At 71.4% G+C, this 57,671-nt stretch carries 49 protein-coding genes (1 of these 49 running past the window's edge); 25 read left to right on the top strand and 24 right to left on the bottom strand.

What is annotated here, in order from left to right:
- Positions 1-849, bottom strand: the 5' portion of a protein-coding gene (locus tag NIE111_RS06100; protein ID WP_238683438.1) for a serine hydrolase domain-containing protein. 384 nt of this gene lie to the left of the window's left edge; 849 of the gene's 1,233 nt are visible here — the first part of the coding sequence; its start codon is at positions 847-849; the stop codon falls past the left edge of the window.
- Positions 850-945: 96 nt separating this feature from the next.
- Here NIE111_RS06100 and NIE111_RS06095 point away from each other — a divergent pair, with 96 nt between their 5' ends.
- The 3 genes from NIE111_RS06095 to NIE111_RS06085 all read left to right on the top strand — a co-directional run bounded on the left by NIE111_RS06095 (position 946) and on the right by NIE111_RS06085 (position 3,115).
- Positions 946-1,539, top strand: coding sequence for a pentapeptide repeat-containing protein (locus NIE111_RS06095; RefSeq protein WP_238683437.1), 594 nt, complete (start codon positions 946-948; stop codon positions 1,537-1,539).
- A gap of 199 nt (positions 1,540-1,738) precedes the next feature.
- Positions 1,739-2,671, top strand: a complete 933-nt coding sequence (locus NIE111_RS06090; RefSeq protein ID WP_238683436.1) for a hypothetical protein — start codon at positions 1,739-1,741, stop codon at positions 2,669-2,671.
- A gap of 117 nt (positions 2,672-2,788) precedes the next feature.
- Complete coding sequence (locus NIE111_RS06085; protein ID WP_238683435.1) at positions 2,789-3,115, top strand: hypothetical protein; 327 nt, start codon at positions 2,789-2,791, stop codon at positions 3,113-3,115.
- A 45-nt stretch (positions 3,116-3,160) separates the two neighbouring features.
- Here the strand turns inward: NIE111_RS06085 and dacB are convergent, their stop codons facing one another.
- Positions 3,161-4,744 carry a D-alanyl-D-alanine carboxypeptidase/D-alanyl-D-alanine endopeptidase gene (gene dacB, locus NIE111_RS06080; protein WP_238683434.1) on the bottom strand — a complete coding sequence of 528 codons (1,584 nt, stop codon included), beginning with the start codon at positions 4,742-4,744 and terminating at the stop codon, positions 3,161-3,163.
- A 66-nt stretch (positions 4,745-4,810) separates the two neighbouring features.
- The gene (locus tag NIE111_RS06075; RefSeq protein ID WP_238683433.1) at positions 4,811-5,527 is read right to left on the bottom strand and encodes an MIP/aquaporin family protein; all 717 of its coding nucleotides are present in this window, start codon (positions 5,525-5,527) and stop codon (positions 4,811-4,813) included.
- Between the two features lie 109 nt (positions 5,528-5,636).
- Between NIE111_RS06075 and NIE111_RS06070 the strand changes: the two genes are divergently transcribed.
- Both NIE111_RS06070 and NIE111_RS06065 read left to right on the top strand, forming a co-directional pair.
- Entirely contained in the window at positions 5,637-6,710 is a 1,074-nt protein-coding gene (locus NIE111_RS06070) for an NAD(P)-binding domain-containing protein (RefSeq protein ID WP_238683432.1), read from the top strand.
- A 192-nt stretch (positions 6,711-6,902) separates the two neighbouring features.
- Positions 6,903-7,184, top strand: a complete 282-nt coding sequence (locus NIE111_RS06065; RefSeq protein ID WP_088946415.1) for an adhesin — start codon at positions 6,903-6,905, stop codon at positions 7,182-7,184.
- An 8-nt stretch (positions 7,185-7,192) separates the two neighbouring features.
- On the opposite strand, the gene NIE111_RS06060 is transcribed toward NIE111_RS06065, so the two are convergent.
- On the bottom strand, positions 7,193-8,260 hold the full coding sequence (locus NIE111_RS06060; protein ID WP_238683431.1) for a beta family protein: 1,068 nt from the start codon (positions 8,258-8,260) through the stop codon (positions 7,193-7,195).
- 91 nt (positions 8,261-8,351) lie between these two features.
- On the opposite strand from NIE111_RS06060, the gene NIE111_RS06055 reads away from it, so the two are divergent.
- The 4 genes from NIE111_RS06055 (at position 8,352) to NIE111_RS06040 (ending at position 13,335) form a co-directional block, all read left to right on the top strand.
- Positions 8,352-9,230 (top strand): sulfotransferase domain-containing protein, encoded by an 879-nt coding sequence (locus NIE111_RS06055; RefSeq protein WP_238683430.1) that lies wholly within the window; start codon positions 8,352-8,354, stop codon positions 9,228-9,230.
- A 246-nt stretch (positions 9,231-9,476) separates the two neighbouring features.
- Positions 9,477-9,869: a cupin domain-containing protein gene (locus tag NIE111_RS06050; protein ID WP_091397116.1), complete on the top strand. Its 393-nt coding sequence runs from the start codon at positions 9,477-9,479 to the stop codon at positions 9,867-9,869.
- A gap of 42 nt (positions 9,870-9,911) precedes the next feature.
- Positions 9,912-11,711: a glycoside hydrolase family 15 protein gene (locus tag NIE111_RS06045; RefSeq protein WP_238683429.1), complete on the top strand. Its 1,800-nt coding sequence runs from the start codon at positions 9,912-9,914 to the stop codon at positions 11,709-11,711.
- A gap of 253 nt (positions 11,712-11,964) precedes the next feature.
- Positions 11,965-13,335 carry a pectate lyase gene (locus NIE111_RS06040; RefSeq protein ID WP_238683428.1) on the top strand — a complete coding sequence of 457 codons (1,371 nt, stop codon included), beginning with the start codon at positions 11,965-11,967 and terminating at the stop codon, positions 13,333-13,335.
- Positions 13,336-13,386: 51 nt separating this feature from the next.
- On the opposite strand, the gene NIE111_RS06035 is transcribed toward NIE111_RS06040, so the two are convergent.
- Together NIE111_RS06035 and NIE111_RS06030 are read right to left on the bottom strand one after the other, a co-directional pair.
- Positions 13,387-14,577: a threonine synthase gene (locus tag NIE111_RS06035; RefSeq protein ID WP_238683427.1), complete on the bottom strand. Its 1,191-nt coding sequence runs from the start codon at positions 14,575-14,577 to the stop codon at positions 13,387-13,389.
- A gap of 14 nt (positions 14,578-14,591) precedes the next feature.
- Positions 14,592-15,635 carry a DNA polymerase ligase N-terminal domain-containing protein gene (locus NIE111_RS06030; protein ID WP_238683426.1) on the bottom strand — a complete coding sequence of 348 codons (1,044 nt, stop codon included), beginning with the start codon at positions 15,633-15,635 and terminating at the stop codon, positions 14,592-14,594.
- A gap of 94 nt (positions 15,636-15,729) precedes the next feature.
- On the opposite strand from NIE111_RS06030, the gene NIE111_RS06025 reads away from it, so the two are divergent.
- From NIE111_RS06025 to NIE111_RS06015, 3 genes are all read left to right on the top strand, one after another.
- On the top strand, positions 15,730-16,518 hold the full coding sequence (locus NIE111_RS06025) for an aldo/keto reductase (RefSeq protein ID WP_238683425.1): 789 nt from the start codon (positions 15,730-15,732) through the stop codon (positions 16,516-16,518).
- A 126-nt stretch (positions 16,519-16,644) separates the two neighbouring features.
- Positions 16,645-16,797 (top strand): hypothetical protein, encoded by a 153-nt coding sequence (locus tag NIE111_RS06020; protein ID WP_238683424.1) that lies wholly within the window; start codon positions 16,645-16,647, stop codon positions 16,795-16,797.
- Complete coding sequence (locus NIE111_RS06015; protein WP_238683423.1) at positions 16,797-17,762, top strand: golvesin C-terminal-like domain-containing protein; 966 nt, start codon at positions 16,797-16,799, stop codon at positions 17,760-17,762. Before NIE111_RS06020 ends, NIE111_RS06015 begins: the two co-directional genes overlap by 1 nt.
- A gap of 14 nt (positions 17,763-17,776) precedes the next feature.
- On the opposite strand, the gene NIE111_RS06010 is transcribed toward NIE111_RS06015, so the two are convergent.
- Positions 17,777-19,333 carry a SulP family inorganic anion transporter gene (locus tag NIE111_RS06010; protein WP_238683422.1) on the bottom strand — a complete coding sequence of 519 codons (1,557 nt, stop codon included), beginning with the start codon at positions 19,331-19,333 and terminating at the stop codon, positions 17,777-17,779.
- Between the two features lie 118 nt (positions 19,334-19,451).
- Positions 19,452-20,573, bottom strand: a complete 1,122-nt coding sequence (locus tag NIE111_RS06005) for a glycoside hydrolase family 12 protein (protein WP_238683421.1) — start codon at positions 20,571-20,573, stop codon at positions 19,452-19,454.
- A 299-nt stretch (positions 20,574-20,872) separates the two neighbouring features.
- Here NIE111_RS06005 and NIE111_RS06000 point away from each other — a divergent pair, with 299 nt between their 5' ends.
- Entirely contained in the window at positions 20,873-21,979 is a 1,107-nt protein-coding gene (locus tag NIE111_RS06000; RefSeq protein ID WP_238683420.1) for an FAD-dependent monooxygenase, read from the top strand.
- A 130-nt stretch (positions 21,980-22,109) separates the two neighbouring features.
- A complete protein-coding gene (ctaD, locus tag NIE111_RS05995) occupies positions 22,110-23,870 on the top strand; it encodes an aa3-type cytochrome oxidase subunit I (RefSeq protein ID WP_238683419.1) in 1,761 nt (586 codons plus the stop codon).
- A gap of 590 nt (positions 23,871-24,460) precedes the next feature.
- On the opposite strand, the gene NIE111_RS05990 is transcribed toward ctaD, so the two are convergent.
- The 4 genes from NIE111_RS05990 to NIE111_RS05975 are packed head-to-tail and all read right to left on the bottom strand — an operon-like array spanning position 24,461 to position 30,360.
- Positions 24,461-25,708: an MFS transporter gene (locus NIE111_RS05990; RefSeq protein ID WP_238683418.1), complete on the bottom strand. Its 1,248-nt coding sequence runs from the start codon at positions 25,706-25,708 to the stop codon at positions 24,461-24,463.
- 40 nt (positions 25,709-25,748) lie between these two features.
- Complete coding sequence (locus tag NIE111_RS05985) at positions 25,749-26,330, bottom strand: isochorismatase family protein (protein ID WP_112638522.1); 582 nt, start codon at positions 26,328-26,330, stop codon at positions 25,749-25,751.
- Between the two features lie 48 nt (positions 26,331-26,378).
- The gene (locus NIE111_RS05980) at positions 26,379-27,665 is read right to left on the bottom strand and encodes a nicotinate phosphoribosyltransferase (RefSeq protein WP_238683417.1); all 1,287 of its coding nucleotides are present in this window, start codon (positions 27,663-27,665) and stop codon (positions 26,379-26,381) included.
- A 16-nt stretch (positions 27,666-27,681) separates the two neighbouring features.
- Positions 27,682-30,360 (bottom strand): LuxR C-terminal-related transcriptional regulator, encoded by a 2,679-nt coding sequence (locus NIE111_RS05975; RefSeq protein ID WP_238683416.1) that lies wholly within the window; start codon positions 30,358-30,360, stop codon positions 27,682-27,684.
- A gap of 194 nt (positions 30,361-30,554) precedes the next feature.
- Here NIE111_RS05975 and NIE111_RS05970 point away from each other — a divergent pair, with 194 nt between their 5' ends.
- The 9 genes from NIE111_RS05970 (at position 30,555) to rdgB (ending at position 37,454) form a co-directional block, all read left to right on the top strand.
- On the top strand, positions 30,555-32,105 hold the full coding sequence (locus tag NIE111_RS05970) for a P-loop NTPase family protein (RefSeq protein WP_238683415.1): 1,551 nt from the start codon (positions 30,555-30,557) through the stop codon (positions 32,103-32,105).
- Between the two features lie 148 nt (positions 32,106-32,253).
- Positions 32,254-32,544: an ATP-dependent Clp protease adapter ClpS gene (gene clpS / locus NIE111_RS05965; protein WP_088946433.1), complete on the top strand. Its 291-nt coding sequence runs from the start codon at positions 32,254-32,256 to the stop codon at positions 32,542-32,544.
- Complete coding sequence (locus NIE111_RS05960) at positions 32,541-33,041, top strand: DUF2017 domain-containing protein (protein WP_091393575.1); 501 nt, start codon at positions 32,541-32,543, stop codon at positions 33,039-33,041. The genes clpS and NIE111_RS05960 overlap by 4 nt, the downstream gene beginning before the upstream one ends.
- A 52-nt stretch (positions 33,042-33,093) precedes the next feature.
- Positions 33,094-33,582: a M67 family metallopeptidase gene (locus tag NIE111_RS05955; protein WP_308193634.1), complete on the top strand. Its 489-nt coding sequence runs from the start codon at positions 33,094-33,096 to the stop codon at positions 33,580-33,582.
- Between the two features lie 65 nt (positions 33,583-33,647).
- Positions 33,648-34,049 carry a MoaD/ThiS family protein gene (locus NIE111_RS05950; protein ID WP_238683414.1) on the top strand — a complete coding sequence of 134 codons (402 nt, stop codon included), beginning with the start codon at positions 33,648-33,650 and terminating at the stop codon, positions 34,047-34,049.
- 11 nt (positions 34,050-34,060) lie between these two features.
- On the top strand, positions 34,061-35,026 hold the full coding sequence (locus tag NIE111_RS05945; RefSeq protein ID WP_238683413.1) for a PLP-dependent cysteine synthase family protein: 966 nt from the start codon (positions 34,061-34,063) through the stop codon (positions 35,024-35,026).
- Between the two features lie 223 nt (positions 35,027-35,249).
- Positions 35,250-35,993, top strand: coding sequence for an MBL fold metallo-hydrolase (locus NIE111_RS05940; RefSeq protein ID WP_238683412.1), 744 nt, complete (start codon positions 35,250-35,252; stop codon positions 35,991-35,993).
- Positions 35,994-36,114: 121 nt separating this feature from the next.
- A complete protein-coding gene (gene rph / locus NIE111_RS05935; RefSeq protein WP_238683411.1) occupies positions 36,115-36,840 on the top strand; it encodes a ribonuclease PH in 726 nt (241 codons plus the stop codon).
- Positions 36,837-37,454 (top strand): RdgB/HAM1 family non-canonical purine NTP pyrophosphatase, encoded by a 618-nt coding sequence (rdgB, locus tag NIE111_RS05930; protein WP_238683410.1) that lies wholly within the window; start codon positions 36,837-36,839, stop codon positions 37,452-37,454. The genes rph and rdgB overlap by 4 nt, the downstream gene beginning before the upstream one ends.
- 64 nt (positions 37,455-37,518) lie before the next feature.
- On the opposite strand, the gene hutH is transcribed toward rdgB, so the two are convergent.
- The 6 genes from hutH to NIE111_RS05900 all read right to left on the bottom strand — a co-directional run bounded on the left by hutH (position 37,519) and on the right by NIE111_RS05900 (position 45,561).
- Positions 37,519-39,057, bottom strand: coding sequence for a histidine ammonia-lyase (gene hutH / locus NIE111_RS05925; RefSeq protein ID WP_238683409.1), 1,539 nt, complete (start codon positions 39,055-39,057; stop codon positions 37,519-37,521).
- Positions 39,054-40,241: an imidazolonepropionase gene (gene hutI, locus NIE111_RS05920; RefSeq protein ID WP_238683408.1), complete on the bottom strand. Its 1,188-nt coding sequence runs from the start codon at positions 40,239-40,241 to the stop codon at positions 39,054-39,056. The genes hutH and hutI overlap by 4 nt, the downstream gene beginning before the upstream one ends.
- Positions 40,238-41,599 (bottom strand): formimidoylglutamate deiminase, encoded by a 1,362-nt coding sequence (locus NIE111_RS05915; protein ID WP_238683407.1) that lies wholly within the window; start codon positions 41,597-41,599, stop codon positions 40,238-40,240. Before NIE111_RS05915 ends, hutI begins: the two co-directional genes overlap by 4 nt.
- A 238-nt stretch (positions 41,600-41,837) precedes the next feature.
- Complete coding sequence (locus NIE111_RS05910; RefSeq protein ID WP_238683406.1) at positions 41,838-43,040, bottom strand: allantoate amidohydrolase; 1,203 nt, start codon at positions 43,038-43,040, stop codon at positions 41,838-41,840.
- Positions 43,037-44,692, bottom strand: a complete 1,656-nt coding sequence (gene hutU / locus NIE111_RS05905; protein ID WP_238683405.1) for a urocanate hydratase — start codon at positions 44,690-44,692, stop codon at positions 43,037-43,039. The genes NIE111_RS05910 and hutU overlap by 4 nt, the downstream gene beginning before the upstream one ends.
- Positions 44,693-44,709: 17 nt before the next feature.
- Positions 44,710-45,561 carry a MurR/RpiR family transcriptional regulator gene (locus tag NIE111_RS05900; protein WP_238683404.1) on the bottom strand — a complete coding sequence of 284 codons (852 nt, stop codon included), beginning with the start codon at positions 45,559-45,561 and terminating at the stop codon, positions 44,710-44,712.
- A gap of 131 nt (positions 45,562-45,692) precedes the next feature.
- Between NIE111_RS05900 and NIE111_RS05895 the strand changes: the two genes are divergently transcribed.
- A complete protein-coding gene (locus NIE111_RS05895; RefSeq protein WP_238683403.1) occupies positions 45,693-47,303 on the top strand; it encodes a DUF6541 family protein in 1,611 nt (536 codons plus the stop codon).
- Between the two features lie 90 nt (positions 47,304-47,393).
- Positions 47,394-49,496: a trypsin-like peptidase domain-containing protein gene (locus NIE111_RS31910; protein ID WP_274530744.1), complete on the top strand. Its 2,103-nt coding sequence runs from the start codon at positions 47,394-47,396 to the stop codon at positions 49,494-49,496.
- Positions 49,497-49,560: 64 nt separating this feature from the next.
- Here the strand turns inward: NIE111_RS31910 and NIE111_RS05885 are convergent, their stop codons facing one another.
- The 6 genes from NIE111_RS05885 to NIE111_RS05860 form a co-directional block, all read right to left on the bottom strand.
- On the bottom strand, positions 49,561-50,694 hold the full coding sequence (locus NIE111_RS05885) for a glycosyltransferase family 4 protein (RefSeq protein WP_238683402.1): 1,134 nt from the start codon (positions 50,692-50,694) through the stop codon (positions 49,561-49,563).
- 68 nt (positions 50,695-50,762) lie between these two features.
- Positions 50,763-52,856 carry an acyltransferase family protein gene (locus NIE111_RS05880; protein ID WP_238683401.1) on the bottom strand — a complete coding sequence of 698 codons (2,094 nt, stop codon included), beginning with the start codon at positions 52,854-52,856 and terminating at the stop codon, positions 50,763-50,765.
- A gap of 40 nt (positions 52,857-52,896) precedes the next feature.
- Complete coding sequence (locus NIE111_RS32195; protein WP_238683400.1) at positions 52,897-54,249, bottom strand: O-antigen ligase family protein; 1,353 nt, start codon at positions 54,247-54,249, stop codon at positions 52,897-52,899.
- A gap of 1 nt (position 54,250) precedes the next feature.
- The gene (locus NIE111_RS05870; RefSeq protein ID WP_266303530.1) at positions 54,251-55,597 is read right to left on the bottom strand and encodes a lipopolysaccharide biosynthesis protein; all 1,347 of its coding nucleotides are present in this window, start codon (positions 55,595-55,597) and stop codon (positions 54,251-54,253) included.
- The gene (locus tag NIE111_RS05865; protein WP_238683398.1) at positions 55,594-56,661 is read right to left on the bottom strand and encodes a glycosyltransferase; all 1,068 of its coding nucleotides are present in this window, start codon (positions 56,659-56,661) and stop codon (positions 55,594-55,596) included. The genes NIE111_RS05870 and NIE111_RS05865 overlap by 4 nt, the downstream gene beginning before the upstream one ends.
- Positions 56,661-57,626, bottom strand: coding sequence for a glycosyltransferase family 2 protein (locus NIE111_RS05860; RefSeq protein ID WP_210780971.1), 966 nt, complete (start codon positions 57,624-57,626; stop codon positions 56,661-56,663). Before NIE111_RS05860 ends, NIE111_RS05865 begins: the two co-directional genes overlap by 1 nt.
- Positions 57,627-57,671: the final 45 nt, after the last annotated feature.

Here is a 57,671-nt window from a genome sequence, read left to right as displayed (position 1 = left end):
GTCGGCGGCGCTGGAGATCAGGCCGCCACCGCCGGAGAGCAGCGCCGGCTTGCCGAACGCGAGCGACCCCAGGCTGTCGTAGCGGACGGCCCGGCCGCTGCGCGGTTCCGGTACGTAGAGCGCGGCCAGCCGGTCGGCCTCGTCGCCCTCCACCCACCAGCGGGTGTCGGTCATGCCCAGTGGGTCGAAGATCCGGTCGGCGAAGAACGCGTCGAGGCTCTGCCCGGAGATCACCTCGACGAGTCGGCCCAGCACGTCGGTGGCGACGGAGTAGCCCCACGCCGAGCCGGGCTGAAACAGCAGCGGCAGTTCGCCGAAGGCCGCACAGGCGCCGGCCAGGTCGACGTCCGCCGGCGGGTACAGGTCGTAGCCGGCGGCCCGGTAGAGCCCGTCGACCACCGAGGTCTGCATGAAGCCGTACGTCAGGCCGGCCGTGTGGGTGAGCAGGTGCCAGACCCGGATCGGCTCGACCGCCGGCACCGTGTACGGCTTGAGCGCCGACCCCTTGGAGTAGACCCGCAGGTCTGCGAACTCGGGCAGCCAGCGGCTGATCTCGTCGGTCAGCTCGAACCGGCCCTCCTCCCACAGCATCATCGCCGCGACCGAGGTGACCGGCTTGGTCATCGAGTAGATCCGCCACAGAGTGTCGGCCTCGACCGGTGCGCCCGACTCCCGGTCGCGCAGCCCGTACGTCGAGGAGTGCGCCACCTCACCGCGACGGGTGACCACCACCTGCCAGCCGGCCAGCCTGCCGTCGTCGACGTACCGGCCGAAGTGCTCGTCGATGCGTGCCAGCCGCGCCGTGTCGAAACCGATCTGATCCGGGTCCCTGCTCCGAGCCACACTCACGCCGCCGAACGTACTCGCCGGTACACCGACACCGGAAGGGGGTCGGCGTCGGCCCGCCGGCCGTCGGCCGTCGGCGACGCCCACTAACCTGGCCGGATGCCGGAGTTGACCGAGGACGTGACCTTCCGCAACGAGGACTGGTACGGCGAGGAGCTGACCGACCGGCACTTCGTGGGTTGTGAGTTCTTCGGTGTGGACCTGACCGAGGCGGTGAGCAGGGGCGCGGTCTTCACCGGGTGCACGTTCGGCAACGTGGCGTTCAACGCCTCCCGGCATGTCGACTCCGCCTTCACCCGTTGCGTGTTTCGGCGGTGCAACTTCTTCGAGGCCGAGTTCACCGGCTGCAAGCTGGTCGGCAGCACCTTCAGCGAGTGCGATCTGCGTCCGTTGACGGTGGACGGCGGTGACTGGTCCTTCGTCGCGTTGCCCGGTGCCGACCTGCGTGGCATCCGGCTGACCGGGGTGCGCATGCGCGAGGTGGACCTCACCAGGGCCAACCTCACCGGTGCTACGGTCACCGGTGTCGATCTTTCCGGGGCGCAGCTGACGAACGTCCGGCTCGGCGGCGCCGACCTGCGGGGCAGCGATCTCACAGCGCTGGATCCGACGGTCGTCGAACGGGCCGGTGCCGTGATCGACGTCGAGCAGGCAGTGGTCGTCGCGCAACTGCTCGGCTTCCGGATCGGCTGACCCCGGAAGCACTGGTGGTCTGCCCAGGTGCCTGGGCGGGCGGCCGGGTTGTCCGGCAGCGTCCCATTGTGGGCTGGACACGTCCGGTAGTCCGGATCTAGCGTGTCGTCCACGCCCGGGGCAAACGTGAAACTGCCCACAGTGGATGGTGTGGTCCTCGGCGGTCCAAAACGGCCGGGCGGCGGAGTTGGAGGGGTCGGTGGCGGACGAAGACCGCACGCGGGCTGGTTCGAGGGCTGGCGACGCGCCGCCGAAGCACCGTCCGCGTGCCATTACCGCCGGGGTGACCCGCAGCGTGTTGCGCCGCGCCCGACAGCGGCGGCGCTGGGCGGTGGAGGGAGCCGCCGTCCTCGTCTGCCTGGTGGTGTTGATCTCGTACCTCGCCACCCGGTCCGGTCCGGCGCCGGACGACGACCAGGCGGGCCCGGGCAGTGTGTCCGCACGTCCCCCCGGTGTGCCGGCCGCCGACGGGCGCACCGGCGAGGCGGGGCCGGCGACGCCCGGTCTGCGTCCGCGCCAGCGACCACCCTCGCCGGACCCGACGCCGTCGGCCAGCACGCCCGCCCCGCCACCGCCGAAGCCCGATTCGCCGGCGCTGACGGTGAGCCGGGGCGAGATGCCCGCCATCGTCGACCTCACCGCCGTTGGCGCTCGGGACTGGGTGCACTGGGGGGAGCGCGGCGGCAGATCGATGAACCGCAAGCGTTCCGGCTCCGGCGAGATCATCGACGGAGGTGGCCCGGGCCGGCGGGTCGGTTGGGACGGCAACCAGGAGTACGTGCGCTGGGCCGACGGCACGCCGGAGCGGTCGACGAGCGGCAGCTCCAACGGCGTCTACGCCTGCGGTGCCGGGAACGGGTTCAGCGTCGCCGTCGCCGGCAGTGGTGAGCCGCGCACGGTCCAGCTCTACGGTGGCATCTGGATGGCTCGGGGGCGACTGGAAGCGCGGCTGTCGACCGGCGGGCCGACCAGCATCGCCCGACTCGAAGACCCCTACACCAGCCAGAGCGCCCAGTTCACCATCCGCTTCACAGCGCCGAAGGGTGCCCGGCTGCTGCTGACCTGGACCGTCGAGAAGGTCTTCACGTCGCACTGCGGCAACGTCGGCCTCCAGGCCGTGACGGTGCGGTGACTGACTGACTGATCGCTGTGCGTTCGGAGAGCGGGACAGTTTGTCCGTCGCAGACCGTCGAATGCGCCGTAACTTTCTGCTGTCCCCATCCGACCATCCAGTGTGGAGGCAGCGGAGATGAGTAGCATCGCCCACCGCGACCGTCGTGCCGCTTCGTCCGGCATCGGCGAAGCGTCCGGGGAGGTTCTTCGCGACATCCCCCTGCCGCCGTACGTCACGGGCGAGGACACCCAGTTCGCCGTACGGGCGGTGGTGGTGCACGCCCCCCGACGGTGGTCCGGGGGTGTGGTCTGCCGTAACGATGCCAGCCCGCACCCGTGCCGCCTGCACCGCTGGGGCACCCGGGTGCTGGCGCTGCGCGGGCTGCGGGCCGCTGAGATCGCCGCGCTCATCGAACGTGGTGACCCGACGGCGGTGGTCCCCCCACCGGACCGTCCGGCCTGAGCGCTCGCTGGGCCGGGAGGTGCGTCCGCGCCTCCCGGCCGTCGCTCAGCAGGTGATCGGTTTGATCCAGGAGCACTCGACGCCCTCCGGGGTGCGCGGCGTCTCCGGCACCGCCGGCGGGGCCACCCGTGCCGTCGACGCACCACCCTCGCGGAAGCCGGCCAGCGCCACGGCGATCTGGTCCTCCATCGACTTCACCGACGCCGTGAGGTAGTTGTTCAGCAGGATGGAGAACGCCAGCAGCCGACCATCGGCGCTGGTGACGTAGCCGGAGAGCCCGGAGACACCGGTCAGGCTGCCGGTCTTGGCGTGCACGTTGCCCGCGGCTGGCGTGTCGGCCATCCGGCTGCGCAGGGTGCCGCCGACGAACCGCTCGGGCTGACCGGCGATCGGCAGCGCCGCGTACCAGGTCGCGAACCACGGTTCGGCGCGGACGGCGCTCAGCAGGTCGACGAATTCCGCCGCCGGAATCAGGTTGCGTCGGGACAATCCTGAGCCGTCACGCTGGCGCAGTCTCCCGGTGTCCATTCCGGTGTCGGCGACGTATTCGCTGATCGCTGTGAGCCCGGCGGTCCAGGTGCCCGAGCCGGAGAGCACCCGACCGATCTCCTTGGTCAACACCTCGGCGTGCCCGTTGTTGGACAGCTTCAGGAATGGCGTCATCAGCTCGCCCAGACTCATCGAGTCGTGGCGCGCCACCGGGTCGGCCGTCTCCGGAGTGGGCTGGCCGAGCACGGTCCGGCCGAGCACCCGGACGCCGTGTCGGTGCAGTGCCGCCCGGAACACGTCGGCCGCGTAGCCGGTGGGTTCCCAGACGGTGACCCAGTCGCTGGCGGGTTCGTCGCCGACGGCGATCTGACCGGTCACCACGACGGTGTTGCCGCCGTGCTCGCGCTCGATCGAGATCGAGGTCTCGCCGTCGCTGACCGTCTGGGCGCGGTTGTCGACGCGGACGTACCCGGTGGCGGGGGTGGTGGTGACCACCGGCGGGGCGCCGGCCCGGCCCGCCGGTGCGGCGCGCACGATCACGGTGCCCGCGTCGTAGTCGGTGTCCGGGGCGATGGTCAGCGCCGAGACCTGCGCGGCGTAGTAGTAGGGCTCGTCGTCCCAGGTCCAGTCGGGGCCGAGTCGGGTGCGGTCGTAGCGGGTGTCGTCGGCGACCAGGTTTCCGGTGACCACCCGTACGCCGTCGGCGGCGACCTGCGCGGCGAGCGCGTCGTAGTCGGCGGCGAGCATCGTCGGATCGCCTCCGCCGCGCAGGTAGAGGTTGCCGGAGAGCAGGCCCGCACGGCGCTTGCCGCTGGCCCGTACGTCGGTGCTGAAACGGTGACCCGGGCCGAGCAGCTCAAGGGCGGCCGTCGAGGTCAGCAGCTTGGTGTTTGACGCCGGAACCAGCCGGCGGTCACCGTTGCGGTCGTAGAGCGTCTGTCCCGTGCTGGTGTCGACCACGACCACCGAGGCCTGCGCGCCGGCCAACCGGGTGTCGGCGAGGATCGTGTCGATGGTGGCACGCAGCTGGGTCGTCGCGGGGGTGGGCGACTCGGCGGTGGCACTGGGCGCGGCGGCGGTGGCCGCTGTGGCTACCAGCGCGAGCAGCGCGACGGCCGGGGGAAAGTGACGGCGATGCATCCGCTGATGCTGTCACGGAGATATTCGCCGGAGAAGGCCCTCAAGCGAAAGATATTGCCGTGTGGGCTACTTCGGCCCACCGACCGTCTTCTCGTGGCCACCCCAGTAGTGCCGCTGCGCCCCCATCACCAGAGGTGCGACCAGCGCGGCGAGCGCCCCACCGAGCAGCGGGAAGACGATGAACACCCAGAGTTGCCGTAGCGCCACGCCGCCCTCGAAGACCGCCGGGCCGAACGCGCGGGCCGGATTGACCGCGGCGCCGGTCAGCGTCACGCCCACCAGTTGGGTCACGGCCAGGGCCAAACCGATGGCCAGTCCGGCGGTTCCCGGATTCTCACTCCGACTCGTCACCACCAGCACGACCAGCACGAAGAGGAAGGTCAGCACGACTTCCAGCACCGCCGCGCCGCCCCGGTTGATGTGCGCGCCGTAGCCGTTCGTGCCCAGGGCTCCGGTCTGGTCCGCTACGTCACCCCATCGGGTCAGCGCCCAGAGCACGAAGCCCGCCACGGTCGCGCCGACGAACTGCGCGATCCAGTACGCCACAGCCCCGAGCACCGAGATCTTGCCGGAGAGCAGCACACCGAGTGTCACCGCTGGGTTGACGTGGCTGCCGGAGAGTGGGCCGATCGTGTAGACGAGGGCCACCATCACGAACCCGAAGGCCAGCGCCACCACCACCACGCCGCCCTGGACCCGTGCGGCGACCGCGCTGCCCACCCCGAAGAACACCAGCAGCAGGGTGCCGAGGAACTCGGCCGCGTACCGACGGAAGTCGCTCATTCACTCAGCGTAAGTGCAGCTCAGGCGGCCGAAGCCGTAATGGCCGTCTGTGATCGGCGCGACGGTCGAGGACGGGCACAGCGGTGACGTCCGGCGCGTTGTAGCCCACGTGGACACCCACTCCGCGGACGTGGTGGTGATCGGTGCCGGGCAGGCAGGCCTGAGCGCCGGCTACCACCTGCACCGCACCGGCTTCGCACCCGGCAGCGGCTTCGTCATCCTCGACGCCGACAACGGGCCCGGCGGCGCCTGGCAGCACCGCTGGCCGACGCTGGTCTTCGACCGGGTGCACGGCTTCCACGACCTGCCCGGGTTGCCGCTCCCGCCCACCACGCCGCATCGCCCGGCTTCCGAGCAGGTCAGCGCCTACTTCGCCGCGTACGAGAGGGCCTTCGACCTGCCGGTGCGGCGGCCGGTGCGGGTCCGGGGGGTGCACTCCCGCCCGGATGGGCGACTGGACGTGCACACCGACCGGGGCACCTGGACCGCCCGCGCCCTGATCAACGCCACCGGCACCTGGACGCGGCCGTTCTGGCCGCACTACCCGGGCCGGTCGACGTTTCGCGGACGCCAGTTGCACACCGCCGACTATCGAGGGCCGGCCGAGTTCACCGGCTTGCGCGTGGTGGTGGTCGGCGGCGGCACCTCGGCCGTGCAACTGCTCGGTGAGGTCTCCACAGTGGCGGCGGCCACCACCTGGGTGACCCGCCGGCCGCCGACGTTCAACGACGGGGAGTTCGGCCAGGAGCTGGGTCGGGCCGCTGTGGCCCGGGTGGACCAAGCGGTCCGGGCTGGCCGACCGCCGGGCAGTGTGGTGGGCGTGACCGGGCTGCCGGTCACCCCGGAGGTACGCCGACTGCGTGAGCGCGGCGTCCTCGACCGGCTACCCATGTTCGAGCGGATCACGCCCGACGGGGTGGCCTGGACGGACGGGCGGTTCGTGCCGGCGGACGTGATCCTGTGGTGCACCGGCTTCCGGGCGGCCATCGACCACCTCGCCCCGCTGGGGCTGCGCGCGCCCGGCGGCGGTATCACGATGGACGGCACCCGGGTGGTCGCCGACGCGCGGGTTCACCTGGTCGGGTACGGCCCCTCGGCCAGCACGATCGGAGCCAACCGGGCCGGCCGCGCGGCGGTCAACGAGATTCGCGCCTGGCTGGAGCCGGCCGCCGCTCTCCACTGACCTGGCTCTATTTGACGGATGGTCGGCCAGCGGGCACGGTGGGAGTGACGGGGCCGTCAGCTGCCCCGATCCGATGCGACGGCGATGACCGTTCGCCCCTCTGTCGCCTCCCACGTGTGCTCGTACGCGGGCCGACTGTCCGGTCCGCGCGGTATCCGACCGCGAGCCGACAATTCACGAGGAGTTCCATCAATGCTCACCATGACCGATAACGCCGTGCTCGTCATCCGTGACCTCGCCAACCAACAGGACGTCGCCCAGGACGGCGGGGTGCGTATCGCCGCCGACACCGAGGCGGGCTCGCTCACCGTCGAACTGGTGCCCGAACCGGCGCAGGGCGATCGGGTGGTCGACAACCAGGGCGCCCGGATCTTCCTGGACGAGGACGCCGCCGAGCTGCTCGGCGACGCGTCGGTGGATGCCACAGTCGACGACGAGGGCATCATCCAGTTCGGCTTCACCGAGAGGCAGTAGACCCGGCCTCACCGCAGCGATCGTCCCCGCTGCGGTGGCCCCTGCCCGGGGTGCCACCGCGGCGTGCCCTCCCCGGCCGGGTGCAACAGCGTGGCCAGCACGTGGGCCAGGTGGTGCGAGGTGCTCCACGCCGCCCAGTTGGCGGTCGAGCCGGCCCCGGCGCCCCGGCGGGCCCGCCGCAGCAGCTCATGGTCACCCCAGGAGAAGGCCGCCCCGGTGGTGGGCCAGTGCGGTGCCGACACCAGCGTGCGACACAGGTCGGCGAACCGGTCGTCGCCCCGGCCGCCGCGTCGCGCCCAGCGGTAGACCCACCAGCGGCCGTCGTCGGTGTAACGCACTGTCGGCAACCGGTCGCCAGGGTCACCGGTGCCCGGCCCGGCCGGGTGGACGCCGTAGTCGCCGTAGTCGACCCCGGCGTCGGCAAGTCGCCGCCACAGTTGCCAGTCCCAACGGTCCAGCGGGACCGGCTCGTCGGTGGGCAACCGGGACAGCGTCGGCGGCATACCGCCTGCCGCCACCGTCACCGACCGCCAGGCGTGTCGACGTGCCCAGTCCAGCAGGTGGCGTACCCGGGGCTCGGCGGTCCGCACGTCCGCCGGGCAGCAGACGTCCCCCGCGTCCACCAGCAGGTCGCACTCCTCAGGGGCGAGGCCGGTGAACCGCCAGATCCGTTCCACGGCTGTGGTGCTGGCGTCCGGTCCGGCCCGGTCCCGGCCGGTCCGCAGCCGGATGAGCGCGCTCCGGCCGTACGCCCGCGCCGCCGCGCCGTGCGCTACCAGCCGGTGGTCGCTCTCGGAGAGCCCGATCACCGGCACCACCGGTACGCCCCAACGGGTCAGCTCCGCCTCGGGGATGTCGGGCAGTGCGCTGACGTCGATGGCGGGCAGCAGCCCGGATGGCAACCGACGAATGGCGTCCATCGTGGACCGACCGATCGCGCCGATCTCCAGGATCGGGGCGACCAGCGCGGCGTACGCGGGATCGAGGTGGCTCAGGGCCTCAAGCTCGCCTCGTCGGTTGGCGAGGATGGGGCGGTAGACCGGTGCCGCCGCCCGGCCCCCGTGGGCGGGCACCATACTTCAATCTAGCCAGGCATACGCACAGGCCCCAGGAATGTAAGCCGGAATTCGGCTGCTCGACTGTCGGTTCGGCGACTACCATCCACCGATGCTCACGCCGATTCACCGTTACCAGTCCGACGAAGAGGACAGCGCGCGGTGGACCGGTTTCCCGTTCCGCGACGGCGACCTCGTGATCAGCACCCGATCCAAGAGCGGCACCACCTGGATGCAGATGATCTGTGCGCTCCTGGTGCTCCGTACCCCGGAGTTGCCGGCACCGCTGACAGTGCTGTCGCCGTGGCTGGACTGGTTGGGCGAGCCGCGGGCCACGGTGTACGACCGGCTGGCCGCCCAGCCACACCGGCGGTTCATCAAGACGCACACTCCGCTGGACGGGGTGCCGCTCGACCCTCGGGCGCGGTACGTGGTGGTGGCCCGGCATCCGCTGGACATGGCGGTCTCCCTCTACCACCAGAGCGCCAACCTGGACCGGGCGCGCATCGCCGAGCTGACCGGCCAACCCGCCCCGGCCGGGCCACCCCGGGAGCGGCCTCCGGTACGCGAGTGGTTGCTGAGCTGGGTCGACCGGGAGGTGGACCCCCGAGTCGAGCTGGACTCGCTGCCCGGGGTGCTGATGCACATTGGTGACGCGTGGGCGCGCCGGCACGAGCCGAACGTCGAGCTGGTGCACTACGACGACCTAATGGCGGATCTGGGCGGTGAGATGCGCCGGCTGGCCGACCTGTGGAACCTCCCGAGCCCGGGGCCGGAGTTGGTCGAGGCGGCCACCTTCGGTCGCATGCGGGAGCGCGCCGACCAGCTCGCACCGGACACGCTCGGCGTGCTGCGTGACCGGCAGGCGTTCTTTCGCCGGGGAGGCTCAGGCCAGGGACGCGACCTGCTGGACGAGACCGGTCTGGCCCGCTACCGGCAACGGGTCGCGGCGCTGGCCCCACCCGACCTGCTCACCTGGCTGCACCGCTAGGCCCCGGGCACACAAGAGCGCACGGCGCCGTTTCGACAGTTGTCGGAACGTCGCCGTGCTCTGGCCGTCTCCCACCACCGCAGCCGTTCGGCGGTACGTCGGCGGGGACCTGGCTCGACCGGCCGTTCGCGCCGGTCAGCGTTGTCGATCCCCGGTCCGCGCGGATCCAAACCCGCCACCCGTGGGGAATTGCACCATCCGCCAGTCCCGGCGTGGCGCGCCGCCAGACGGGGTATGAGCGTGGACATGGAGCATTTCACTATCGCGACTGTCGCCGAGAAGAGCCCGGATTTCCGGCGCGTGCTGTGGACCGGTGAGCACACCCAGCTGGTCATCATGACCATCCCCGCCGATGGGGAGATCGGCGAGGAGGTGCACGAGGACATCGACCAGATCCTCACCTTCGTCAGCGGCGTCGGCGAGGCGCGGGTCGCCGGCGCGAAGCGGAAGGTCGTCGCTGGCGACCTGGTAGTGGTGCCGGCGGGCACCAAGCACAACTTCGTCAACACCGGCCCCAACCCGCTGGTGCTCTACACGGTCTACGGGCCGCCGGAGCACGCCGACAAGGCCGTGCACAAGACCAAGGAAGAGGCCGACGCGGCAGAGGCGGCGGGCGAGGACGAGCCACCGACCGAGTGATCGTTCCGGCCTGATCCGGGCCGAGGCGGGTACCCCCGGCGGGTGGAGCAGCAGCCGCAGATCTCCGACTACGGGTTCCTCTCGGACTCTCGTTCGGGTGCCCTGGTCGGCAAGGACGGCTCGATCGACTGGTGGTGCCCGCACCGGTTCGACGGATCGTCCGTGTTCGCGCGGTTGCTCGACCCGAGGGCCGGCCACTTCCGGCTGGCGCCGGTCGGGTTCGGCGGTCCGGGTCACCGGGTGGAGCGTGCGTACCTGCCGGACACGTTGGTGCTGCGGACTGTGCACCACACCCCGCATGGCAGCGTGGCGGTCACCGACGCGCTGGCCGCCGAGGTCGGCGCCCGCGCCCACGAGCTGGGCAAGAACTCACCCGCGGTGCTGATCCGGGTGGTCGAGGGGCTCTCCGGGCGGGTACGGATGGCCTTGGACTTCGCGCCCCGCCCGGAGTACGGCCTGCTCACGCCGTACCTGCACGAGCAGCCGGACGGCGGGGTGCTGGCCGGCGCCGGCCCGGTGGTGCTGATGTTGCGCGCCGGGGGCCTGCACCTGCGGGCGGGCACCGACCGGGTGACCCACGAGTTCGAGGTCTCCGCCGGTCAGGTCATCGGGATGGACCTCGCGTTCGGCGAGGCGTACGGCGACCCGCCGGCCCGGGTGAACCCGCTGACCACCCTCGCCGAGACGACGGAGGCGTGGCAGGCGTTCCGGGAGACGCACGGGTACTCCGGCCGATACCCCGAACTCGTCAAACACAGCTCGACTGTCCTGACCGGCCTCACGTACGCCCGCAGTGGCGCGGTCGCCGCCGCGTTGACCACCTCGTTGCCGGAGCAGATCGGTGGCGACCGGAACTACGACTACCGCTACTCCTGGCTGCGGGACTTCTCGTTGACCATGCGGGCTCTCTGGGTGGCGGCCTGCCCCGACGAGACGTCCCGGTTGTTCGCCTGGGCGACCCGTTCGATCGGCCGGTTCGGTGATGAGCCAGTGCCGGTGCTCTTCGGGCTGGAGGGGGAACGCGACCTCTCCGAACACCACTGCAACCACCTGCGCGGCTACCGTGACAGTCGACCGGTGCGGGTCGGCAACGACGCCTGGCGGCAGCGGCAGCTCGACGTGCCGGGTGAGGTGATGTCGGCGGTGTGGCGGTTGCGCGACTACCTCGGCGCACGGTTCGAGGACGAGCTGCGGGAGATGGTGCTCGGGCTGACCGAGCAGGTGGCCGCTACGTGGCACCTGCCGGACCGGGGCATCTGGGAGACCCGCGACGAGGAACGCCAGTACGTCTCGTCCAAGGTGTCCTGCTGGTTGACGATGGACCGGGCGGTGGGGCTCGCCGACCGGCTCGGTGATCGGGCCGACCCGCATCGCTGGGCGCGGGTACGCGACGAGATCCGCGACACCGTGCTGCGCGAGGGGTGGAACGAACGGATCGGGGCGTTCACCGGCGCGTTCGGATCGGCGGAGCTGGACGCCTCGGTGCTCGCGCTGCCGGTCACGCACTTCCTGCCGGCCACCGATCCGCGGATGCGCTCGACGATCGCGATGGTCGAGCGCGAGCTGGGCACCGAGGACGGCCTGCTGCGGCGTTGGACGACCGACCCGGCCGGATTCCTGCTGTGCTCGTTCTGGCTGGTGGAATGTCTGGTGATGACGGGTGAGCCGCAGCGCGCCGAGGCGCTCTTCGAGCGAGTCGTCGGGTACTCCAACGACGTGGGGTTGTTCAGCGAGCAGATCGACCTGACCACCGGCACGCAGCTCGGCAACATCCCGCAGGCGCTCTCGCACATCGGGCTGATCAACGCGGCGTGGCGGATCACCGAGCCGGAGAGCTACTGAGCGGTCGGCGTTGCGCCCCGGAATCCTGCAACAGACCTGCAAACGCCAGGCATTGACGTTGATGGTTGGACAGTCCTAGCCTCGAAGCATCGGGAAAGCCCTTTCCCCAGGGTCTTGAACCCGCCTCACCCCGCCTCGGATCCGGGCGTCCGACGGGGGCGCACACCGATCCCGTTCAGCGCAGCACGCCGTGCGAGCACGTCTCGGTACGGCGGCCGAGGGATCACCACCACATGCGTCAAGGAGGACACCTGTGCAGAAAAGACGACTCTCCGGCCGCCGACCACTCCTGCTGGCGGTCGGTGCCGGGGTGACCGCTGCGGCCCTCGCCGCCGGCATGACCTCGGCCTTCGCGGCCACCGTCTTCAGCGACGACTTCACCGACGGCGACACCTCCGGCTGGTCCAAGTCCGGCGGCACCTGGGCCGTCGACGGCTCGGGCGTGCTCAACCAGTCCAACGCCGGCAGCGAGCTGGCCCGGCAGTTCGCCGGCCAGACCAGCTGGACCAACTACTCCGTGCAGGCCCGGGTCAGGCCCACGAGCTTCGGCTCGTCCGGTGCCCTGGTCGGGCTCGCCGCCCGCTCCACCAGCAGCACAAAGATGTACCGGCTGGCCCTGCTCGGCTCCGGTCGGGCCGAACTCCAGGCGGTCAACGGCAGCTCCGTCACGGCGATCGGTTCCGCAGCTCTGGGCGTCGGCACCGGCACCTGGTACAACCTGCGCATCGAGACCAGCGGCAGCACCATCCGCGGCTTCGTCAACGGCACCCAGATCGCGTCCGGCAGCAACAGCCTGGCCGGTGCGGGCCGGATCGGCCTGGTCACCGCGTACGCCAGTGGCGGCTTCGACGACGTGTCGGTCGACTCGTCCGGCGGCGGCACCCCGACGACTCCGCCACCGACGACCACTCCGCCACCCACCACCACGCCGCCGCCGACCACCACGCCTCCGCCGGCTGGCTGGCCGACGCCCACCGGCAGCCAGAAGGTGGACGCCACGATCCCGGTCTCCGGCTCGTTCGACGGTGGGCTCAAGCGCTACTACGGCATCGGTGACGGCGGGCAGGGCGAGAGCCAGGACCCGATGTTCGAGCTGGCCGCGGGCGCCACCCTGCGCAACGTGATCATCGGTGCTCCGGCCGGCGACGGCGTGCACTGCGAGGGCAACTGCACCCTGATCAACGTCTGGTGGGAGGACGTCGGCGAGGACGCGGCGACCTTCCGCGGCGGCACCACGTACACCGTCGACGGCGGTGGGGCCCGTTCCGCCAGCGACAAGGTCTTCCAGCACAACGGCTCGGGCACCGTCTACATCAAGAACTTCCGGGTGGAGAACGCCGGCAAGCTCTACCGCGCCTGCGGCAACTGCTCCACGTCGTACCAGCGGCACGTGGTGATCGACAACGTGATCGTCCGGAACACCGACGCGATCGCCGGCATCAACACCAACTGGGGCGACACGGCCCGGTTCAGCCGGATCACCATCGTCGGCGACCCGGACCGGGAGACGTCGATTTGCGTGAAGTACAAGGGCGTGCCGAAGGGCGGCGAGCCGACCGAGATCGGCGAGGGCGCCGACGGCGTCAACTGCCTCTACTCACCCTCGGACATCACCTACCAGTAGACCGGCACGACGGCGTCCCGCGTACCGCCCGGTCCGCGGGGCGCCGTCACCTCAACCCATCACTGGTACGCCGGAGACGTCGACAGTGTCCGGGTACTTCAACCCGGCACCGGTGTTGAGCACCACCACCCGTTCGCCGGCCCGGATCCACCCGCCCGCGCGCAGTTGCCGGGCCGCCGTGAGGCAGGCCGCCCCCTCCGGGCAGAGCAGCAGCCCCTCCCGGGCGGCGAAGTCCCGCAGATCGGCCAGGATGTCCGCGTCGTCGACGGCGACTGCCGTACCGGAGGACTCCCGCAGCGCCGCCAAGATCAGCTCGTCGCCCAGCGGGGCCGGTACCGTGATGCCGAATGCCACAGTGTGCGCGTCCGCCCACGGCTGGGCCCGATCCTCGCCGGCGGCGAAGGCCCGCACGATCGGCGCGCAGCCGGTGGACTGCACCGCCACCAGCCGGGGCAGCTTGTCGCCGATCCAGCCCAGCTCGCGCAGCTCGTGCAGCGCCTTGTGGATGCCGATCAGGCCGACCCCGCCGCCGGTGGGATAAATGATCACGTCCGGTGTCTGCCAGCCGAGCTGCTCGACGATCTCGTACCCCATCGTCTTCTTGCCCTCCAACCGGTAGGGCTCGCGCAGCGTGCCGGCGTCGAAGATCGCCCCGTTCGACTCCGCGATCAGCTCGGCCACCCGCCGACCGGCGTCGCCGATCAGCCCGTCGACCAGGCGCAGGTCGGCACCGGCGGCGACGCACTCGCGCCGACAGATGGTCGGCGCCTCCAGCGGCATGACGATTGTCGCGCCCATTCCGGCCCGCGCGGCGTACGTGGCCCAGGCCGACCCGGCGTTGCCGTTGGTAGGCATCGCGATCCGCTCGACGCCCAGCTCGCGGGCCCGGCTCACCCCGACCGCCGCGCCCCGGGCCTTGAACGAGCCGGTCGGGACCAGCCCCTCGTCCTTGACCATCAGGTCCGCGATGCCGATCTCCGTGCCGTACGCCGGAGCCCGCAACAGCGGCGTCCAGCCCTCACCCAGCGTGGTGACGTGCCGAGGGTCGGCTACCGGCAGGACCTCCCGGTAGCGCCACAGGTCGGCCGGGCGCAGCGGAAAGCGTTCCGGGGTGACCGCCTTCGCCACGGCCGGCAGGTCGTAGCGGGCCAGCAGCGGCGACCCGCACTCGCAGAGATTCTGTAACCGGTCGGCGGCGTGTTCCTTGCCGCAGCGCGGGCAGTCCAGGTGAGTCAGGTACACGTCGCTCCTCGCCGTCACACCGCGTCGATGCTCAGCCAGTGCCGGCTGCGCCGCCCCGGCTGGTAGACCGAGTCCAGTCGCTTGGCGACCACGCCCGGCAGGCCCTGTTCCCGCCCGGCACGCAGGGCCTCGTCGCCCGCGCCCGGGAACCACGGCGGAGTCTGCCAGTGCGTACCGGACAAGACCAGCCCATCGAGCAGCTCGCGACGTTGCGTGTACGGCACGTCGACGCTGCTCACGCCCTCCAGCCACAGCAGGTCGACGATCAGGTACTGGGCGCCGGCGGGGACCCGGCTGCCGGTGGCCGGCCGTACCGGGCGGACCCGCCCGGCACCGTCGATGCGGACCAGCACACCGTCGAGCACCGCCTCGGTGGGCGCGAGCGCCTCGGCCATCGCGCGCAGCCACTGATACCCGCCGGTGATCTCCTCGTCGGTCTCGGAGAGCAGCCGCAGTCGCCCGCCGGAGACGTACGCCATCGCCCGGACGCCGTCCCAGCGCAGCTCGTACCCCCAGGCGGCGCGGTCGCGGGGGAGCCCGGCGGCGGGCGTGGTGTGCATCGGTCGGACCACCTCCGGCATCGGCGTCCAGCCCGGCGGCGCGGGGTCGGTGCGGCGGACCATCCAGTCGCGTCCTCCGGTGGCGAAGAGGACGTAGCGGCCGGCGGTCCGCTCACCGGAGAGCGTCACGATCACCTCGTCGTCGCGCCACTTCTCGCAGCGGTAGGTGCCCCGGTCGTGAATCAGCATCCGGCCGCCGCCGTACTCACCGGCGGGGATCTCACCGGCGAAGTCGAGGTACTCCATCGGGTGGTCCTCGGTGTGTACGGCGAGGTGGTTGCGACCCGGATCGCGGGGCAGACCGCGTGGCACCGCCCACGAGGCGAGCACACCCTCGCGCTCCAGTCGCAGGTCCCAGTGCAGGCTGCGAGCGTGGTGCTGCTGAATGACGAAGCGTTCGGCGTCAGCACCGGACGGCGGCGGGCTCGCCGACGGCACCGGCTCGGGTGTTCGGGCCGCGTCCCGCCGTCGCCGGTACTCGTCCAGCCGGTCGGTCACACAAGCATTCTCCGGCAATCCGGACCGGTGCGCTGGAGGCCGGAGTGTCCGGTTCGCTCGGCGGCCGAGGGCGCGGCGGGGTAGAACGGACCTCATGGACCTCACCGACCAGCCCACCGCCCTGCTCCCCGGTGACGTGCGGATGCCCCTGCTCGGCTTCGGCACCTGGCAGGCCACCGGCCAGGCCGGTTACGACGCCGTGCTGGCCGCGCTCGACACCGGCTACCGGCACCTCGACACCGCCACCGTTTACGGCAACGAGCGGGAGGTCGGCCGGGCGGTACGGGAGAGCGGGTTGCGCCGCGAGGACCTCTTCATCACCACCAAGATCCCGCCGGACCGGGTGGGCCGGGAGCGCGCGACGCTGGAGGCCAGCCTGGAGGCGCTCGGCGTCGAGCACGTGGACCTCTGGCTGATCCACTGGCCGCCGTCGTCGCCGGGGGACAGCATCCCGCTCTGGCGCGAGCTGCTCGCCGCCCGCGACGAGAACCTGGCCCGGGCGGTAGGGGTGAGCAACTACAGCACCGCGGAGATCGACGAGCTGATCCAGTCCACCGAGGAGAACCCGGCGGTCAACCAGATCCGGTGGAGTCCGTCGCTGTACGACCGGCAGCGGCACGCCGAGCACCGGGACCGGGGCGTGGTGTTGGAGGGGTACAGCCCGTTCAAGACCAGCGACCTCAGTGACCCGGTGCTGACCAGGATCGCCGGCGCGCACGGCGTGTCCCCGGCGCAGGTGGTGCTGCGGTGGCACATCGACCACGAGATCGTGGTGATCCCGAAGTCGGTGACCCCGGAGCGGATCACCGCCAACTTCGACGTCTTCCACTTCTCGCTCACGGCGGAGGAGATGCGCGACATCGACGCGCTCGGCGAGGTCTGAACCGGCGAATTCCTTCAACCCGTGAACCGGCAATGAAGGGTATCGACATCGACGTACGTGACGGTATAGCGTCCCCGTCATCACGTTCGTCGATCCGTTCGTACCCGCCGTCGCTGGAGGATCGCCATGGCCCGAACCCCGTCCATCCGTCTGCCCCGCCGTGGGGTGCTCGGCATCCCCGCCCTGGTGGTCGCCGCGCTGACAGTCGTCGCCCGACCCGCCGCCGCGAGCGCCGCGCCGAAGGCCGAGTGCCTCGCCGACCTGCTTCAGGACGCCTGATGGCGACCATTCCCTGGCTGGTGGACGTGCTGCGCGCCGCCGGGGTCCAGGTAGTGGTCGAGGGGGACTGGCTCAACCGGATGCGGCCCGGCTCGTTCGACCCGATCGGGGTGCTCTGGCACCACACCGCCTCGACCTCCAGCGCCAGCAACCCGCACCCGGCGCTCGGCATCTGCATCAACGGCCGGTCCGACCTGCCGGGCCCGCTGTGCCAGGCGCTCGTCGACTACAACGGTGTCTTCCACGTCATCTCGGCCGGCCGGTGCAACCACGCCGGAGTCAGCGGCGGCAGCGGGCCGATCCCGGCCGGTGACGGCAACACCCTGATGATCGGGTGGGAGATCGACTACAACGGCGTCAACCAGGAGATGACCGCCGCGCAGTACAACGCGTCGCTCGCCGCCACGGCCGCCGTGCTCACCCGGCTCGGCCGGGACAGCAGCTACGCCCGGGGCCACCGGGAGACCAGCACCAGCGGCAAGATCGACCCGTCCTTCATCGACCTGAACGTCATGCGCGCCGACGTGGCGGCGAGAATGGCCGGCGGCGGCACGGCCTGGTCCTCCACTGTCGACAACACCACCAGCGGTCGGTTCACCGCCAGCGCCAACTGGGGCGTGTCGTCGTACTCCAGTCAGCGCTACGGTGCCGACTACCGCTACGCGGACCCGGTCGCCGCCAGCGACGTCGCGTGGTACCGGTTCAACGTCCCGGCCACCGCCAGCTACCGGGTCGAGGCCTGGTGGCCGGCGAACTCCGGCTACAACAGCGCCGCCCCGTACATCGTCGCCACCAGCGCCGGCAACCAGACCGTCCGGGTCGACCAACGGGCCACCGGTGGGCAGTGGCGGGTCCTCGGCACGTTCACACTCCCGGCCGGTGACGCCAACCGGGTCGGCGTGAGCCGGTGGAGCAACGCCACCGGCCTGGTCGTCGCCGACGCCGTACGCCTCACCCGCGTCTGACGACGGTTCTGGTTTCACGGAACCCGAGGGTTTGCGAGGGACGGTGCAACGTGCCCATGCGCATCCGGAGACTGGCGACCCCGAGCCACGCACGGGGAGGTGCGTTTGCCGGTGCCGAGCCCGTCGGTGCCCGCACGGTGCAACCACGAGCCGTGTACCTCGTTGACCTGGACGGTGCCGCCGGACCGCGTGTAGGACGCCTGCCAGTCGCGGATGGTCTCGTAGGCGCCGTGGTCGAGATAGTCCAGGTGTAGTTCGAGGACGACGTGCTGCCCCGGGGGCAGGGCGGTGAGCCGGCGGGTGAGTCGTCCGGAGGCGACGAAGGCGAGTGTTCCGATGATCGACACGAGCCAACTGCCGGAGTTCGGCTCGGTGACGTGGATCTCGCACCGGGCAAGCCGCCACAACATGAAGAGCACCGCCGTCGCCATGCCGAGCCCGACCCCGATGAGCAGGTCGGTCGCGGCAACGCCGACCGCGGTGATCACGTAGATGGGCAGTTCCCGGTGCCGGGCGTACGTGCGGATCTGGGCGAGGCTCACCAGTCGCAGGCCGACCACCACGAGGACGGCGGCGAGCACGGCCATCGGGATCATTTCCAGCAGTACGGCGCCAGCCATCACGAACCCGGCGATCCAGACTCCGTGCAGGATGGCCGAGGCGCGGGTGCGTGCCCCAGCCGCGACGTTGGCCGAGCTGCGCACGATGACGCCGGTGACCGGGAGGCCGCCGAGCGTCCCGGACACGGCGTTCGCGGCGCCCTGAGCGATGAGTTCGCGATCGAGGTTCGCCCGTGCGCCGTGGTGCATGCGGTCGACGGCCACCGCCGAGAGAAGAGATTCCACGCTCGCCACCAGGGCGATGGTGATGACTGCCGGGAGGACCTCCCACAGCGGTGAATTGGGCCAGCGGGCGAAGGTGAGCGCGTTCAAGGGGTTGGCGGGCAGGTTCACCCGCTCCACGTCGGCACCGAGGGCCGTCGCGACCACTGTGGCAACCACCACCGCCACCAGGGTCGCCGGCAGCATGGTGGTCTTGACCAGCCGTGCCCAGACCAGCAGCAGGGTCATGGTCAGCGCGCCGAGCAGCACGGACACGCTGTGGTAGTCGGCGACCTGGCCGGGTAGGTCGCGGAGATTCGCCCACGCCGAGCTCTGGGGCGCGCCGCCGAGCGCTACGTGGACCTGGCTCAGCGCGATGACCAGACCGATGCCGGCCAGCATCCCGTGTACGACAGTCGGCGACAGGGCGAGCGCGGCCCGCCCGAGGCGGGTGATGCCCAGCAGGATCTGCAGCAGCCCGGCGAGGGTCACGATCGCGGCGGTGCCGGCGAAGCCGAACTCGGCGATGGTGCCCGCGACGATCACGGTGAGCCCAGCCGCCGGTCCGCTGACCTGGAGCGGCGCGCCGCTGAGCGCGCCGGCGACTATCCCGCCCACGACGGCGGCGATCAGCCCGGCCAGCAGGGGTGCTCCGGAGGCGGCAGCGATGCCGAGGGACAACGGGATGGCGATCAGGAAGACAACGATCGACGAGGGGACATCGTGCCGAAATAGGGCTTTGACCGACATGTTCGGAAGGTACTCAAATAATATTAATGCATAGTTAAGCGTGATTCTTTCACCCGCGACCAACGACGTGCGGGGGCGTGACCGACCAGGTCACGCCCCCGCACATCGTGGTGTCGGCTCAGTTGCGGGAGCAGGTTGCCCCGTTGAGCGAGAAGCTGGTCGGCGACGAGTACGAGCCGCTCAGCGTCCCCTGGTAGCCGAAGCTGGCCGTGCCGCCGGGTGCTACCGATCCGTTGTGGCCGGTGTTGCGGGCGGTCACCGTCGACCCGCTCTGGCTCACAGTGGCGTTCCAGGCGTTGGTGACCTGCTGCCCACCGGGCAGGCTGTAGGCCAGCGTCCAACCGTTGATCGCGCTGGACCCGGTGTTGGTGATCTGCACGTCGGCCGTGAAGCCGTTGTTCCACGAGTTCGCCGTGTACTTCACCGCGCAGCTCGCGCCACCGCTCGGCGGCGGGGTCGTCGGGTTGGTCGGCGGCTGGCCGCCACCGTTGACGTTTGCCGAGAACGAGGTCACCGCGAGGCCGGCGCCGCCCTGCCACGGCTCGAAGCCGGCCTGGATGCTGGTCAGGTACCAGGAGTTGGTGATCGCACCCCGGTTGCGGGTGTCGTTGATGAAGTCCAGCACGCTGAAGTTCAGGCTGGAGATCGCCGACGACGCGACGTAGGAGATGACGTTGTTGGAGCCGTTGCTGCCCCGCCAGACCTCCCAGGTGCGGCCGGCCAGGTTCGTGGTGCCGACGACCGATCCGATGGGCTGAATCGGGCCCTGCCGGTTGAGCCAGATCATGATCTCCATCTGGTTCACCCCGTCCCGCTTCGGCGACGGGTCCAGCCAGATGTCGTACGACGCGTTGTAGGTGGCGCCGCTGACGTAGCGGTAGGAGATGCTGCTGGTGGCGCTGCTGATCTGACTCACCTGGATCGGCAGGTTCGTGCCGGGGGAGCAGTTGGTGTAGTGACAACCGAGGAACACCGAGGGGTACGCCGTGGGCGCGCCGTTGGTGGGGCTGCTGCCGTTCTGGGTGATGATCTCGAAGCCGTTGTTGGTGGCGTTGATGCACTGCTGGGCGGTGGTGCCCCAGCGGTTGTTCTGCACCACGTAGCGGCCCTGGATGACTGTCGAGCCGTACTGTTCGCAGATCTGCGTGTCGGCGGAGGCGCTGCCTCCGAGGGCTACTGCCACCAGCGAACTGGCGACCAGCAACCCGGCGGCGGCCAGGGCCCGAAGTTGACGTTTCATGACACTCCTCGACTCGGCGCGTGCCGGGCGCCGGATGTGGTGGGGCAGTGCGGGAGCGCTCCCACGCTCAACGACACATTTACATGTCTGAAACTGCTGCGCAACCGTCCGCGTCGAACTGGTGAATTGTGAGGATTGCCATGCCCCGCCGGACGGCTGGCCACGGACGGCCAGCCAAGCGGCGCGGGTCACCGACGAGCGGCGGGGTGCGGGCCGATTGGGCCTGGTGTGCGCCGATCGCTCCGAGTAGCGTGTTGCCTCCAACGCGTGCCGCTCCCCCTCCGGAGGCGTACACCACCATGGGTGGCTCCCCCCTGCGCATCCTCGTCGTCGGCGCGGGCATCGCCGGCCTGGCCGTAGCCCGGGCGCTGCGCCTGGCGGGCTTCCGGCCCGACGTCACCGACAAGCTGCCACCGGGGGAGTCCACCGAGACCGGTCTCTACCTGCCCGGCAACGCCGCCCGCGCCCTACACCGGCTCGACCTGCACGACCCGGTCCGGCCGATCGGGCAGGTGATCCGCCGGCAGCGGTTCTTCGACGCCGCGGGCGCGCAACTCTGCGAGGTCGACCTCGACGCACTCTGGACCGGCGTCGGCGAATGCCGAGCGCTGCCCCGGGCCGACCTGCACCGGGTGCTGCTCAGTGGTGCCGGTGGCGCCGTCCGGCACGGCGCCGAGGTCCGCACCCTGGACCTGCTCCCGGGCGCTGTCGGCGTCACCTTCACCGATGGCACCACCAGCGAGTACGACCTGGTCATCGGCGCCGACGGGCCACGCTCCTCGGTCCGCGCGCTGGCCGCGCTCGGTGGGCCGCCGCGCCCGGTGGGGCAGGTGGTCTACCGGGCCGTCCTGCGCGACGGTCCACCGGTCACCGAGTGGACCGCACTGCTCGGCCAGCGTTCCGGGTTCCTGATGGTGCCGATCGGTGCCGGGCGGCTGCACCTCTACGCCGACGAGGCCGGCACCGAGGAACCCGCCGACCCGCTGGCCCGACTGCGGGACCTCTTCGCCGACTACCGCGGCCCGGTACCCGAGGTGCTGGCGGCCCTCGACGAGGTGCACGTCGGGATCACCGACGAGGTGGAGTTGGGCCGCTGGTACCGAGGGCGTGTCCTGCTGGTCGGCGATGCCGCGCACGCCACCGCGCCGACGCTGTCGCAGGGTGCGGCCATGGCCTTGGAGGACGCCGTGGTGCTGGCCGAGTCGCTGCGCGCCGCCAACAGCGTGGAGGCGGCGCTCGTGGCGTACGAGAGTCGTCGCCGTCCGCGTACCCGATGGGTGCGGGACCGGACCCGGGACCGCAACCGCACCAGGGACGTCCCGCCGGCGCTGCGCGACCCGTTGCTGCGCGGACGCGGCGACCGGATCTTCGGGGAGCACTACCGGCTCCTGCTCGGCCCGCTGTAGGCCCGTAGTAGATCGTGTCACGCCACCCCACGCGGCGCTGCGACCTGCCGGGGACTATCCTCCTTGCGGATGACGGCCCGCCGATAAACAGCGTGTGCCGAGCGGGACAACCGAGAACCGGAGGCCACTCGTGACCACCGTCGCACCCAAGCCGGTCGTGACCCGGCCCTGGCCGGTCCGGGAGCCGGTCAAGGGGTCGGCCATCGCGCGGCTGCTGCGAACCACGGACGCGAAGCAAATCGGGATCATGTACATGATCACCGCGTTCGCGTTCTTCATGATCGGTGGCCTGATGGCTCTGGTCATGCGTGCTGAGCTGGCCCGACCCGGGCTGCAGTTCCTGTCGCCGGAGCAGTACAACCAGCTCTTCACGATGCACGGCACGATCATGTTGCTGTTCTTCGCGACGCCGATCGTGTTCGCGTTCGCGAACTACATCGTGCCGATCCAGATCGGCGCGCCCGACGTCTCCTTCCCCCGGCTGAACAGCTTCGCCTACTGGCTGTACCTGTTCGGCGGGACGATGGCGACCGCCGGATTCATCACCCCGGGCGGCGCCGCCGACTTCGGCTGGTTCGCGTACGCGCCGCTGAGCAGCGTCGAACACTCGCCTGGCGTCGGCGCGAACATGTGGATCATGGGTCTGGCCATCTCCGGCCTGGGCACCATCCTCGGCGCCGTGAACATGATCACCACTGTGCTGACCCTGCGCGCGCCCGGCATGACCATGTTCCGGATGCCGATCTTCACGTGGAACATCCTGGTCACCAGCCTCCTGGTGATCCTGGTCTTCCCGCTGCTGGCCGCCGCGCTGTTCGCGCTCGCCGCGGACCGGATCCTCGGCGCGCACGTGTACGACCCGGCAACCGGTGGGCCGATGCTCTGGCAGCACCTGTTCTGGTTCTTCGGGCACCCCGAGGTCTACATCGTGGCGTTGCCGTTCTTCGGCATCATCAGCGAGGTCATCCCGGTCTTCTCCCGCAAGCCGATCTTCGGCTACAAGGGTCTGGTCGCCGCGACCGTCGCGATCGCCGCGCTCTCCATGAGCGTCTGGGCGCACCACATGTTCGCCACCGGCCAGGTGCTGCTGCCGTTCTTCAGCTTCCTGAGCTACCTGATCGCCGTGCCGACCGGTATGAAATTCTTCAACTGGATCGGCACCATGTGGCGGGGCCAGATCAGCTTCGAGACCCCCATGCTCTGGGCGGTCGGCTTCCTGGTGACCTTCCTCTTCGGTGGTCTCACCGGTGTGCTGCTGGCCAGCCCGCCGATCGACTTCCACGTGTCGGACTCGTACTTCGTGGTGGCGCACTTCCACTACGTGCTCTTCGGCACCATCGTGTTCGCGGTCTTCGCGGGCATCTACTTCTGGTTCCCGAAGATGTTCGGCCGGATGCTCGACGAGCGCCTGGGCAAGGTGCACTTCTGGCTCACCATGATCGGCTTCCACACCACGTTCCTGGTGCAGCACTGGCTCGGCAACGAGGGCATGCCCCGTCGGTACGCCGACTACCTGCCCAGCGACGGCTTCACCACGCTGAACACGATCTCCACGATCGGCGCGTTCATCACCGGTATCTCCACGCTGCCGTTCATCTACAACTGCTGGAAGTCGTACAAGACCGGCCCGGTGGTCGAGGTGAACGACCCCTGGGGTCACGGCAACTCGCTGGAGTGGGCGACCAGCAGCCCGCCGCCGCTGCGTAACTTCGACCGGATGCCGCGGATCCGCTCCGAGCGGCCGGCGTTCGACGCGAAGTTCCCGGAGTTGGCGGCCGGTGGTCAGAGCCTGGCCGGCCCGCCGGAGGGTGGCGCCAAGCCGCTCACCAGCGAGTCGGACGGCGGGGCCAGCTACCGCGAGGACACCGCGAGCGACGCCGACAGGCACTGACGCTCAGCTCAGCAGTACGACGGGCGCCGCCCCCGGGACACCGGGAGCGGCGCCCGTCGCCATGCCCAGCCCACTGTCACTCGCGCGTCTCGCCGCGTTCCAGCCGCTCCGCGTCGCTCACCGGCGGGCTGTCTACCGCAGTTCCGCCTGCCCGCCTGCCCGCCCTGCCCGGCCTGGATCGGCCCTGCCCGCCCTGCCCTTGCTTGGCGCGGCTGGGCTGCGGAGCATTTCCCTGATGACCCTGACGGCTGTATAGCCTCGGCTCCAGTCCGCCAGGCCGGCCTGACTCGGCCAGCCCGGCTTGGGTCCGTCTAGCCCTGGCCTGGTCCCGCCGGTTGGCCTGCTTCGGCTGGATCCGCTTGGCCCTGCCGGCCGGGCCCGCGTGGCACCAGCGTGGCCGGATCTCCAGGTGACGGTAGTGCTGACGAGCGATATACCTGTGAGTCATAAATATGCCTCACAGGTATATCTGCCGTCAGCATGTGTGCCGGCTGTCGGTGCGGTCGAGGTGGATCGCCTACCAGTGTGGCAATGCGTCGTTCCGGCAGAGCAGGGACGCCGACCTTCAGCTTCGCGCGACGGCGGGGTGGTCAGCGGGCGGCGGGGGAGAGGTCGGCCTCGGCGGGCGGCGGGGTGGCCGCCTCGGCGATGCGGCGGCGGCGCAGCTCGATCGGGAGCACCACCACAGTGACCAGCGCGCCGAGCGCACCGGTCACCACGAAGCCCCAGAGTGGCGCGCTGGCGTCGATCACCGCGCCGGCGAGCGGCGCACCGACCGCGATGCCGACGGTGACGGCGGAGCCGTGCAGACCCATCGCCTCACCGCGTACCTCGGCCGGAACCAGGCGGCTGACGGCGTCCGAGCCGGCCGCGATGGTCGGCGCGCAGAGCGCTCCGGCGGGGATCAGCGCCAGGCACAGCAGCCACCAGTGCGCGCCGCCCAGCCCCACCGGAATGGTGCACACTGCCAGCGCGGCGGTCAGTGCCAGCGGGGAGAACGAGCGGTGTACGGCCCCGTACGCGAAACCGCCGGCCAGCGAGGCGACCGCCCAGATGGCCAGGACCGCGCCGGTCCACCCGACCTCGCCGCTGGCCCGCAGAACGGCGACCACCGCCACGTCGGTGCCCCCGAGCACCAGGGTCGCCGCGGCGCTGAGCGCCAGGACGGCGAGCAGCCGGGGGGTCAGCCACTCCCGGCGCGGCACGCGGCGTTGTGGGCCGGTGGGCTCGGTGGCCTCCCGGATGGGTGGGTTGACCACCCACAGGGCGATCCCGGCGGCGACGATGCCGCCACCGACCAGGTACATGGTGGTCTGCGCGGAGATCGCGGTGACCAGGGCCACCGCCAACGCCGGGCCGATCATGAAGGACAGCTCCACCGACATCGAGTCCAGTGCGTAGGCCGGGCGGCGTTGGTCCTCGGGGACCAGCGCGGCGATCGACTGACGGACCACGGAGAAGATGGGCAGGGCCAGGGAACCGGCCACGAAGGCGGCAGGCAGGAGCACCGGGTACGCCAGCGTCGGCGCGGTGGACCAGAAGATCGCCTCGGCGATCGCGGTGAGCACCAGGACCGGGCGCAGTCCACGCCGGTCCACGAGTCGGCCGAGCAGCGGCCCGCCGATCGCCGCGCCCACTGTGACCGCCGCACCCACCAGGCCGGCCGCCCCGTAGCCCCGATCAAGATCGAGCACCACGTGGAAGGTCAACGTCACCCCGGTCGCGGTGAGCGGGATGCGGGCGAGGACGGCAACCAGTAGCAGCGACCGCAGACCGGGCAGGGCGAGCGCCCGCCGGTAAGGCTTCATGTTCACGTGGGTCCGTACCTCCGGCGCCATCTTCGACCGGCGGCGGCCCCTTGGCCAACCAATTAGCGCCTCATGCGGCCCTGATCACAGGCTGACCCTGCATGATCACCCCGGCGCCCTCCATGGCGCGCAGGGCCACGTCGGTGGTCGCCGGGGCGACGGCGGCGGTCAACTCCAGCAGCACTGTGGTGGCGAATCCCTCCCGGGCGGCGTCCAGCGCGGTCGCCCGGACGCAGTGGTCGGTGGCGATGCCGACCACGTCGACCCGGTCCACGTCGCGCTGGCGCAGCCAGTCGGCCAGGCACTCGCCGTCGTCGGCATGCCCCTCGAAACCGGAGTACGCCGCCGCGTGCTCGCCCTTGTGGAAGATCGCCTCGACCCGGGCGGTGTCCAGTTCCGGGTGGAACTCCGAACCGGTGGTGCCGACCACGCAGTGCCGGGGCCAGGACTCCACGAAGTCCGGCGGATCGCCGAAGTGGGCTCCCGGGTCGACGTGGTAGTCCTTCGTGGCGACCACATGCGTCCACCGGTCCGGCTCGGCGGCGAGTAACCGGGAGATGCCGGCGGCCACCCCTGCGCCGCCGGCGACGGCCAGCGAACCGCCCTCGCAGAAGTCGTTCTGCACGTCCACGATGATGAGCGCGTTGGCCATGGGGGGTTCCTCTCTCCGCACTGTTGGTCGGTGGTGCTCGGGGATGACTCAGCCAGCGGGCACGACGGTGACCGGCACGGCCGGATCGCCGGCCGAAAGTTTCAGCCCTTCCCACGGGATGGAGATCAGACACTCCCGCAGGTGCTCCCGAGACTCGTCGAGGGTGGGCAGCGGCACCGACTCGCCGGCGACCACGTACGACTGCTGGAGCAGGCGGTCGTTGGGCTGCCGGTCGGGAACGCCCTGCGGGACGATGACCTCCTCGGTGGCGGTGCCGGTCGGCTTGTGCCGGCGCACCGCCACCTTTCGGCCGCCGATGGTGGCCTTGTGCTCGGAGCGCTTCACCACCGGCCGTCCCTCGACCTCGACCAGTTTGTAGACCAGCCCGGCGGTCGGTGCCCCGGAGCCGGTGACAACGGCCGTGCCGGCGCCGTACATGTCCACCGGTTCGGCGGCCAGCGAGGCGATCGCGTACTCGTCCAGGTCACCCGAAACGATGATCTTGGTCTCGGTGGCGCCCAGCGAGTCGAGCAACTCCCGGGACTGCTGAGCGATCACCGCGAGGTCGCCGGAATCGATTCGTACCGCCCGCAGGTCCGGCCCGGCCACCGCGATGGCGTTGCGGATGCCCTGGCTGATGTCGTACGTGTCGACCAGCAGCGTGGTGTCCTTGCCCAGCGTGGCGACCTGCGAGGCGAACGCCGCCCGCTCGTCGTCGTGCAGCAGGGTGAACGCGTGCGCAGCAGTGCCGGCCGTCGGGATGCCGTAGCGCGCGCCGGCGGCGAGGTTGGACGTGAACCGGAACCCGGCCAGGTACGCGGACCGCGCCGCGGCCACCGCCGCCTCCTCGTGTGCCCGGCGCGACCCCATCTCGATCAGCGTCCGGCCCCGCGCCGCTGTCACCATCCGGGCCGCCGCGGCGGCCACCGCGCAATCGTGGTTGAGCACTGACAGCGCCAGCGTCTCCAGCACCACACATTCGGCGAAGCCGCCGGAGACGGTGAGGATCGGTGAACCGGGAAAGAACAGCTCACCCTCGGCGTACCCGTCGATGTCGCCGGTGAAGCGGTAGTCGGTGAGCCACGCCGCCGCCGTCTCGTCGACCACACCGGTCCGCAGCAGGAACTCGACCTCGGTGGGGTCGAACCGGAAGTCGCGGATCAGCTCGATCAGCCGGGTCGTCCCGGCGACCACGCCGTACCGGCGGCCGCTGGGCAGCCGGCGGCTGAACACCTCGAAGACACACCGGCGGTCGGCGGTGCCGTCCTTCAGTGCCGCGCTGACCATTGTCAGCTCGTAGTGGTCGGTCAGGAGCGCGGGGCGGTGGATGCTCACCGCCCCAGCCTAAGGTTCAGCTCGGGTCGCCGCCGTCGTGGCCCGGGATCGAGCGCAACGCCGCCCACAGCTCGGCCCGGCCGGTGACGCCGAGCTTGGCGTAGATCCGCTGGAGGTGGTTCTCCACCGTGCGCGCCGACAGGTAGAGCCGTTCGGCGATGGCCCGGCTGGGAGCGCCGTGCGCGGCGAGGCGCGCCACCTGCCACTCCCGCTCGGTGAGCACTGGCGCACCGGCCTGGAGCGCCGGCGTCCGGATCAGGTCACAGCGCCCGAGCAACCCGGCGAGGCGCTCCCGGGCGTCGTTGGCGGCAGCCGAGTGCTGACGACGCAGCCGCTGGACGGCCTGGGAGGTCGCCTCGGCGGCGTACACGGTCAACTCCAGGGCGGCGTAGTCGTCGGCGACCGCGAGCAGATCGGCGGCGGAGTCGGTCACCGCGGCGCGGGCGTGCCGGGCCAACAGCGGCGGGAGCACACCGTCGACCCGCTCGGAAAGCTCGGCGAGGCGCTGCGCGACGGTGCGCCGACCACCGTCGGAGCAGGTGGGACCGACCGCCATGCCCGCCTGGTCGAGTCGGACGAGGTCGTGCAGGACATGCACCTCGTGCCCGGCGAAGCCGTCCGAGCGCAGCCGATCCACCAGGTCACCGAGGTGTTTGACAGCGCCCGGCAGGTCGCCCGAGACGGCGAGCGACGCACCCCGGGCCTGCTCCAGCCACGGGTAGAGCACCGCCATGCCCGGCGCGTGGGTGCGGTCGGCTTCGGCCATCGCCGCAACCGCCTGCGCGGCGTCACCGCGCAGCGCCGCCGCCTGGGCGCGTTCGGCCTGGGCCAGACCGGCGTAGACCCGACTCGTGGCCAACACCGCGCAGGCGCCCAGCGAGGTCCGCATGGCCGCGTCGCTCTGCCCGCGCAGCCGGGCCGCGTACGCCTGAAGGATGGCCAGGTAACCGGTGCCGAGGCGGAAGTCGCCGGCTCCGGCGAGGTCGGCGAACTCGTCGGCCACTATCGCGTCGATCCCGGCCAGGTCGCCGGTGAGCATGAGCCGGGTGCCTCGGGCCAGCTCCAGGGCCAACTGGAGGTACGGCATGTCGGTGCGCCAGCTCGCCGCGGCCGAGTGCACCTGGGCGATCGCCGTACCGCTGCGGGCCAGCTCGCCCTGCGCGGCCTGGACGTACGCGATGGTCGATCGGGCCAGCTCGCGGGCGGCGACGCCGGCCGCCGGCCGGTCCAGTACCCGTCGGCTGAGCTGCACCGCGGTGGCCGTGTCCAGTCGGTGCAGGCGCATGATCGCCTCGAAGGCGTGCACGCGGGACCGGTCGGCGGAGTCGCTGAGCTGCTCGACGCGGCTTGCGATCTCCTCCACCGTGGACTCCCGGCTCAGCCCCCAGTAGCTGACCATGCCGCGTACGGTCAGCCAGCGGCAGAGCCGCCGCTCGTCGCCGGGCTCCGGGGTGACCGCGTCGAGGACGTCGATCGCCTCTTCGGGCCGGTCGGCGAACATCAGGATGGTGGCCAGCAGCTCCGCCGCGTCGTAGCCGCCGTCAGCGTGCAGTGCGGCCCGCGCCAGGCGGGTCGCCAGCGGCACGTCGTAGCGGGTGAACGCCTGCACCGCGGCGTCCAGCAGCAGAGCCGGATCCTGTGCGGTGCCCGAGTCGAGTCGCCAGACGGCCACCCGCAACAGGTCGTCGCGTCGGCGTTTGCCGACCTGCTCAAGCAACTCGGCGAGGTGCGCCTGAAGTCGGCGGGTGCGGCTGACCGGGCAGCGACGGCGCATCACCTCGCCGTAGAGCGGGTGCGCCAGCCGGACGTCGGTGCGCCGGTCGTGCTGTACGACGGTGATCAGCCCGCGTTCCTCGGCGGTCTCCACGTCCGACTGTTCGGCGGCCTGCCTGAGGAGGTGCAGGCCCAGTGGTTCGCCGAACGCGACCAGCTCGACGACCGCGCGGACGCCGTCGGTGAGCTTGCCGACCCGGGTGTCGATGAGGTCGGTCAGGTTGGGCGCCAGTTCCAGTCGCCCGGTCCACTTCCAGATCCCGTACGCGCGTTTCAACTCGGCGCTGCCGTTGGCGGCGTGCACCAGCTCGCGCAGCAGCAGCGGGTTGCCGGCCGACAGCCGGCCGAGCCGGTCGGCGGAGCCGGCGTCGACCGGGCCGCCCAGGATCGCCGCCAGCAGGTCGGTGGTCTCCTCCTGCGGCATCGGGGTCAGCTCGACGTGCTCGACCAGGTCGTCGGTCCAGAGTGCGCGGATCGGCAGCGGGATCTGCTCGCCGTCGCGCAGGGTGCCGACCACTGTGGCGTTTTCGGCACGGGCCACCAGATGCACAAGTGCGGCCGAGGGGGGATCGAGCAGGTGGGCGTCGTCGATGGCGAGCACGATCCGCCGGCCGGCCGCCTGCTGTTGCAGCACGTTGAGCGCCCAGCGCAGGATGCCCGCAGGGGAGAGGCCCTGGGGCTGCTCGGCGGGGAGGACCTGGACCAGCCCACCGAACGGCAGCGCCGCGGTGGTGGCGCTGGCGGCGATGGACCAGATCGCGAACCGGTCGGTGGGCAACGCGCCCACGCCCTCGCGCAGCAGACGACTCTTGCCGATGCCAGCGCTGCCGCTGAAGAAGAGCCCACGGCCGGCCTCACCGGTCACCGCCTCCAGCAGGCGGTTGAGCTCAACCGTGCGGCCGACGAACTCCCATCGACTCATTCGCGCAGCATATCGACCGGAATCCGTCCGCGCCCGTACCGTCACCGTGCGAAGTTGAGTAATCGCACAATTACCGGTGAGTATTCGAGGTGTTCCGCCCGGTTGCCAGCCCGCCCGTAGTCTTCCGACATCCGGGTTGACGTACCGGAATTGTCGCGACCGGACCCACGGTCACCTGCAATGGGAGGCACCTGATGAAGCAGGGCCCTCTCCCCTCGGTCGATTCGCCGGGCGACATGACCGGCCCGGCCGACCTACCCACCTGCGGCCCTCTGCCCACCAGGGTCGGCGTGTCGGGCGCCGCCCCGGACGAGCCGCTCGGTGTGGTCGCCGTCGGCCCGGCCGGTGCCGAGCGGCGCGCCGTGCTCGCCACCCTGCTCGGGCTCGACCCGGTCATGCTCACGGTGCCGGCGGGCAGCTGGTTGGTGGTGCGCGACGCCAAGGTGCCCACCCGCGCGGCGTTCGTGCCCGGTTACCGCCAGCCACACTCGTACGGCGCGGACCGGGACGCGGCCGGTCCGGCGTTGGCCCGCCCGCCCCGGCGTGTCGAGCTGAGCGTGCCCCAGCCGCTGCTGCGGCACTTCACCCTGGTCGACGTTCCGGACACCGCCACCCTCGGCGTGTCCGGCACCCGGGTGCTGCTCGAAGCGGCGGGCCGAGCTGGCGCGCTGCTCTTCGTGATCGCCGCCGACCAGGCCTTCACCGCCGCCGAGTTGAACCTGCTCGCCGAAGTCGCCCCGACCTCGGTGGAGGTCGTCTTCGCGGTCACCCCCGGCGCGGCGGGGTGGGCTCCGGTGTCCGACGGCACGGCGACTACGGAGGGCGCGGGGGCGTCCGTCCCGCCGGTCGGGGGTGCGGAGACCGAGGTGGACGCGGTCGCGGTGACGGTGGAGGCGCATCGGGCGGCCCTCCTGGCCGCGGTGCCGGCGCTGGCCGGCGCGCGGTGGTTCCCGGTCGACGGCGCCGACACCGCCGCCGACCTGCGGCGGGCGCTGGTGGGTTGGGCGTCGCGTGAGGGGTTGCGGCGGGCCAGCGTCGACCCACCGGTCCTGCCGGGCCAGCAGGGCCGCGTCGCCGTGGCCGCCGATCCGGGTGACTGGTCCGAGCGGCTCGACCGTCAGGCCCGCTCGTGCGCTCAGCGGATCCGCCAGCACCTCGCCCTGGAGTTGGCGAACATCCACCTTCGGGCCGTTCAGGAGATCGTGTTCGGCGTCGGCTGTGTCGGCCTAGCGGATCTCCTCGACCGGGAGATGGCGGCGTTGTCGTTGTTGGCCACCGCGCAGTGCGACCAGGCGGTGCGCGGCATCATGACCGACGTCGCGTCCCAGGTGCTCGGCGCGACGCCGGACGAAGGCGTGCGACGCCGGATCGCCACCGCGGTGCAGTTCGGCCTGGCCGATCACCGGCCCGGCCACGAATTGGACAAGGTGCTGTTGATCACCAGCACGGCCGGCGTGGCCGAGTTGACCGGCCTGGAGGCGATCGACGCCGCAGCCAGCTATCCGGTCGCTTACCGGGACGAGGTGCTTCCGCCCATTGCGGTGGCTCTCTCCGGCGGGTGTTGGCAGCAGTGGCGTACGCCCGGCAACGGCGACCACAGCGCGGCACGGGCCTGGTCACAACGGGCGGTGCGCGAGGTCGAGTTGGGGTTGTCCAGGGAGATCTCCCGACGGTTCGAGGTGATCCGCCTCTCGCTGGGCGTGGTGCTCTCCGATGCAGTCGATCACGGCATTCTGCTCGCCTGACGGCGCGCCCACCGGTTGGTCCGGGTCCGGGCCGGACCCCACCTCCGATGGCGTCCGGGGCGGGTCGGGAGGGCCCGGGGTGGGTGATCCGCGCCGGGCCGGCGTTCCGGTTCCTCGGTTCCGGGAAACCGGTGGCACGATGGGGGGCATGGCGGCTCCGCAGGTTGCACCGGTCGAGACGCCGGACACTGACGAGGTGCCGGCGTCCGACCGGCAGTGGGTGACGATCGTGTGGGACGACCCGGTCAATCTGATGACGTACGTGACCTGGGTCTTCCAGAAGCTTTTCGGCTACAGCCGGGAGAGGGCCGAACAGCTGATGCTGGACGTGCACCACAAGGGCCGTGCCGTGGTCTCCACCGGCGCCCGCGAACGGATGGAGCACGACGCGTCGCAGCTGCACGCGTACGGGCTGTGGGCGACGGTGGACAGATCATGAGCATGTTCCATCGCCAGGCGGGTCACTACGTCGCCGTCTTCGCCGTCGACGAGGTGCGGGTGCTGCGTAAGGTCGCCTCCGAGGTGGTGGGTCTGCTCACCGATGGCTTCGACCACACCGACCCGGTGGTCGGTCGGCTCTTTCCGGCGGTCTACCCACAGGACGCCCCGGGCACCGCCGAGTTTCGCCGCTACACCGAGGGCGACCTGAAGACCGCGAAGATCGATCAGGCGGGGGCGATCCTGGCCGCGTTGCCGGACGACGCCGGTGGCGAGGTGCGGCTGGACGCCGAGGCCGCCGAGGCGTGGTTGCGGGCACTGAACGACGCCCGGCTCGCGATGGGCGTCCGCCTGGAGATCAAGGACGGCACGGATCTGGGCGAGGAGTTGGACGACGCGGTCGCCGAGGACCCGGGTTCCAGCAGGGTGTTCCAGCTTTCGGTCTACGCCTATCTCGGGTATCTACAGGAGTCGCTGCTCAACGCCTTGATCGACTAGGCGTGACCGGCACCACTTCGGCCCGTGCCCGGCAGGCGTTAGGCTGGTGCACGTGCTGAGCATCGACCGGTCGATCATCGACGCGATCGTCGCCCACGCGCGCCGGGATCACCCTGACGAGGCGTGCGGCGTGGTCGCCGGTCCCATCGGCAGCGACACCCCGACCCGGCACATCCCGATGGACAATGCCGCGCGGTCGATGACCTTCTACGAGTTCGACTCGATGGAGCACCTGCGCGTGTGGCGGGAGATGGACGACCGGGACGAGGAGCCCGTCGTCATCTACCACTCGCACACCGCCACCGAGGCGTACCCGTCACGGACTGATGTCTCCTTCGCCGGTGAGCCGGGGGCGCACTACCTGCTCGTCTCGACCCGTGAGCCCGACTCGGAGGAGATCCGGTCGTTCCGGATCGTCGACGGCGTGGTCACCGAGGAGCCGGTCCGTGTCGTGGAGGCCGGTGTCGACCCGCACGCCGTCCAGTCCTACATGTTCGGGCAGAGCCCGGCGACGGTCGATTACGAGTGTTCCGGCCGCTGACCTGTCAGCGCCGCAGCCGTCTCGTCCCGTCACCGTAGGCACACCCGATCGAGGAGTTCCCCATCATGGCCATTGAGGTTCGCATCCCCACCATCCTGCGCAGCTACACCGGCGGCGCCAAGGTCGTCGACGGCTCCGGCGACACGCTCGCCGATCTGCTCACCGACCTGGATTCCCGGCACGGCGGTCTGCGCGGCCGGCTGATCACCGACGCGGGCACGCTGCACCGCTTCGTCAACGTCTACGTGAACGACGAGGACGTCCGCTTCCTCGGCGCGCTCGACGCGAAGCTCTCCGACGGCGACAGCGTCACCATCCTGCCGGCGGTGGCAGGCGGCGCGTTCGGCTTCGCCGCCGCAGCGGCGATCAGCTCGCACAGCGCGGCGGCAGCGGCGATCAGCTCGCACAGCATCAGCTCGCAGAGTGTCGCCGCCGCGGTGGCTCGCGACGCCGTCGCGGCTCGCTGAGGTCGGCCGCCATGGCGCGGTACGACAGCCTGCTCGACGCCTGTGGGGGTACGCCGCTGGTCGGCCTGCCCCGACTCTCCCCGACGGTGCCCGACGGGGCCCCTCCGGTGCGGCTCTGGGCCAAGCTGGAGGACCGCAACCCCACCGGCAGCATCAAGGACCGCGCGGCGCTGTTCATGGTCCGGGCGGCGGAGGAGGCTGGCCGGCTCCGCGCCGGTGACACCATCCTCGAGCCGACGAGTGGCAACACCGGCATCTCGTTGGCCATGGTGGCGAAGCTGCGCGGCTACCGGCTGGTCTGCGTGATGCCGGAGAACGTCTCCACCGAGCGGGTGCAGTTGCTCCGGATGTACGGGGCCGAGATCATCTTCTCGCCGGCGGCGGGTGGCTCCAACCAGGCGGTCGCCACGGCGAAGCAGATCGCCGTGGAGCACCCCGACTGGGTGATGCTCTACCAGTACGGCAACGAGGCGAACGCGCGGGCGCACTACGAGACGACCGGGCCGGAGCTGCTGCACGACCTGCCCAGCATCACGGATTTCGTGGCCGGGCTGGGCACCACCGGCACCCTGATGGGCACCGGGCGTTACCTGCGGGAAAAGGTCGAGGGCATCCAGATCGTGGCCGCCGAGCCGCGCTACGGCGAGTTGGTCTACGGCCTGCGCAACATCGACGAGGGGTACGTTCCGGAGCTCTACGACGCCTCGGTGCTCTCCCGGCGGTTCTCGGTCGGCACCAGGGACGCGGTGTTGCGCACCCGCCAGCTCGTGGAGGTGGAAGGCATCTTCGCCGGGTTCTCCACCGGTGCGATCCTGCACGCCGCGCTGGCGGTGGCGCACGAGGCGGTGCGCGACGGCCGGCGGGCCGACGTGGCCTTCGTGGTCTGCGACGGCGGGTGGAAATACCTGTCCACCGGCGCGTACGGCGGCACACTCGCCGATGCCGAGGACGCCCTGGAGGGGCAGCTCTGGGCCTGACCGATCTGGTCTGCCGACTACGGGCCGTCGACATTCGTCGGCGGCCCGTACGCATCGCGGCGTACCGCGAGCGTGTGTCACGTTCGTGACAACTTCCGTTGGATGATTCTTGCTGCCGGGTGCGCCAGCGTAGGCTGCGCAGCGTGGCGTACGCGTCGGTAGAGATCATGGCCGGGACCATCGCCGGTGCGGGTGCTACTGATAGTGACAGCGAGACCACTCGATGCGACTGACCGTTCTGGGAAGTGCCGGCAGCTTCCCTGGCCCCGAGTCGCCCTGCTCGGCCTACCTCGTCGAGGCCGACGGCTTTCGGCTCCTGGTCGACTTCGGCTCGGGGTCGCTGTCCAGCCTCCAGCGGTACGCGGGGCTGCACGCCCCGGACGCCATCCTGCTGACCCACCTGCACTGCGACCACATGTTCGACGCCGTGCTGTACGTGGTGGTGCGCCGGTACGCCCCGGACGGCCCGTACCCGGCGCTGCCGGTGTACGCGCCCGCCGGCGCTCCGGACCGGCTCAGCGCCGCCTACGGCGACGACGGTTCGGTGGAGGACGTGTACCAGTTCTACGCGCTCCAGCCGGGCACGTTCCCGATCGGTCCGTTCGCGGTCACCGTCGACCGGGTCAATCACCCCGTCGAGACGTACGGTGTGCGGCTGGAGCACGACGGCCGTTCGCTGTGCTACTCGTCGGACACCGCGCCCTGCGAGTCGCTGCTGCGGCTGGCCCAGAACGCCGACGTGTTCCTCTGCGAGGCCAGTTACCTCGACGGCATGGACAATCCGCCGGATCTGCACCTGACCGGTCGGGAGGCCGGCGAGGCGGCGACCAAGGCAGCGGTGGGTCGGCTGCTGCTCACCCACCTGGTGCCCGCCTGGGGCAGCGAGGCGCACACGTTGGAGTCGGCCGCTTCCGCGTACACCGGGCCGCTCGAGGTGGTTCGGCCCGGCGCCAGCTACGAGGTCTGACCCAGCACGCCCGGTTCGCCGAGGCCGGGCCGCGGTCGCCGGGTTCCCCGGTGTGTGCGGCACGGACGTTCCCCGGGGCACCGCGAGCGAGGTGGATCGCCGTACCGCATAGGGTGCAGGCATGGCGCGACCTGACGGGCGAGGGCCCTCTCAACTTCGACCGGTGACCCTGACCCGAGGCTGGAGCACCCATCCGGAGGGCTCGGTGCTCGTCGAGTTCGGCGGCACCCGGGTGCTCTGCACGGCGAGCGTCACCGAGGGGGTGCCCCGCTGGCGCAAGGGTTCCGGGCTCGGTTGGGTGACCGCCGAGTACGCGATGCTGCCCCGGGCCACCAACACCCGCTCCGACCGGGAGAGCGTCAAGGGTCGGGTCGGTGGCCGTACCCACGAGATCTCCCGGTTGATCGGCCGTAGTCTGCGGGCCAGCATCGACCTCAAGGCGCTCGGCGAGAACTCGATAGTGCTCGACTGCGACGTGCTGCAGGCCGACGGCGGCACCCGCACGGCCGCGATCACCGGCGCGTACGTCGCCTTGCACGACGCGGTGGGCTGGCTTGCCGCCCGCAAGTCCTTGGCCGGCAAGCCGGACAAGGTGATGCACCGCTCGGTGGCCGCGGTCAGCGTGGGGATCATCGCCGGGGAGGCCCGGCTCGACCTCTGCTACGAGGAGGACGTCGCCGCCGAGGTGGACATGAACGTGGTCTGCACAGGTGCGGGCGACTTCGTCGAGGTGCAGGGCACCGGCGAGGCGGGCGTGTTCGCCCGCGACCAGCTCGACGCCCTGCTCGATCTGGCCGTCGCTGGCTGCTCCGAGTTGGCCGAAGCCCAGCGGAAGGCACTCGCATGAACAAGGTCCTGCTCGCCACCCGTAACCGCAAGAAGCTCGTCGAGCTTCAGCGGATCCTGGACGGCGCGCTCGGCGCGCACCGGATCGCCCTGCTCGGGCTGGACGACATCGAGCAGTACGCGGAGCTGCCGGAAACCGGCCTGACCTTCGGCGAGAACGCGCTCATCAAGGCGCGGGAGGGTTGCCGGCAGAGCGGCCTGCCGACCATCGCCGACGACTCCGGGCTCGCTGTGGACGCGCTCAACGGGATGCCGGGGGTGTTCAGCGCCCGCTGGTCGGGCCAGCACGGCAACGACCAGGCCAACCTTCAGCTGGTGCTGGACCAGATCGGCGACGTGCCCGACGAGCAGCGGGCGGCCTCGTTCGTCTGCACCGTCGCGTTGGTGCTGCCGGGCGGCAAGGAGCATCTCGTCGACGGGCGGCAGTCCGGGCGGGTGCTGCGCGCGCCTCGCGGTGACGGCGGGTTCGGCTACGACCCGATCTTCCTGGGCGACGGACAGGACCGGACCAACGCGGAGCTGACCCCGGCGGAGAAGGACGCCATCAGTCACCGGGGCAAGGCGCTGCGCGAGCTGGCGAAACTGATCGCCAAGGTGCTGCCGCCCGCCGCCTGACGGGCGTACCAGGTGCTGTCGCCCGCCGCCTGACCCGCGGCGGACGACAGCGACCCGCCGGAGATCAGCCCAGCGGGCCGACCTCCCGTTCGATGGCGGCGCGCAACTCCGGCCCGGCGACGACGGCACGGGCCGCCTCCATCACCGGGGCGAGGAACACGTCCGGGCCGGGCTCGCCGGCTGCCGCACCGAGCGCGGCGACGGCCGCCCGACCGGCCGGGGACGGCTCCAGCGGGGCGCGCAGCTGGAGGCCGCGTACGCCGGCCAGCAGCTCCACCGCGAGCAGGCTGGTCAGGTTGTCCAGGACGGTACGCAGCTTCTTGGCCGCCGCCCAGCCCATCGAGACGTGGTCCTCCTGCATTCCGCTGGTGGGCAGCGAGTCCACCGAGGCGGGGGCGGCCAGTCGACGGTTCTCGGCGACGATCCCGGCCGCCGTGTACTGGGCGATCATCAGCCCGGAGTTCACCCCGGCGTCGGGGGAGAGGAACGCCGGCAACTCCCGGGAGCGGGTGACGTCGAGCAGCCGGTCGACCCGCCGCTCGGCGATCGCGCCCACCTCGGCGGCGGCGATGGCGAGGAAGTCCGCGGCGAAGCCGAGCGGTGCGCCGTGGAAGTTGCCTGTCGACTCGACCCGGCCGTCCGGCAGCACCACCGGGTTGTCCACAACGGACACCAGTTCCCGGCCGGCGACGGTGCGGACGAAGTCCAGGGTGTCGCGGGCCGCGCCGGCCACCTGCGGCGCGCAGCGCATCGAGTACGCGTCCTGCACGGCGTGCGCCAGGTCGTCGCGGTGCGAGTCCATCACCCGGGAGTCCTGCAACAGGCGGTGGATGTTCGCCGCCGACGCCGCCTGTCCGGGGTGTGGCCGGATCGCGTGCAGCTCGGGCAGGAACGGCCGCTCCGAGCCGAGCATCGCCTCGATGGCCAGCGCCGCCGTCACGTCGGCCATGGCGAACAGGTGCGCCGCGTCGTGGATGGCCAGCAGCAGCATGCCGAGCATGCCGTCGGTGCCGTTGATCAGCGCCAGCCCCTCCTTGGCGGCCAGCTCGATGGGCTTGAGCCCGGCGGCGGTCAACGCGTCCGCCGCGTCCTGCCGCTCGCCGGCCGGGCCGAGCACCCAGCCCTCGCCGAGCAGCACCAGCGCGCAGTGTGCCAGCGGCGCCAGGTCACCGGAGGCGCCCAGCGAGCCGTGCTCCGGCACCCAGGGGGTGATGTCGTGGTTGAGCAGGTCGACAAGGGCCTCCGCGACCAGCGGCCGGACCCCGGATCGGCCCAGGGCGAGGGACCGGACCCGCAGCAGCATCATGGCCCGAACCACCTCGCGCGGCATCGGGGCGCCCACCCCGGCGGCGTGCGAGCGGATCAGCGCGTGTTGCAGCTCGGCCCGCCGCTCCGGTGCGATGAAGGTGTTGGCCAACGCGCCGAACCCGGTGGAGACCCCGTAGACGGGACGGCCCGACGACTCGATGCCGTCCACGATGGCGCGGCTGGTCGCCATCGCGTCGATGGTGGCCGGGGCGAGGACGACAGTGGCGGTGCCGCGGGCCACCGCGAACACGTCGTCGGCGGTGATCCCGGTGGGCTGGATGGTCACGTGCGTCATTGCGGAACTCCGTTGCGTATTACCTGGCGGATCAGGGGGACACCGGGCCGGTAGGCCAGGTGCAGGTACGACGGCGCGTCGAGGACGACGAGGTCGGCCCGCGCGCCGGGGGTGAGGACACCGACGTCGTCGCGGCGCAGCGCCCGTGCGCCACCGGCGGTGGCGGCCCAGACCGCCTCCGCCGGGGTCATCCGCATCTCGCGGACCGCGAGGGCCACGCAGAACGGCATCGACGAGGTGTACGACGAGCCCGGATTGCAGTCCGTCGCCAGCGCCACCGTGACACCGGCGTCGAGCAGCCGGCGGGCGTCCGGGTACGGCGAGCGGGTGGAGAACTCCGCGCCGGGCAGCAGTGTCGCCACCGTGCGGGTGCCCGATCCGTCGCTGTGGGCCGTGTCGGCCAGCGCGGCCACGTCGGCGTCGCTCAGGTGGGTGCAGTGGTCGACGCTGGCCGCGTCCAGCTCCACGCCCAGCCGCACCCCGGGGCCGGGGCCGAGCTGGTTGGCGTGCAGCCGTACGCCTAGCCCGGCGGCCTGACCGCAGGCCAGGATGGCGCGGGCGTGGTCCACGTCGAAGGCGCCCCGCTCGCAGAACACGTCGATCCACTTCGCGTACGGGGCGGCGGCGGCCAGCATCGGCCCGCAGACCAACCCCACGTAGTCGTCGGGGCGGTCGGCGTACTCGGCGGGCACCACGTGCGCGCCCAGGAAGGTGGTCTCGGTGCTGGTCTCGGCGGCGATCCGCAGCGAGCGGGCCTCGTCGGCGACGGTCAGGCCGTACCCACTCTTGATCTCCATGGTCGTGGTGCCCTGGCGCAGCGCCTCCCCGCGCAGCCGCCGCACTGTGGCCCGCAACTCCTCGTCGGTGGCGGCCCGGGTGGCACCGACAGTGGTCCGGATGCCGCCGCCGGTGTAGGGCTGACCCGCCATCCGGGCGGCGAACTCGGCGGCCCGATCCCCGGCGAAGACCAGGTGGGCGTGGCTGTCCACGAAACCGGGCAGCACGGCGGCCCCACCGGCGTCGACGTGATGGTCGGCGGCCGGCGCGTACGCGGACGGCCCGACCCAGACCACCCGGCCCTCCTCGACCAGCACCGCGGCGTTGCGGCGGATGCCGAGCGGGCCGTCGCCGGCGCCGTTGGTGACCAGCTCACCGATGTTGTCGACCAGCAGACTGCCGCTCATGCGGGTGTCACCGCCTCGATCGCGGACGACAGTTCGGCCGGCACGTCGACTGTCAGGTGTCGGCCCTCGGCCACCACCACCCGGCCGTCCACCACCACCTGCTCGACGTCCGCCGCGCCGGCGGCGAAGAACGCGCCCACCGGCGGTACCCCGGCGGTGCGGGCGCTGTCCAGGCGTACCGTCACCAGGTCGGCGCGGGCGCCCACCGCGATCCTCCCGGCGTCGGCCCAGCCCAGCGTGGCGTGCCCGGCGACGCTGGCAGCCTTCAGCAGGTCGAGTGGCGCGAAGTGACCGCGTCGGCGGGTACGCAGCCGCTCGTCCAGCTCGACCGCCCGCGCCTCCTCGAACAGGTCGATCACGGCGTGGCTGTCGCTGCCGAGGCTCAACCGGATGCCCGCGTCGGCCATCAGCCGGGCCGGGCCGATGCCGTCGGCGAGGTCCCGCTCGGTGGTCGGGCAGAGGCACACAGCGGTCTGGCTGTCGGCGAGCACTGACAGGTCCGCGCTGGTGGGGTGGGTGGCGTGGACGGCGGTGGTGTGCGGCCCGAGCACGCCGTGCTCGGCGAGCAGCCCGGTGGGCGAGCGCCCGTGCACGGCCCGGCACTCGTCGTTCTCGGCGGGCTGCTCGGAGAGGTGCACGTGCAGCGACGCCTGCCGCTCCCGGGCCCAGTCGGCGACAGTGTGCAACTGATCGGCCGGGACGGCCCGCACCGAGTGCACGGCAGCGCCGACCCGGGCGTGCGGGTCCGCCGGCTGGAACGCCGCGGCCCGCTCGGCCCAGCGGGCCGCGTCACCGTCGCCGAAGCGGCGCTGCGGGCCGGTGAGGGGCCGACCGTCCACGCTGGAGGTCAGGTAACAGGTGTCCAGCAGTGTGAGCCGGATCCCGGCGTGCGCGGCGGCCTCCACCAGCGCCGCGCCCATCGCGTTCGGGTCGTCGTAGGCGCCGCCGTCCGGTCGGTGGTGCAGGTAGTGGAACTCGCCAACGCAGGTGATGCCGGCGAGCGCCATCTCGGCGTAGACGGCCCGGGCCAGCGCGAGGTAGGTGTCCGGGTCCAGCCGGTCCGCGACGGCGTACATCTGGTCCCGCCAGGTCCAGAAGTCACCCCGCCCACCGTGGGTACGCCCGCGCAGCGCCCGGTGGAAGGCGTGCGAGTGCCCGTTCGCGAGACCGGGCACTGTGAGGCCGGGCAGCGGCACCGCGTCGGCGTACACCTCGACCCCGGCCGGTGGTCTGCTGCCGGGGGTCAGCGGCGTCACCGCGGCGATCCGGCCGTCCTCGACCTCGATGAGCACGTCGGGCGTGGGCTCGGCGTGCTCGGGCAGCCAGGCGTATTCAGCGAGCCAGCGGGCGGTGGTCATACTCCTCGCCTCCTTTGGAGCTGAATCGTCTGCGACATCAGCGGCCGTGGTGACATCGGCCGCCGGGGTGACACCGGCGGCCGGGGTGACACCGGCAGTTGGCGCGCTTCGGCTGATTCGTTTACGACATCAGCTCCATAGGACGACAACAGGAGATGCGGCACCTCGCCACGCCGGAGACTCCGCACCCACCGACGCCGCGGCTCCGTGCCGTCCGAGGGGCGGCTCGACACCTCGTTCACCGGCATGTCAGCTCCTCCAGCACCCGGGCCAGCGCCCGAACCCCGGCCGCGCAGTCGTCGTCGGTGGCGGCCTCGGCGGGGGAGTGCGAGACGCCGGTCGGGTTGCGCACGAAGAGCATCGCGGTGGGCAGGTACGCGGCGAGCACTCCCGCGTCGTGCCCCGCGCCGGTGGGCAGCACCGGCGCGTCGAGCAGTGTGGCCAGGCGGTTGGCCAGCCCGCCGTCGAAGGCGACCACCGAGGTGGCCGACTCCTCGGTGACCGTCACCGTCGTACCGTCGCGGCGGGCCCGCTCGGCGAGCTTGCCGCGTACCGCGTCGACCAGCCCGGTCAGCGTCTCCGGGTCGGCCGCCCGGGCGTCCAGCCAACCGGTCACCTTCGACGGGATCGCGTTTGTGGCGTTGGGTTCGACGGCGACCCGGCCCACAGTGGCGTGCGCGCCGCGCAGCCGGGCCTCCTTGTTGGCCGCCAGCACGGTGAAGGCGTAGGTCAGCATCGGGTCGCGGCGGTCGGCCATCCGGGTGGTGCCCGCGTGGTTGCCCTCGCCGACGACGTCGAAGCGCCACCGGCCGTGCGGCCAGATCGCGCTGGCCACCGCGACCGGCGCGTCCGTGTCGACGAGCGCGCGGCCCTGCTCGACGTGCAGCTCCACGAAGGCGCCGAACCGGCCCAGCAACTCCGGGCGGGCACCCGCCGGCCGGTCACCGAGCGCCTCGGCGAAGCTCACCCCGGCCGCGTCGCGCAGGCCGGCCGCCCGTTCGGCCGACAGCGCCCCGGTGAGCAGCCGCGACCCCAGACACGGTACGCCGAAGCGCGCCCCCTCCTCCTCGACGAAGGCACCCAGCACCAGGGGTCGGCCAGGGGCGACGCCCGCGGCGCGCAGCTCGTCCACGGCGAGGAACGCGCTCACGATGCCGAGCGGCCCGTCGTACGCCCCGCCGTGCGGCACCGAGTCGAAGTGGCTGCCGGTGAGCACCGCGTCGGACGCTTCCGGGTCACCCCAGTGGGCGAAGAGGTTGCCGTTGCCGTCCTCGGTGACCGGCATGGCACGGCGCTCGGCCTGCGCCCGGAACCAGGCGCGCAGCTCCCGCTCCGGCTCGGTCAACGCGTACCGCAGATAGCCGCCGCTGTCGGCGTCCCGCCCGACCGGCGCGATCTCGTCCCACAGCGCCCGGAACCGCGCGGAAAGGTCGTCCGTCACGCGGGTCCCTCCGTCATGGGGACCCGGACCCCGGTGCGGTCGGCGACCTCGCGGGCGCTCTCGTAGCCGGCATCGACGTGCCGGATGACGCCCATCGCCGGGTCGTTGGTGAGCACCCGCTCGATCTTCTGCCCGGCGAGGGCGGTGCCGTCGGCCACGCACACCTGCCCGGCGTGGATCGACCGGCCGATGCCCACCCCGCCGCCGTGGTGGATGGACACCCAGGAAGCCCCGCTGGCCGTGTTGACCAGGGCGTTGAGCAGCGGCCAGTCGGCGATGGCGTCAGAGCCGTCGGCCATCCCCTCGGTTTCCCGGTACGGGCTCGCGACGCTGCCGGTGTCCAGGTGGTCCCGGCCGATCACCACCGGGGCGGAGAGTTCGCCGGAGGCGACCATGTCGTTGAACCGCACGCCCGCCCGGTCCCGTTCGCCCTGACCGAGCCAGCAGATCCGGGCCGGCAGGCCCTGGAACGCGACCCGCTCACCGGCCAGCTTGATCCAACGGGCCAGCGACTCGTTCTCCGGGAACAGGTCGAGGATGGCCCGGTCGGTGGCCGCGATGTCGGCCGGGTCGCCGGAGAGCGCCGCCCACCGGAACGGACCCCTGCCCTCACAGAACAACGGCCGGATGTACGCGGGCACGAAGCCCGGGAAGTCGAAGGCGCGCTGATAGCCGCCGAGCTGCGCCTCACCCCGGATCGAGTTGCCGTAGTCGAACACCTCGGCGCCGGCGTCGAGGAAGCCGACCATCGCCTCGACGTGCGTCGCCATCGACGCGCGGGCCCGGTCGGTGAACTCGGCCGGCTTCGCGGCGGCGTAGTCCCGGGCCTCGGCCAGCTCCACTCCCACCGGCAGGTAGGCCAGTGGGTCGTGCGCGCTGGTCTGGTCGGTCACGATGTCGATCTCGACGCCCCGGTTCAGCAGCTCCGGGAAGACCTCGGCGGCGTTGCCGACCACGCCCACGCTCAGGGCGCGACGCTCCCGCTTCGCGGCGCGGACCCGGGCGATCGCGTCGTCCAGGGAGTCGGCGACCTCATCCAGGTAGCGGTCGTGCACCCGACGGTCGAGCCGGGTGCGGTCCACGTCCACGATCAGGCAGACGCCGCCGTTCATGGTGACAGCGAGTGGCTGCGCGCCGCCCATGCCGCCGCAGCCGGCGGTCAGCGTCAGCGTGCCGGCGAGGGTGCTGTCGAACCGTTTGGCGGCCACCGCCGCGAACGTCTCGTAGGTGCCCTGGAGGATGCCCTGGGTGCCGATGTAGATCCACGAACCGGCAGTCATCTGCCCGTACATGGTCAGGCCGAGCTGTTCGAGGCGGCGGAACTCCGGCCAGGTCGCCCAGTCGCCGACCAGGTTCGAGTTGGCCAGCAGGACCCGGGGTGCCCACTCGTGGGTGCGCATCACCCCGACCGGGCGGCCTGACTGCACCAGCATCGTCTCGTCCTCGCGCAGGTCGGTCAGCGTGCGGACCAACGCGTGGTACGACGGCCAGTCCCGCGCCGCCTTGCCGGTGCCGCCGTAGACCACCAGGTCGTCGGGGCGTTCGGCCACCTCGGGGTCGAGGTTGTTCATCAACATCCGCAGGGCGCCCTCCTGCTGCCACCCGCGGGTGGTGAGCTGGCTGCCCCGTGCGGCACGAATGGGCTGGGTCATCTCTGGTTCTCCTCCGGTCAACCGAGGAACAACTGTCGGCGGGCCGCGGAGGCTTCGAACGCCTCCAGTCGGCGCTGGGTGTCGGCCGGGGTGGCGTCGCAGATCGCCTGCAACAGCACCATGGCCAGGGTCATCGGGGCGGTGTGCAGGTCGAAGACGAGTTGCGCGCCGACCGCGGCGGCGAGCACCACGTCGGCGTGCTCGGTGGCCGGGCTGACCGGGGAGTCGGTGATCGCCACCACTGTCAACCCGGCGTGGCGGGCGTCGCGCAGCGCGTCCAGGGTTTCCCGGGGGTAGCGGGGCAGCACGAAGGCCAGGACGGCGGACGCCCCGGCCTCGGCCGCCTGCTCCAGGCGGTCGGTGAGCAGGCTGCCGCCGTCGTCGAGGACCCGTACGTCCGGGTGCACCTTCGCCGCGAAGTAGGCGAAGTACGCGGCCAGCGGCGCGGCGGCGCGCAGGCCGAGCACCGGCAGTGGGCGACTCTCGGCGAGCAACCGTCCGGTCTCGGCGATCCGGTCCCGGTCGGCGAGCTGACCGGCCAGCCGTTCCAGGTTGCCCATCTCCGCGCGTACCGCCTGCTGGAGTTCGTTGCCGGCGTCCGTCGATCCGCCTGGAGTCGAGCCGGTGAGGTCTCGCAGCCGGCGGCGCAGCGCCGGGTAGCCGTCGTGGCCGAGCGCGACGGCGAACCGGGTGACCGACGGCTGACTCACGCCGGCCAGCTCGGCGACCTCGGCGGCGGACAGGTATGCCACGCCGGGGGCGTGCTGCACCAGACAGTGCGCGATTCGGCGCTGGGTGGGGGTGAGTCGCACCCCTTGGAACAGGTCGAGCACCCGGTCAGCGGGTGCCGCGACAGCTCCTTCATTCATGAGCTGACTCTATGCATAGAAACTTTCATAGACAACCACCTCGGGTCACCCCCGCCCCCCGCTCAGCCGTCACGACTCGTAACATGCGGGCGTCCAGCGCGAGCAGGATCGCGCCAGCGAGAAGGAGCGTCGTGGTCGCAGTCGAGGACGCCCCGCCCATTCGCGTCACTTCGCCGGCACCCGCCCGGCGCGTCCGGGCGACGGTCGGCGAGGCGCTGCCGATCATCGCTCTCGTCGGGGCCTTCTTCGTCGTCAACGACATCCGGTCGTGGCTCACAGCCCAGTACTGGGGCGACGAGGCGTGGGTCGCGCTCTCGGTCCGTTTCCCCCTTGCCGATCTTCCGGTGACGACCTCATCGAGCCCGATCGGGTGGAGTTTCCTGCTCCGACTGGTCCCGGACATCGACCACCTCCGGGTCGTACCCCTGGGTTTCCAACTGCTGACAGTCGTCGCGGCCTACCTTCTGGGCCGCTCGCTGGCGTCCGAACGCGCTCGGGGCATCCTCATCGGCGTCGTCACCGGGCTCGCCGTCCTGCTCCTGCCGGTCCAGCAGACCCGCCACGACCTGAAGCAGTACACAGCGGACGCCGCCGTGGCGGTCTGCCTGCTCGCCCTGGCCACCTGGACGGAACGCTCCTGGTCTCGGCGGCGACTCGCTGTGGTGGTGGCCGCGGTGGGCCTGGGCATGCTGCTGAGTCACACCACCGCCATCGTCGCGGTCTGCGTCCTCGGAGGGCTGCTGCTCTCCGTCGCCGTGCGCCGGGAGTGGGCGAGGACGGCCGAGGCGACCGTCGCCGGCCTGATCACCGGCGCGCTCGTCGCCGCCGTCTACTTCGGAGTGTCCGCCCGGGGCAACAACGACGCCATGCGGGACTACTGGGACGCCTTCCTGCCGAGCATCTCCGAACTGCCCGCACACCTCGTGCGGCAGGCCAAGGCCCTGTCGCCGATGCTCGGCGCACCAGTGCCGATCCTCGCCGTCCTCCTCGTGCTCGGCGTCCTCACGCTGTTCCGACGCGGACACGCCGCCCCGGCGATCGCCGTCCTCCTGCTGCCGGTGGCGGCCATCGGGCTGGGGGTCGCGGGGATCTACCCCCTGCTCGACCCGCGCACGTCCCACTTCCTGATCGTGGTGGCGGGCCTGGTGGCCGGCATCGGCATCATCGGTCTGGCCGATCTGACCGTCGCCGTGGTCCGCCGCGGGCTGCCCCGGCTACCACCGGGCGTGGTGGCCGCCGTTACCTGCGCCGTCCTGCTCGCCAGCTTCGCCGCCGTCAACCACCGCTGGTACCGCACGGACGGCGACGAACCCGGGGTCTGGCGGGCACACCAGGCCATCACCGACATCGGATCGTCGACCCGGTACGTCGCGGCTCACAAGGGACCACACGACCTCGTCGTGGTCAGTGGGCCCGCCTGGTTCGGGTTCACGCTCTACTCCGACCAGGACCCGCTGAAGCTGGTCGCGCCGGTCACCGGCACCGTCGGTTGGACCCTCACGATGCCCACCCGCGCCGATGTGATCCTCCCGAAGCCGGCCGCCGCCGACGAGCAGTCCATCAAGGACGCACTCGACGAGATTCTGGCCCAGGCCGCGAAACGGCCGCCCGGCACCCGGGTCTGGCTGGTCCGTGCGTACACCCACCCGAGTGAGCCAGTGTGGCAGGCGGCGCTCGCCGACTATCACGTGCAACGCGTCACGTCCGGACCGGAGCCAGTGGTCGTGATCAGCAAGAGGTGACGGCGGCGACGAGCTGACGGGTGACCGCCGGGCGACTGACTGTGGCACCGGTCGGTACCATGCGCCTGGCGGTCGAGCGGAGGAGTTGGCATGCAGCCGGAAGGCCCCTACAGGTTCACCCACTTGCTGGGCGGTTCACCGGTGGGCAAGGCCTGGGCCGCCATCGACGAGCAGGGTCGGTTCGTGAGCGTGGCCGTACTGGACGCCGCCGTGGCCGCCACTCCCGGATGGCGGGACGCCTTCGCCGGGATCGCTGACGCTCTCGCCCAGTCGGCCAACGGCCCCGCCTTCACGTACGCGGACTTCTCCGCCGCCGCGCCCTGGGTGGCATATCCCGCGGAGGCCGGGCCGGGCGCGGAGAAGCTGATCCGGGCGCTCGGCGTGGGGTACCACCCCGTGCCCGCCGCACCACCGCAGCCGGTGTCCGGCCCGCCCCAGCCCGTGTCTAGCCCGCCGCAGCCGGTGTCTAGCCCGCCGCAGCCGGCTTCGAACTCGCCGCAGTCGGTGTCTGGCCCGCCGCAGTCGGTGTCTGGCCCGCCGCAGCCGATCACCGGCATGCCGCACGCGCCGTGGGCGGTTCAGGGGACTCCTATTCCTCGCCAGCCGATCCTCTCGGATCCGCACCCGGTGTCGGGCGCGCCCACGTCGGCCTTGCCCGCGTCGGGGGTGCCTGCATCGGGGGTGCCTGCGTCGGGGGTGCCTGCGTCGGGGGTGCCGGCGTCGGGAGTGCCGGCGTCGGGAGTGCCCGCGTCGGGGGTGCCCGCATCGGGGGTGCCCGCATCGGCCGCTCCGGCCGCGTCCGACGGTGGCCCGGCATCCGGCGAGACCGCGCAGATGTCGCCCACACAGGCCAGTCCCGCCGAGGCTCCACCGTTCAACCCGTTCGTGGCGTCGGAACGTCGAATCAAGCCCTCCGAGCCGCCGAGGCGGCCGATCGGCCTCTGGGTCGCCGTCGCCGCGCTGCTGTCGGTGGCCGCGCTCGGGGGCGGAGCGGGCCTCTGGGCCGTCTCGGCCACGACGCCCGACGAGCCGGCAGCCGCGCCCACGGCCGCCCCGACCGCCACAGCTGCGGCACCCGGGATCGAGCCCTGGGCGGCGGCCGCACCGCGCAGCCCGGATGAGCATGCCCTCGCCACCGCCGCGCCCTCGATGGTCTTCCTCGAGGTCATCATCAGCGGGTACGCGCGCAACGCGCAGGACGGCACCCTGCTGCACGCTGAGCCCTTCACCTTCAGCCGTCGCTGCAGCGGCGTCATCGTCAACCGCGGCGGGCACGTCCTCACCAACGGCCAGTGTGTCAAGCCCTCCCCGGAAACCATGCGGGACAACGCGCTCGCTGGGCTCGCCAAGAGGCTCGTCGCCGCCGGCCAGCTGAAGCCCGCGGACGTGGACGGCTACACCAAGGGCCGTGCGGCGACCACGGTCTTCACCGGCCGCGACCGCGGCACGGAGCCCGACGCCAAGCTGTACGGACAGTTGAACGTGGCCATTGGCGACGTCACCAACGGTCCGGCGATCCCTGGCACCATCGTCCGGGCTCTCCCCCTCGCCGAGGGCAACCTGGCGCTGGTCGCGCTCGACCAGGCGGACCTTCCCGTTGCCGAACTGAACACCTCCGCCACGATCGCCCCGGATACCGCGCTGCTGATCCTCGGCTACGGCACCACCGACACCGAGTACCGCTCGGCCACCTACACCGTGCGGTCCGCACCGGTGCGGGTGACCGAAGTGGACCCCCAGTCTTCGGTCTACCGGATCAACGCGGACGTCGGGGTGTACTCGCGTGGGGGGATCGCGATCGACCAACAGGGCCGGGTGGTCGGGATGCTCGACCACGACCTGTCGCTCAGCGACGATGCGACCCGGCTCGTGGTGCCGGTTGCCACGATAAGCGGGCTGCTCGGCGCCGCCGGTATCGAGAACGGCCTCGGCGAGCCGGACCGGCTGTACCGCAGTGGCCTGGACGCCTACTTCGCTGGCGACGAGGCGAGCGCCGTGCCGCGGTTCGAGGACGTCGTGGAGCGTGTTCCCTCGAACGTCCTGGCCCGGGCGTACCGCGAGGCGGCCGCCGCGTCGGACGGCAAGTCCTCCCGACCCGGCTGGGCGGTGCCGCTGCTCGTCGCCGCCGGCGTCGCGCTGGCGGGTGGGATCGGCATGCTCGTCGTGTGGCGGCGGCGCCGCAACTCCTGGTAGCGGGGGCCAGGGCCTCCGCCGGGCCGTGCCGTACGGTCGGTCGCCGCACGGCATGGCCGACGCCCTACTGCTGTTTGGCCGCGATCTCACACACCTCATGCACGCTGCGAACGGCGCTGTCCCAGGTCAGCGAGGTGCGGAAGTGGGTGACGGCACCGTGGCTCAGGCCGGCGTAGCGGTCGGAGAAGGCCAACAGGTTCGCGACCTCGTCGGCGTACTGCGCCGCCGAGGCGTCGACAGGCAGCAGGATTCCGCTGTGGCCCTGCCGAACGACATCCGGTACGCCGTCGACGGCGCTGCCCAGCGACGGGAGGGCGTACGCCGCGGCCTCGGCGAACACGATGCCGAACGGCTCGTTCCGGGTGGGGAGGACGAACAGGTCGGCCGCCCGGTACAGGCTGTCGAGCTTCGCGCTGTCCTCGGCGCTGTCCTTGTTCAGGAACCCGTGGTAGGTGACGTGGTCCCGCTGCCACGAACTGTCCGGCGGTCGGACGCCCACCACGTCGAGATGGACCGGGACGCCCCGTCGGCGCAATTCGTCGGCGATGAGCACACACCGGTCCATGCCCTTTCGCTCCCACTCGACGCCCACGGCGAGAAGCCGGGGGAGGGCCCCGATCCGAAGCTTCGGCTGCGCCTCCGCGCCGACCCGATTGGCGCCGAAACCGATGCGGTGGACCCGGGACGGGGTGAGGCGGTACCGGGACAGGGCGTCTTCGTACGCGACCGTCGAGGACATGATGACCGCGGCCATCTCACGCAACGACGTTCCCTCGATCGGCTCGACCTGGCGTCGGGTTCGTTCGGAGAGGCGCTGCCAGTGCGGCGCTTTGTCCATCCGCTGCGCGTAGGTGGCGTCGGTCCAGATCACGGCGGGAATGTCACCGTCCTCGACGCCCAACGTGTGCCAGCCAAGCAGAAGGAGGACGTCGGCGTTCGCCCGCCGCGCCTGCGCCTGCATCTCTCGCGTCATCCGTCTGACGAGCCACGGCTCCACCTCCCAGTTCACCTTCAACCGTGCCCGTTTCGACGCCGCCGCGACCACCTTGCCGGAACGCACGAGCAACGGCGAGGGCTCGTCGAGCACCACGCAGTCGGCGTCGAGGTCCCGCATGGTGCGGACGACGTTGGCCGGGATTCCGGACCAGGTGAGGATGTCGTCGGCGCGTCCCTCGGCCGTGCAGATGGCTATTCTCATGGCGAGGATTGTGCCGCAGGCCCTCCATCGGCCCGATGACGCCTCACGCGCCGCTTCGGCGACGTCGTCTAGTCCGCGAGGACCGGCACCAGGGCCTCCTCAAGCAGCGGTGCCAGCTTGCGGGCGTACTCCGCGGTGACGTGGTTCCGGTCCCGGCGGACGACTACCCCGCCGACGAAGATCGGGCACCGCTCGGAGACGCAGAACCAGTCCGCCGTGGCGATGTGCCACGAGCCCCGGGCGCTCCAGACGCGGCGGTCGACCCTGCCGTACGACTGATCCTCCTGGGACAGCGTCGAGATGCAATCCGGGGGTGCGGAGAGCCGGGTGATGCACGTCCTCGGGTCCAGCCCCACCGGCGGCGGTTGCAGGGCGACGATCCTCCCTGCCGCCGCCAGCCACCGTTCCCGAGCGGTACGGGTGGCCTGTTCCCATTCGGTCAGTGACGCGCGCTGACCGGCTTTGGTGAACCGTTGGTGATAGGCGTTGCTGACGACAACCAGTTCGGGTTCGAGTTTCGTGACGAGGGTCCGTACCGTCTCCCGATGGCCGGGACAGGATCGGGTGATGTCGTCGATGGGGGAGACGGTGTCCGCGGCGAGGAAGGGACAGCCGGCGTAGGTCAGGTCCCGGACCACCCACCCGGCCGGCTCGAGAGCCGCGCGGACCAGGGGAAGCCAGGCCGCACCGATGGAGTCGCCGACCACGACGGCCAACCGGCGGGGGCGCGGTGCGGTGACCGCGCAGTCGTTGCCGTCCGGGACGGCCGGCCGGCATCCCCGCCCGTCGCCATCCGTAAAGACCAGCCGATCCAATTTGCCCGGGGGAGGCGTCAACACCGGCCATTCCGCGACGTCCAGCGCCGTGCGGATCTGGGCTTCCAACTGGTCCTGCGACGTGATCGCCACCGGGTGCGCGGCGACCTCCGGCGAGGGCGTGCGGACCGTCACCGTGGCGACCACAGCCACAGTGGCAGCCAGTGCTGTCAGGCCGGCGGCCCGCCGGATCAGCGTTGTGCGGGTCCGGCGGCGCGGCGTTGCTGTCCGCCGGCCCTCCAACCACGACGATCTGCGGATCGGGTCCTCAACCAAGTGGTAGGAGAGTACGGAGAGCAGCGCCGTACCGCCGAGCGTGAGGATGGGTACGGTGTGCCGGCCGGCGGGCAGCGCAGCACCGATCAGAACGAACAGGGGGAAGTGCCACAGGTAGAGGGAGTAGGAGATGTCGCCGACGTACCGTGCGGCCCGGTTGGTCAAGGGAAACATCAGCCGTTGCCCACCGACGCCGCCCGCGATGACCAAGGCCGCCGAGATCACCGACAGGATGGCGCCCGGGACCGGAAAAGGGGTCTGCGCGGAGACGGTGAAGAGCGAGACGGCAAGGCCGGTCAACCCGAGCCACTGGTACGCGGGGCGAGCCGGCGCCGGTATGCGGGCCAGCAGCGGCGTCGCCACGGCGAGCAGCGCGCCGACTCCCAATTCCCAGGCGCGGGAGAAGGTCGAGAAGTAGGCGACTGTCGGGCGATGGCCGACCTCCCAGAGGGCGAACACGATCGAGCCGACGACGACCGCGCCCAGGACCGCCCCCGTCGCCCACTGGGACGGGCTCCCGGCCCGACCCCACCGTACGGCGGCGTGCAACACCAGCACGAGCAACAGCGGCCAGACGAGGTAGAACTGCTCCTCTACCGACAGCGACCAGTAGTGCCGTAGCGGCGAGACGGGGCCGTCGGTCTGCCAGTAGTCGGTGCCCACGGAGGCGAACCGCCAGTTGGACGCGAACAGTCCGGCCCAGAGTGCGTCCCACGCCGTGGACCGGAAGCGGTCGCCCAGGAACAGCAGCGACGAAGCGACGTACGTGCACACCAGGACCAGCACCGCCATGGGCATGATCCGCCGCACCCGGCGCCGGTAGAAGTCCGCGAAGGAGACTCGTCCCGTCCGATCGTGTTCCTTGAGCAGCAGGCTCGTGATCAGGAAGCCGGAGATGACGAAGAAGACGTCGACGCCGACGAAGCCACCGGCCGGCCAGCCGAGGACGTGTTCGAGGATCACCACCACGACCGCTACGGCTCGCAGTCCCTGGATGTCCGCGCGGAAGCCTGTCCCGGAATGCCGAGAGGCGACACGAGGATCCGGCGTCACGAGGGGACCTGACGACATCGGGTGCTTCCTTCGTTGTGCGTCTACCGGACCCTGCGACTCAGTCTCGCGCGTCAGCCGTGGCATGACCGATGCGGTGATCGCTGGAAAGGCGGCGAAGCGCTGCCAGCGGTTCCGGTCGGTCGGCGGTCTCCACCGGTGCCTCCGTTGGTGGAGGTCCCGCCGGTGCGGTCGTTGACGTGGTCAGCATCATCGTGATGAAGATCCAGGTCAGTCCGTCGACGGAGAGCGGGTTCCAGACGACCTCGGTGAACGAGTAGATGACGAAGAGCGCCACGGGCGCCTTGGCGGAGAAGGCCCGACCGTCGGTGACCCTCCCATGCAGCAGGGCCGTCAACCAGAGGCCCCACAGGGTCAGCGCGACCAGGCCCCCGGAAAAGATGACCAGCACGTATCCCGAGTGGAAGAAGTGGTACGGCGCCTCGCCGATGTCCCTGAGGTAGTACCACTTCGAGACACCGACACCGGTGACCTCCGAGTTGGCGATGTAGTCGCGGGCGTGGACCCAGATGTTGCCGCGGTTGCTCAGCGTGGTCTTCGACGCGCTCCAGGTCAGGTAGGTGGCCATGCCGACGCATCCGACCACCACTGCCACGCAGAGCGCGAAGTTGATCTGCGGGTACGCGCGCCGCCGCTCGAGCAGCCAAGCACCGACCACCCATACGCCCACCGCGGCGATGGCCAGGTAGCTGGTCCGGGATCCGGTGGCGACGATGATCAGCAGGCAGTACCCCGCCGCGGCCAACAGTCGTGTCCGGCTCAGGCTGTAGACAGCGGCGACCAGGGTGAAAGACGCGATCATGGCGACGTAGTTCTCGGAGTTGTAGAAGCTCTTGAACAGCGCCCCCGCAAGCGAGCACTTATCCAGCTTTCCGGTGGTGCAGGCCCGCCATGCCTGGTCGTAGAGGGCGGTCGGGATCGTCATTACCGACAGGACGGCCAGCCCGGTGTAGGCCATCGCCCCGATGCTCAGGGTGACCCGCGCCGCCATCAGCCACACCGCGAGCAGCACCAGCCCCGCGGCACCGTACGCGGGCAGCCGTGAGCCGTACACGCCGGCGCCGGCGAGGGCGTCGACGACGAGGCACCAGATCAGTACCGCCCCGGCCATCGCCAGACTGATCCGCTGCCAGACGCCGACGGGGCCGCGCAGCCGCCCTCGCCGTGCGACGACCAGCCACCCGAGAAGACCGAGCAGCAGCAGGCCAATGATCAAGGACGAGCGGTCCTCGGCGAGCGCCGGCGCGGCGTTGGCAAGCACCGCGAAGGCGATGAGTGCGACAGCGACCCCTTTGTCACCGAAGGCGGCGACGACCGCCCGCCGGGTCCAGATCAGCCATGCGGCCACCATGACGCCACTGATGCTCAGCAGAACGCCGAAGAGCGTGGTCACGTCATACCCCTTCCGTGCGGCGCTCGGTGCGGGTGCCGTCCGGGTCGCGTCGCAGGGCGACGACGAGGCACCCCCACAGCAGGACGGCGAGCAGAGCGTCGCACACCAGACTCGACACCACCGCACCCTGCCACCCGTACGCCGGAATCAGCCACACGTTCAGGCCGGCGTTCACCACTCCGACCGCGATCTGAGCGACAGTGCGGCGTCCCTGCATCCGGGCACCGGAAAGGGTATCGGCGGCGAGGTAGTGGATCGCCTTCAGCACCAGCAGCGCGCTCAGGCCCTGCAGGGCGAGGGTGGCGGCCTCGTACTCGGGGCCGAAGACCACCGGCATCATCCAGGCGAACGCGACGAGCAGGAGAGATGCCGGCACGCTGAACGCCAGGTAGCGCGGCAGCAACTTACGCGTGAGCCGCAGTGCGGATCGAGGGCCGTTGCGCCCCGCCTCGAAGAAGCTGGGGTACGCGACAGCACCCATCGAGCGGGCCGGCGTGTACGCGAAGTCGACAACGCGGTATGCCGCGGCGTAGATGGCCGCGCTCTCCGTGGTCCCCAGCTTGGAGAGCATCACCTTGTCGAGGTCGTTGTAGACAGTCTGGGCGGACAGACCCACGGCGAACAGCATGCCGGTCCGCGCCTGCGCCAACGATCCCCGGACCTCCAGCGGAGTCCGACCTGACCCGCGCAGGCCACCCAGGACCACTGCCACGCACACCGCCGTCGACAACAGCACCGAGGTCACGGCCCAGGCGTGCAGGGTGACTGGTCCGGCTGCCGCGGCCAACGCGATGACCCCGACCAACCGGGCGACCTGTAGCAACGCGGGGATGACGGAGGCGAGCAGAATCCGACCACGTGCCTGCACGGACGCGCCAACGGCCTCGATGAGACGCCAGGCCACCAGATCGGCGAAAGCCAGACAGAAGAGGTCGATCAGGCTCGTCTGGGCACCCCAGATCAGCGCCCCCGCCGCAGCGATCAGCACTGTCGCGCCAGCCCCGAACATCACCGACAGCAGCAGCCCTCGGACCAGATGGCGGGCCCACTCGGCGGGCGCGTCGGCGTGGCTCTGGAAGATCAGGCTTGGTGCACCGGCCGACGCGAACGGCGACACGACCGCCACCAGGGCCGTGATGCCGACGAAGAGACCGTACGTGTCGATGGGCATCTCCCGCGCCAGCAGCACGAAGAGTGCCCCCTGCGCGAGGGTCCGCAGCAGGGTTCCCACGAAGAAGGTGCCGGACTTGCGCAGAAAGGCGTCACCGCGGCGGGGCGCCCGATGGCGTGGTGACGCGCTGCGATCCGGTTCGCCCGATAGATCGACTGTTCCTTGGGCGAGGGTCATCGGCGCACCGCCTCCACCCACTGTCGGCTGATCCGGGCCGGATCGAAAGCGACCGAGCGGGCGTGCCAGGCCTTCTCGAAATCGACGGGCCCGGGCCGGCCGAAGCCCGTCAGGTGCCTGATCGCCTCGGCGAGGGCGGTCGAGGTCGGGGCCGTCGTCAGCACGCCGGGCACCAGGCCCGGCACCATCTCGTCGACGGCGGACACGGGCATCGCCGCGACGGGCAGTCCTACTTCGGCTGCCTCGACGAGGCTGAAACCGAAGGTCTCCGCCAGCGACGGGTGAACGAGCAGGTCGGCGTCGGCCAGCAGCCCGCGGACGTCAGGGATCCGGCCGAGGAACGTCACCCGATCCGCCAGGCCGCGCTCGCGCGCCCGGGTCTCCAACAGAGTCCGCTCCTCGCCGTCTCCGGCAAGCGTCAGGTGGTAGGTGGCGGGCAGCTCCGCGAGCGCGTCGATCGCGCACAGGTGGTTCTTCAGGGGGCGGAGCGCGCCCGTGGTGACCAGCCGGATCCTCGCCGGATCGGCGATTGGCCGGGGCGGGACGAACGGCACGGTCGGCACCGGGTTGGGGATCGTGACGACGCGCGACCCGGAGTGGAGATCGCGCACCGTCCGGGCCACCCCGTCGGACACGGCCACCACGAGCCGTGGCCGGAGGGCACCGAACCCGGACGCGCGGGCGAGCATCCGCACCCGACGGTCGGCCCGCATCCGCTCGGGCAGCAGCGAGTGCTCCCAGGCGATGAAGGTCCGAGACGAGCCAGCCAGAGCCGCCCCGACGGGCACGCTGCCCCACAATCCGCTGGCGACGACCTCCACGTCCGGGGGCAGGCTCCGCAGCCGGCGGCGCAGCGGGGGCACCGCTTCCACCAGCCGGGTGAGCCGCGACCCGAGGTCCAGGGTGTCGACACGGAGGTCGTCGAGCCCGTGCGGAACTCCCCGGGACAGAACGGTCGCGGACACCTCCACGCCGTGACGGGCGAGCCCGCGCATCACCAGGACTGCGGCTCGCTCCATGCCGTAGTACGGCTCGAGCTGCGGCAGTACGAAGTGCAGACGCATCAGTGTGGCCGTTCGGTCTCAAGCGGTCGAGTGGGGCTGCTGGGGGCCTTCGACTTGCGCATGGCGACCCGTTCCAGGGTCGACCGGGGTACCAGCCCGAGCGCCGCCAGCACCGCGTTCCGGGCGGACGGAGGTGAGTTGCGGCGGATCGCCCGCACCATCTCCCGTACGCCCTCCCGGTCTCGGGCCTGGAGAGCGTAGCGGAGGGTCTGGGCCGCGATGAAGTCCGAGAAGGTTCCCGGCGCCCACACTCCCTCCCAGCGCTGGGCCCAGTGCCACGAGGTACGCCAGTCCGCGCCGGCCGAGATCGACCCGGGGCTGCCCACCGTGTAGACGGCCGTCGCCTCCTCCACCTGGACGATCTTCACCCGGGGCAGCCGGGCGACCCGAACCAACCAGTCCCAGTCCTGGTGCCGGGGGAGCGTCTCGTCCCAGCGGCACTCGGTCGCCAACTCGTACGTGGTCAGGAGCGTCGACGTGGGTAGCGACTGCCGGCCGATGCCGAGGTGGCGGCGGCGGAACAGGTAGTCCTCCGGCAGCATGCCGTCGGGGATCACCTCGGCGGGAGCCGGCGTCGGCAGCGGCTCGGCACCGTCCTTGCGTTGCAGGATCCGGGACGACACGACGGGGCGGAACCCGGCCGCCGCGACCCGCTCCAGCGCGGGCACCTGTGCCGCCAGTTTGGTCGGCAGCCAGGTGTCGTCATCGTCGAGGAACGCGACGTGGCTGCCCGGGATCGCGTGGGTGACTCCGAGGTTGCGGGCGTACGACCCGCGTCGGCCGCCGCCGGTGCAGACCACCCGGTCGATGTGCTGTCCCAGGTTCCGCACCGTCTGCGGCACCTCCGGGGTGTCACAGACGACCACGATGTGCACGGATGCGCCCTGCTGGGAGCGGGCGGAGAGCACCGCGTCGGCGATGCTGGGGCGGCCCGTGGTGGGGATCACGACGGATACGTTCGGCATTGCGTTCTCCATGCGTTGGGGGTACGACCGGCACACGGCCGCCGG

It is taken from the genome of Micromonospora hortensis (assembly GCF_022230935.1).
Classification (GTDB): Bacteria; Actinomycetota; Actinomycetes; order Mycobacteriales; family Micromonosporaceae; genus Micromonospora; species Micromonospora hortensis.
This window is presented reverse-complemented; position numbering and strand designations above follow the sequence as displayed.

Coding starts and splice junctions, on each gene's coding strand:
- NIE111_RS06095 (WP_238683437.1), top strand. CDS start 946: ATGCCGGAGTTGACCGAGGACGTGACCTTCCGCAACGAGGACTGGTAC.
- NIE111_RS06020 (WP_238683424.1), top strand. CDS start 16,645: ATGGCCCGAACCCCGTCCATCCGTCTGCCCCGCCGTGGGGTGCTCGGC.
- NIE111_RS05915 (WP_238683407.1), bottom strand. CDS start 41,599: ATGACCACCGCCCGCTGGCTCGCTGAATACGCCTGGCTGCCCGAGCAC.
- NIE111_RS05940 (WP_238683412.1), top strand. CDS start 35,250: ATGCGACTGACCGTTCTGGGAAGTGCCGGCAGCTTCCCTGGCCCCGAG.
- hutI (WP_238683408.1), bottom strand. CDS start 40,241: ATGAGCGGCAGTCTGCTGGTCGACAACATCGGTGAGCTGGTCACCAAC.
- NIE111_RS06005 (WP_238683421.1), bottom strand. CDS start 20,573: ATGAAACGTCAACTTCGGGCCCTGGCCGCCGCCGGGTTGCTGGTCGCC.
- rph (WP_238683411.1), top strand. CDS start 36,115: ATGGCGCGACCTGACGGGCGAGGGCCCTCTCAACTTCGACCGGTGACC.
- NIE111_RS05880 (WP_238683401.1), bottom strand. CDS start 52,856: ATGTCGTCAGGTCCCCTCGTGACGCCGGATCCTCGTGTCGCCTCTCGG.
- NIE111_RS05865 (WP_238683398.1), bottom strand. CDS start 56,661: ATGCGTCTGCACTTCGTACTGCCGCAGCTCGAGCCGTACTACGGCATG.
- hutU (WP_238683405.1), bottom strand. CDS start 44,692: ATGACCCAGCCCATTCGTGCCGCACGGGGCAGCCAGCTCACCACCCGC.
- NIE111_RS05860 (WP_210780971.1), bottom strand. CDS start 57,626: ATGCCGAACGTATCCGTCGTGATCCCCACCACGGGCCGCCCCAGCATC.
- rdgB (WP_238683410.1), top strand. CDS start 36,837: ATGAACAAGGTCCTGCTCGCCACCCGTAACCGCAAGAAGCTCGTCGAG.
- NIE111_RS05870 (WP_266303530.1), bottom strand. CDS start 55,597: ATGACCCTCGCCCAAGGAACAGTCGATCTATCGGGCGAACCGGATCGC.
- NIE111_RS05945 (WP_238683413.1), top strand. CDS start 34,061: ATGGCGCGGTACGACAGCCTGCTCGACGCCTGTGGGGGTACGCCGCTG.
- NIE111_RS05960 (WP_091393575.1), top strand. CDS start 32,541: ATGAGCATGTTCCATCGCCAGGCGGGTCACTACGTCGCCGTCTTCGCC.
- NIE111_RS31910 (WP_274530744.1), top strand. CDS start 47,394: ATGCAGCCGGAAGGCCCCTACAGGTTCACCCACTTGCTGGGCGGTTCA.
- NIE111_RS05900 (WP_238683404.1), bottom strand. CDS start 45,561: ATGAATGAAGGAGCTGTCGCGGCACCCGCTGACCGGGTGCTCGACCTG.
- NIE111_RS06025 (WP_238683425.1), top strand. CDS start 15,730: ATGGACCTCACCGACCAGCCCACCGCCCTGCTCCCCGGTGACGTGCGG.
- NIE111_RS06075 (WP_238683433.1), bottom strand. CDS start 5,527: ATGAGCGACTTCCGTCGGTACGCGGCCGAGTTCCTCGGCACCCTGCTG.
- NIE111_RS06010 (WP_238683422.1), bottom strand. CDS start 19,333: ATGTCGGTCAAAGCCCTATTTCGGCACGATGTCCCCTCGTCGATCGTT.
- NIE111_RS05990 (WP_238683418.1), bottom strand. CDS start 25,708: ATGGCGCCGGAGGTACGGACCCACGTGAACATGAAGCCTTACCGGCGG.
- clpS (WP_088946433.1), top strand. CDS start 32,254: ATGGCGGCTCCGCAGGTTGCACCGGTCGAGACGCCGGACACTGACGAG.
- dacB (WP_238683434.1), bottom strand. CDS start 4,744: ATGCATCGCCGTCACTTTCCCCCGGCCGTCGCGCTGCTCGCGCTGGTA.
- NIE111_RS06000 (WP_238683420.1), top strand. CDS start 20,873: ATGGGTGGCTCCCCCCTGCGCATCCTCGTCGTCGGCGCGGGCATCGCC.
- NIE111_RS06050 (WP_091397116.1), top strand. CDS start 9,477: ATGGAGCATTTCACTATCGCGACTGTCGCCGAGAAGAGCCCGGATTTC.
- NIE111_RS06085 (WP_238683435.1), top strand. CDS start 2,789: ATGAGTAGCATCGCCCACCGCGACCGTCGTGCCGCTTCGTCCGGCATC.
- NIE111_RS05950 (WP_238683414.1), top strand. CDS start 33,648: ATGGCCATTGAGGTTCGCATCCCCACCATCCTGCGCAGCTACACCGGC.
- NIE111_RS05975 (WP_238683416.1), bottom strand. CDS start 30,360: ATGAGTCGATGGGAGTTCGTCGGCCGCACGGTTGAGCTCAACCGCCTG.
- NIE111_RS05985 (WP_112638522.1), bottom strand. CDS start 26,330: ATGGCCAACGCGCTCATCATCGTGGACGTGCAGAACGACTTCTGCGAG.
- NIE111_RS06065 (WP_088946415.1), top strand. CDS start 6,903: ATGCTCACCATGACCGATAACGCCGTGCTCGTCATCCGTGACCTCGCC.
- NIE111_RS05885 (WP_238683402.1), bottom strand. CDS start 50,694: ATGAGAATAGCCATCTGCACGGCCGAGGGACGCGCCGACGACATCCTC.
- NIE111_RS06060 (WP_238683431.1), bottom strand. CDS start 8,260: ATGGTGCCCGCCCACGGGGGCCGGGCGGCGGCACCGGTCTACCGCCCC.
- NIE111_RS06055 (WP_238683430.1), top strand. CDS start 8,352: ATGCTCACGCCGATTCACCGTTACCAGTCCGACGAAGAGGACAGCGCG.
- hutH (WP_238683409.1), bottom strand. CDS start 39,057: ATGACGCACGTGACCATCCAGCCCACCGGGATCACCGCCGACGACGTG.
- NIE111_RS05970 (WP_238683415.1), top strand. CDS start 30,555: ATGAAGCAGGGCCCTCTCCCCTCGGTCGATTCGCCGGGCGACATGACC.
- NIE111_RS06015 (WP_238683423.1), top strand. CDS start 16,797: ATGGCGACCATTCCCTGGCTGGTGGACGTGCTGCGCGCCGCCGGGGTC.